The sequence below is a fragment of the Lentibacillus persicus genome (assembly GCF_900112705.1).
Classification (GTDB): domain Bacteria; phylum Bacillota; class Bacilli; order Bacillales; family Amphibacillaceae; genus Lentibacillus; species Lentibacillus persicus.
Genome location: NZ_FOMR01000008.1, coordinates 1 through 57,233, shown reverse-complemented (window position 1 = coordinate 57,233; position 57,233 = coordinate 1). Strand labels below are relative to the sequence as shown.

Below are 57,233 nucleotides of genomic sequence, written 5' to 3'. Positions count from 1 at the left end.
GATAGACTTCTTTCCATATTTCCCTCTCCTTTATATAAAAATATCCTCATCCCAAAAGGATTTACATATGGAGGGTTATCGTTATCTCTATATGTTTTAGTCAATACAAATGATCCCGATCAGGAGTCCTGAAATTGTTTTATTTCCTGTTCATTCATTTCTTCACGCCATATATTGGCACCCAGGCTGTTCAACTTTTCGGTAATCTTGTCATAGCCGCGGTCAATATGTTCCACACCTGTGATTTCGGTGATTCCGTTTGACATCAGCCCGGCGATAATGAGCGCTGCACCGGCGCGCAGATCGCTTGCCTTTACACGCGCACCTTCCAGTTGGACGGGCCCGCTCACAATAACCGAACCACCTTCAACTTTTATGAGAGCATTCATACGTCTTAACTCATCGATATGCTTCAAACGGGCGGCATATATCGTGTCGGTTATAACACCTGTGCCGGCGCCCCTCGTCAGTAATGAGGTAAAAGGCTGCTGCAGATCCGTCGGAAACCCCGGGTATACCAATGTTTTAACATCGACACTTTTGAGCGGCTGTTTCGGCGCAATATATAATTGTTCATCATTCTGTTCAACGGTGACACCCATCTCTTCCAATTTGGCCAACACCGGTTCCAAATGCTGCGGAATCACATTATCAATGATTACTTCACTGCCCTGGGCTGCAGCAGCGATTGCATAAGTCCCCGCTTCAATTCGATCGGGAATAATCGTATGCTGGCAGCCATGCAGCGCCGGGACCCCTTCAATCCGGATGACATCTGTGCCGACACCCTTGATGTTAGCGCCCATGTTCGTCAGTAATGTGGCTACATCAATGATCTCAGGTTCCTTTGCAGCATTTTCGATAATTGTTTTGCCTTTAGCCTTTACAGCAGCAAGCATGATATTAATGGTTGCACCTACACTGACCACATCAAGGTAAATTCGCGCCCCGCGAAGCTCGTTGGCACGAATATAGATAGCCCCCTGTTCATTGGTCACTTCAGCGCCAAGTGCCTCAAAGCCTTTTATATGTTGATCAATCGGGCGCGGCCCCAAATGACAGCCGCCCGGAAGACCGATTACTGCCTGATTGAACTTACCAAGCATCGCACCCATGAAATAATAGGATGCTCTGAGCTTTTTCACTTTTCCATTCGGAAGCGGCATCGACACCATATTTTCCGGATCGATATGAACCGTCTGCCCGTCCCAGCTGACGTTTCCGCCTATTTCCTCCAATAAATCACCAAGTGTGTATACATCTGATATGTTGGGGAGCCCCTCAATCATGACGTGTGAATCGGCTAAAAGCGCGGCAGGCAGCAAGGCAACAGCACTATTCTTTGCGCCGTTAATCCTTACCTTTCCTTTTAATGCATGCCCGCCTTCAACTAAAATTTTTTGCAATTGCAGCACCCCGCTTCTTGACGTCGTACACTTCTAACCTGGCCAATCGTTTTAGCTATTTCTTCTTAATCTGGGCGTTTTTTCCAGTTTTATGCATTTATTTTTGATTATTCCAGTCTGCAAGGAATTTTTCAATGCCCTGATCGGTTAATGGGTGCTTAACTAGAGAACCAAGCACCTTGTATGGAATCGTCGCTATATGGGCGCCATTCGCTGCCGCATCTGTTACATGCAACGGATGTCTGATTGACGCAGCAATAATTTCTGTGCCGATGTTATGCACATCAAAGATCTCCCTGATTGCTGCAATAAGATCCATACCGTCGTGGCCGATATCATCGAGACGGCCGAGGAATGGTGACACATACGAAGCACCTGCACGCGCTGCCAATAACGCCTGATTCGCGTTAAAAACCAAGGTCACGTTTGTTTTAATATTTAAATCGCTGAACGCTTTAACCGCTTTCAGACCTTCCAATGTCATTGGAACCTTAACGGTAATATTCGGTGCAATAGCCGCAAGTTCTTTACCTTCCTTTATCATACCTTCTGCATCTTCTGAAATAACTTCAGCACTTACTGAACCGGAAACTTCATCAGTAATTTCTTTTAATCGGTCGTGAAATGACACGCCTTCTTTGGAAACAAGGCTCGGGTTTGTTGTAACGCCTGCCAGAATGCCGAGTTCATTTGCAGAACGGATATCATCAATACTTGCTGAATCCAGGAAAAATTTCATCGGTAGCCCCCGCTTTCTATATTTACTCATCTTTTCACATACTGACCGGCAGCCAGCTGTTTTATTTATCATAACAAAAATTTCGTGACATTTACATTATAAGAATACCAACAAGAGCTTAATGGCGCAAGTTGCTCAACGAATTGATTTTAATCAATTAAAAAACAGCAGATAGCCTGCTGCTTTTATCCCTATTATTTATGATGATAATGATAAATCCCAAAAATATGATTAAATCACTTTCCCCACAAAACCGCTAATATCCTGAACGTTAAACGGTTTTGCAAACACCTCTTCTACCAGACTAAACTGCAGCGTTTCATCCCTTACTTGTTCCGCCATTCCTGTCATGACAATAACCGGGAGCGATATTTTCTCTTTTTCCAATCGTCTCAGCATCTCAGGCCCATCCATAATCGGCAATTTATAGTCGAGGATAAGCAAATCATACGACGCTTCGTATATTTTCTCCATCCCCTCTTTGCCTGTCTCAGCCAGCGTCACTCTAAAGCCTGCGTTTTCAAGGATATCTTGTAATAACATACGGATTCCCGGCTGATCATCGACAACCAATATGTCTTTTGGCAAATGCTGCCACCCCCTTGCTATACAAAAATCTTGGTGTTGCTTATCCTATGTATTCGATAAGGATTTCCAAAATTCCTTCTTTTTAAAGAACGGATTTTTAAAGCAAGGAAGGTAAAAACAAGTATATAAAAATTAACCTGAATAAAGAATCAATAACTGTTCTCTATTCAGGTCTTTTGGCCTATGCGCTATTCGCCTTTTTTAGAAGCGGCGCCCACAAAACCTTCAAACAGTGCTTGCGGGCGGGTCGGGCGTGATTTGAACTCTGGATGAAATTGACATGCGACAAACCATGGATGATCAGCTAACTCAATTGTTTCGACCAATCGATCATCAGGACTGGTACCGGACATCAGCATGCCGTTTTCAGCCAACTGCTCTCTGTAATCATTATTAAATTCATAACGGTGCCGGTGACGCTCATAGACAAGATCCTCATTGCCATATGCTTTTTTGGTTTTTGTCCCATTCATGAGTTTGCAAGGATAGCTGCCCAGCCGCAACGTGCCTCCCAGATCAGAAATATTTTTCTGTTCCGGCAGTAAGTCGATAATCGGGTTCGGCGTGTCTGGATCGATTTCAGCCGAATGCGCATTTTCGAGTCCCAGAACATTTCGTGCAAACTCCACCGTTGCAAGCTGCATACCAAGGCATATGCCGAAAAACGGCTTCTTATTTTCACGCGCGTAGCGGATTGCTTCGATTTTGCCGTCAATGCCCCGATCGCCAAATCCACCGGGAACCAGTACACCATCCACATCGTCAAGCTCTTTTACGATGGATGCTTTATCTTGTTTCTCGGAATTGATCCATTTTACTTGAATGTCAGCATCGTATGAAAAACCGGCATGTTTTAATGCTTCTACAACCGAAAGATAGGCGTCCGGCAATTCGACATACTTCCCGACAAGGCCAATGACGGTCGTATTAGGCAGATGACGCACACTTTTAAGCAAGTCTTCCCACTCACGCATATCGGCTTCATCACAGTTCAGTCCAAGATGATCACATGTCAGCTGATCCAAGTTCTGATTCTGCAGCGCGATCGGCACCTGGTATAATGTATCAGCATCCCGCATCTCGATGACCGCTTCCTTGTCTGTATCGCAAAAGAGGGCGATCTTTTCTTTCATGCTTTCACTGATTGCCAATTCCGAACGCAAAACAATGACATCCGGCTGAATACCCAATGAACGTAATTCTTTCACACTATGCTGGGTCGGTTTGGTTTTAACTTCACCGGCTGCTTTAATGTACGGCACGAGCGTACAATGAATGTACATGACATGGTCACGGCCGATATCACTCTTGATTTGCCGTATTGCTTCAAGAAATGGGAGCGATTCAATATCGCCGACAGTCCCTCCGATTTCCGTTATAACAACATCCGCTTTTGTCGCCTGTCCGGCACGGAAAACCTGTTCTTTAATCTCATTTGTAATATGCGGAATTACTTGAACGGTTCCGCCAAGATAGTCACCGCGTCGCTCTTTTTTAATAACACTTGAATAAACTTTGCCCGTTGTAATATTACTGTATTTATTCAAATTAATATCAATAAAGCGCTCGTAATGCCCCAAATCAAGGTCGGTCTCAGCACCGTCTTCCGTAACGAATACCTCACCATGCTGGTACGGACTCATCGTCCCCGGGTCCACGTTAATATAAGGGTCGAATTTTTGTATGGTAACTTTCAGCCCCCGATTTTTCAGCAATCTGCCAAGCGACGCGGCTGTTATTCCTTTTCCCAGTGACGAAACAACACCGCCAGTCACAAAAATATACTTAGTCAATGAATCATCCCTCATCTCTCTATTAATTGCTCTGATACTATGTTTAGGTTACATCGGTTCGTTAAAAGTAAACATGCTGCAGTTTACTTCTCGCTTGTCATTGCCGCTATGCCGGCAAAATAAAAAAGCGCTCCCCCCTTTAATATAGGGGGAGCGCTGTATTTTTATAAATTTAGCGAGCCCAATAAAGATTTTACTCATTGGTTATTAAAAAGTCAAGCTGCGGCTTTGCTATTTTTCTTCATCTTTCGTTTCCTCTTCTTCCTCTTCGAAGTCATCGTCTTCATCTGATGGATCCAATTCGTCATCAAAACCTATGTCTCCGCCGAGCTCTTCGGTTTTATCCAAAATTTCATCATCAAATGTGTCCGCTATACCTTCAACATTAGCTTCCGGATCGTCAAGCGGTGCTTCACCAAACTCATCATGCGACACATCTTCTGTCTTTTTCTTCTTTGCTTTTTTCTTTGTCTTTTTTGGCGTCTGGTGGACAATCTCATCCATTTGTTCGACTGGATACCAGCGCTTCAGTCCCCAGATTCCGGAACTGACTGTCAAAAACCTGCCGTCAATTGTCAGATCCGTGTAAAACTGAGCGATGTATTCCTGCTTCTGCTCTTCATTAAAACCTTTTAAATCAGCTACTTTTTCAAAGAGACTATTGAAGTCCTGAGCTTGCTGCTCTTCCAATAAATATTCATTGGCCAATTCAAGCATTGACCTTACTTCAAGCTCTTCGCGGCTGTATTCTTTCAGGCTCACGATACCGCACTCCCTTTTTATGAGTTTCATAATCAGGCTTTATCTCCTGAATGATATATAGATTAAATCGTACCACTCATTATAAACAAAAACAGGTGGAATATGCCAGCCTTAACACTAAATATTCATGAATTGTTATTAAAACAACTTTCTTCCGGGACCCTCTTCGTAATTACTGCCTTCACATTTGATGTAAACTGCGCGGAATGAAAGTTCTCTTTCTATTTTCAGTTAGAGCTATACCACCGCTTCGGCTCATGCTTCCGATTTCCGGCACATGTTTCGGCTTTCCGGCACATATTGCGACGCTCCGGAACATATCCCCGATTCCCCGCCCATATTGCGACGCTCCGGAACATACTCCCGATTTCCCGCCCATATTGTGACGCTCCGGAACATATTCCCGATTTCCCGCCCATATTGTGACGCTCCGGAACATATTCCCGATTTCCGGAACATATCTCTGCTCTCCGGGAAGCAGTCTGCATCAAAAGAACGGGGAACCGGCCATCTCACCGATTCCCTGCCTTGATTACATATTTCGTCTGTACTGCCCGCCGACTTCATATAACGCGTTTGTGATCTGACCAAGACTGGCAAATTTTACGGTTTCCATTAATTCAGCGAAAATGTTTCCGCCTGAGGCTGCCACGTCTTTCAGGCGATTGAGCGCCGCTTCCGTCTCATCTTTATTTTTCTCCTGAAATTTATGCAGTTCACTGATTTGATGTTCTTTTTCTTCTTTCGATGCCCGGGCAAGTTCCATTGAATCAATATCTTCAGCAGAGGAAAGATTTGGGTTCACATACGTGTTAACCCCGACAATCGGAAGTTCACCGGAATGTTTCTTGCCTTCATAGTACAGCGATTCTTCCTGAATTTTTCCACGCTGATACTGGCGTTCCATGGCGCCAAGCACACCGCCGCGGTCATTCATTTTTTCAAATTCCTGGAGAACGGCTTCCTCAACAAGGTCTGTCAGCTCCTCTACGATAAACGACCCTTGCAATGAATTCTCCGTTTTCGTCAAGCCAAATTCTTTATTAATAATCATCTGGATGGCCATTGCACGTCTTACCGATTCTTCAGTCGGCGTCGTGATCGCTTCATCATACGCATTGGTGTGCAATGAATTTGTATTGTCCTGAATGGCCAGCAGCGCCTGAAGCGTTGTCCGGATGTCGTTAAAGTCGATTTCCTGGGCATGCAGTGAACGGCCTGACGTTTGAATATGATATTTCAACTTTTGACTGCGTTCATCCGCTCCATATTTATCCCGCATGGCAATCGCCCAGATGCGGCGGGCAACACGGCCGATAACCGTATATTCCGGATCCAGCCCATTCGAGAAGAAAAACGAAAGGTTTTGTGCAAACTTATTAACATCCATCCCGCGGCTTAAATAATACTCAACATACGTAAACCCGTTGGCCAACGTAAAGGCAAGCTGTGTAATCGGGTTTGCGCCTGCTTCTGCAATATGGTAGCCGGAAATTGAAACTGAGTAATAGTTGCGCACATTTTTGTCAATAAAGTACTGCTGGATGTCACCCATCATTCTTAAAGCAAACTCTGTTGAAAAAATGCACGTGTTCTGCCCCTGATCTTCTTTAAGAATGTCTGCCTGGACTGTACCGCGTGCAACTGAAATTGTGTCGTCCCGCAGGCGCTCATATTCTTCCCCGCTCGGCTCGCGTCCATTTTCTTCCCGGAATTTCTCAAGCTGCTGGTCGATCGCGGTATTGAAAAACATCGCCAGAATGATTGGTGCCGGTCCGTTAATCGTCATCGAAACAGACGTTTTCGGATCAACCAGGTCAAACCCGTCATACAGTTTTTTCATGTCATCAAGTGTACAGATGCTCACACCGCTTTCGCCGACTTTCCCGTAAATATCCGGTCTTGGCGCCGGATCTTCCCCGTATAGGGTGACCGAGTCGAAAGCCGTTGACAACCGTTTGGCTTCACTGTCTTTGGACAGGTAATGGAAACGGCGGTTTGTCCGTTCCGGTGTCCCTTCCCCGGCAAACTGGCGCGTTGGGTCCTCTCCTTGGCGCTTAAACGGGAAAACGCCTGCCGTATATGGAAAGGAACCCGGCAGATTCTCCTTCATCAGCCAATACAGCCGTTCGCCCCAGTCCATATATTTCGGCATGATGACTTTCGGTATATTCAGCCCGGAAATCGATTCAATGTTCAAGTCCATTTCAATTTCCCGGTTCCGAACTTTGTAGGTGATTTTATCGCCGCTGTATTGTTCCTGAAGGGTATCCCAGGAATCGAGCAGTTTTTTCGCAGCAGGATCCATTTTGTCTTCGTAAGTCACAATGGCTTCATCGATTACAGTCGTATCCGCTTCATCACTAAGCACATTCCGGGCGCCTTCAAGCTGATAAAGTTTTCGCGCCAGATCGCTTTGCTTTTTGGCATTGTCATGGTAGCCACGTACATGCTGTGCAATTTCACGCAAATAGTGACGCCGTTCATTCGTGATGATCATATTTTGCTTCTCAGCGATTTTATGGCGGTCAAAGTTAACCGTTTCCTCCCAGTCGAACCGTTCATTCAGCGTATCAATCATGGAAGCAAACAACGCGTTTGTACCGGTATCATTAAATTGGCTGGCGATGGTACCGAATACCGGGAAGTTTTCCTTGTCCTCACCGAAAAGCAAATGACTCCGCTGATATTGTTTCCGCACTTGGTTCAGTGCATCTTCTGACCCTTTTTGTTCATATTTATTAATAACCACAAAATCGGCAAAATCGATCATATCAATTTTTTCAAGCTGTGATGGGGCACCAAATTCAGACGTCATGACATACATTGATAAATCGGTGACATCCGTAATCGCTGCATCACCCTGTCCAATCCCGCTTGTTTCCACAATAATAAAGTCATATTGTGCAGCGCGGAGCACATCGAGAACGTCCTGCAATGACTGGGAGAGTTCCGTACGCGATCCGCGTGTTGCAAGTGACCGCATGTAGACACGGTCGGTAAAAATGGCATTCATCCGAATCCGGTCTCCGAGCAAAGCTCCGCCGGTTTTCTTTTTCGTCGGATCGATTGAAATAATAGCAATCTTTTTATCAGGAACTTCATTTATAAAACGGCGGATTAATTCATCGGTCAATGAACTTTTCCCGGCGCCCCCCGTTCCGGTAATACCGAGTGCTGGCGCTTGATTCGATTGGGAGCGCAGCTTTTTCAATAAATCTTCTTTCTCCGCGTTGTCCTCGCTGTTTTCGATATATGTGATTAAACGTGCAACCGACTGTCGCTCACCTTCTGCAAGTTTTGCCTGAGCATCTTTCAAATCAACCGGCGGGAGTACATCGCATTCTTCCACCATGCTGTTGATCATGCCCTGAAGCCCCAATTCACGTCCATTGTCCGGCGAAAAGATGCGTGAGACGCCATAGTCTTCAAGTTCCTTGATTTCACGCGGTATGATAACACCGCCGCCACCGCCATATACCTTAATATGGCTTGCACCCAGCTCATTCAATAAATCAATCATATATTTAAAATATTCGACGTGGCCGCCTTGATAAGACGAGATAGCGATTCCTTGAGCATCCTCCTGAATCGCCGCATAGACAACTTCTTCCACAGATCGATTGTGCCCCAGATGGACGACCTCCGCTCCGCTTGCCTGAAGAATTCGGCGCATGATATTGATCGATGCATCATGCCCGTCATATAAACTCGAAGCCGTTACAAACCGAACGGGATTAGCCGGTTTATAAATCGTTGCTTGTTCCATGAAACCCCTCCTAAATTAATGGTTTTGATCAGCTTGTTTCTTCACGTTGGATAAGATGTGTGGACAGCGATTGCTTCAAAAAGTGAATTTGGCGTTCAATATACTGATCTAATGTAAATTGTTTCTGCAGCATCCACCGTCTGAACCCCCACATCTGCCCCTGAACGAAAATGTTGTTGGCCAGCAGTGATGCGTCTTGTGCATCAAACGTTTCAGGCAGGCATGCTGAAAACATTTTTTCCAGCATCGCCACCATATCCCGTTCTTTCTTAATAACATAGTCTCTCGATTCCGGTTTGAGTGACTTCACTTCCTGATACATAATGATAATCTCTTCCTGCATATCATCCATCAAACGGAAATACGATTCGACGACTTCTTCCAGATTGGCAATTGCTGGATTATCCCAATCAGTGGCTGTTTCGAGCCGATTTCTGACCTGGTCATAAATCGCATCACACACTAAAAACAGAACATCTTCTTTCGTTCGGATATACTCATACAACGTGCCGATTGAGAACCCTGATTCTTTGGCAATTTCACGGGTTGTCGTGCGGTGAAAGCCCTTTTCCTTAAATAATGCAATGGCCCCTTTAATCATTTGATTCCGACGCTTTTGCACAAGATGCGTATCTTTTACCGACGATATAATTTGGTCATTCGACATTCAGCCGCCCCCTTCCTGTTTCCAGTCGTTTAAAATCTCCTGCGCCCGTCTGTATGGATCATCATCTGCGTTAATATCAACAGCTTTATTCTCAGCAAATGCTTTGACTTCCCGCCATATTTCTTCGCGGATAAGTTCATACACTTCCAGAGTCTGCTGCCGCTTACGACGGCTTTGCCCCGCTTCTGTTCCATATAAATACTCATGATGCGCATTAATTTTTTCCCACAATTTGTCAATGCCTTTGTTTTCGGTTGTAATCGTTTTGATGATTGGCGTGATTTGTTCATCCCTTGATGTCATCATGACCAGCTCTTTCAATAAGCCCTTCAGTTTTCCGACACCATCCAGATCAGCTTTATTGATCACAAATAAATCGGCAATTTCCATAATGCCTGCTTTAAAAATCTGCAGCACATCACCGCTGTTCGGTGTCAGCACGAGCGCTGTCGTATCAACGATTTTCATAATATCCAGCTCGGACTGGCCAACACCGACCGTCTCCACTATAACGACATCAAACCCGTAAGCGTCACATATTCTGACAGCATCCTTCGTCGCCCGGGCGAGACCGCCAAGACTTCCGCGTGTTGCCATGCTGCGGATGTAAACCCCGTCATCGGTGAAATGTTCATTCATGCGGACCCGATCACCAAGGAGCGCACCTCCACTGAACGGACTGGTCGGATCCACTGCAATGATTGCGACCGTCTTGCCTTCATGGCGAATGTGGCTGATCAAACGGTTGACCAGTGAGCTTTTGCCGGCACCCGGAGACCCGGTAATCCCCACGTAGCGCGCATGCTTTTTGCTGGCGAATACGTCACTTAACATGTCGAGCTTTTCCGGGTGGTCATTTTCCAACATCGTAATGGCCCTGGCCAGGGCGCGTATGTCACTTTGCTTCATTCGTTCAACGAGATGGTGCATTGGATGGACTTCCTTTCATTGGTTCGATCATTCTTTTTTCTGCTTAAGTCAACGGTATGGCGAATTGAAGCGGAAAATTTGTGAACTTGAGCCGATTTCACGGCAACTTGAGCCAAAATCACGTGAACTTGAGCCGATTCGGTGATAAATTCAGCCAAAACGCTATTTCGTAAGCATCCGGCCAATCACGAGACGCTGAATTTCATTCGTGCCTTCATAGATTTGGGTGATTTTCGCATCACGCATGTAACGCTCGACCGGATAGTCTTTTGTATAACCGTAGCCGCCAAATACCTGTACCGCTTCTGTTGTGACACGCATCGCGGTATCACCCGCAAACAGTTTGGACATTGCCGAGGCTTTTCCGTAAGGCTCGCCCTCTGTTTCCAGCCATGCGGCCTGGTAGGTTAATAGACGGGACGCTTCAATTTCAGTCGCCATGTCAGCCAGCTTAAATGAAATGCCTTGGTTGGCGGCAATCGGTTTGCCAAATTGTTCACGTTCCTTGGCGTAATCAACAGCTGCATCCAGTGCGCCCTGGGCAATACCGAGCGCTTGTGCTGCAATGCCATTGCGTCCGCCGTCAAGTGTCGACATGGCAATTTTAAAGCCATCGCCTTCTGCGCCGAGCAGGTTTTCCTTGGGTACACGGCAGTTTTCAAAAATAAGCTCGGTTGTAGGGGAGGAACGGATACCGAGTTTCTTTTCTTTCTTTCCAGTTGAGAATCCTTCCGTTTCTTTCTCGACTATAAATGCGCTGATCCCTTTATGGCGTGCTTCCGGGTCGGTCAGAGCAAACACGATATAAATATCAGCCACGCCACCGTTCGATATCCACACTTTGTTGCCATTCAAGATGTAATCATCGCCATCTTTTTTAGCGACTGTTTTCATGCTGGCCGCGTCGCTCCCGGAGCCTGGCTCAGACAATGCATAAGCCCCCAGCGCTTCGCCGGTGGCCAGCCTGTAAAGGAATGTTTTCTTCTGTTCTTCGTTTCCGTATTTATAAATCGGCCAGCTTGCCAATGAAAGGTGGGCTGACAACGTAACGCCTGTCGAAGCACACACACGTGATAATTCCTCAACAGCAATCACGTAACTGACATAGTCGGCACCAATACCGCCATATTCTTCAGGCCACGGGATCCCAGTCAAACCAAGTTCAGCCATTTGGTCAAAAATTCCCCGGTCAAAACGTTCTTCTTCATCGCGTTCAGCAGCGGTTGGTTCGACGTCATTTTTGGCAAAATCACGCACCATTTTACGCAGCATTTCCTGTTCTTCAGTCAATTGAAAGTTCATTATCTATTTATCTCCCTTCAAACTAAACGTTTCAAATTAAACCACAAAACTCAGTCAAGTAAACTTTTTGCAATAACTTTATGCTGGATTTCGTTTGTGCCTTCATAGATTTCGGTTACTTTAGCATCGCGGAAAAGCCGCTCGACCGGATATTCTTCCGTGTAACCATAGCCTCCAAAAATTTGGACGGCTTCAATGGCGGCTTTGCGTGCTGTTTTTGATGCATACATTTTAGCCATCGATGCTTCCTTGCTCGATGGGGCGTCTTGTTCAACCAGTGCAGCAGCTTGATAGACCAGTAGTTTGGCCGCTTCGACTTCGGTAGCCATGTCAGCAAGTTTAAACGCAATGCCTTGATTGGCTGCAATCGGTTTGCCGAATTGCTCGCGTTCTTTGGCATACGCTGCTGAATAGTCCAGCGCTGCTTCGCCGATTCCCAACGCCTGGGCGGCGATGCCAATACGGCCGACATTGAGATTTGCCATCGCAATTTTAAACCCCTCACCTTCATCGCCAAGCAGCTGCTCTTTTGGAACCTTGCAGTTGTCGAAAGTAAGCTGGACTGTGCTCGAACCATGCAGCCCCATTTTTTTCTCTGGTTTTCCGATGATTAACCCTGGTGTATCCTTTTCAACGATAAAAGCGCTTACACCTTTTGAGCCTGGCTCATCGCTCGTCCGGGCAAACGTTATATATGTATCCGCCTCCCCGCCATTCGTGATAAACACTTTGGATCCGTTCAAAATATAATCGGTATCACTTTTAACGGCCTTTGTTTTTAAACTTGCAGCATCAGACCCGGCGCCCGGTTCTGTTAAAGCAAATGCACCAAGGTATTCACCTGAGGCCAGTTTCGGAACGTATTTGTTTTTTTGTTTATCATTGCCAAAATACAGGATTGGATTGGTGCCGACTGATGTATGAACGGATAATATGACCCCAAGCGTTGCGCTGACTTTGGATAATTCATTAATGGCGATGATATATGATGTGTAATCCATACCGCTGCCGCCGTAGTCTTCAGGGATAGGTACACCCATCAGGCCTAACTCACCCATTTTTCGAACAATCTTGCGGGGAAACCGTTCTTCTCCTTCCATCTGTTCGACTTCCGGCTGTACTTCTTTTTCAGCAAAGTCCTGAACCATTTTTCGCATCATTTCCTGTTCTTCGGTAAAACGAAGGTTCATTTAGCGTGCCCTCCTCGCGGGAAATCGTAGTTGCTGTATCAGCTGTACTGATAAAACCCTCTTCCAGATTTTTTACCGTGCCAGCCGGCGTTTACATATTTTCTTAAAAGCGGGCATGGTCGGTATTTACTGTCGCCAAAACCTTCGTGCAGTACTTCCATAATATAAAGGCATGTGTCCAGACCGATAAAATCAGCAAGCGTCAAAGGCCCCATCGGGTGATTCATGCCGAGTTTCATGACCGTATCGATATCTTCAACCGATGCCACTCCCTCGTGAAGAGCGTATATGGCTTCGTTAATCATCGGCATTAAAATACGATTGGCGGCAAAACCAGGATAGTCATTCACTTCAACCGATGTTTTGGAAAGTTTTTTAGCCATGTCGGCCACGGCTTCATACGTTTCATCGCTGGTTTGTAGCCCCCGAATGACTTCCACAAGTTTCATAACCGGAACCGGGTTCATGAAGTGCATGCCGATTACCTTGTCCGCCCGGTTTGTCGATGCTGCAATTTCAGTTATCGGAAGTGATGAAGTATTACTCGCCAGGATTGCGTGTCCCGGTGCGTGCGCATCAAGCTGACGGAATACGTTTGTCTTCACGTCCATATTCTCAACGATTGCTTCAATCGTCATATCGCAATTTTTAACGTCCTGAATTTCTGTTGTTGTATTCAGCCGTGATAATGTATCGTTCTTCTCCTGCTCACTGATGCGTTCTTTATCGACTGACCTCGTTAACAACTTCTCAATGTTTTGGATGCCTTTCTGAAGCGCTTCCTCACTGACGTCGTTTAATAAAACGTCGTAGCCCGATTGCGCACAAACCTGAGCGATGCCAGACCCCATCTGGCCTGCTCCGACGACCATTACTTTTTCGATTGCCATGCGTATTGCCTCCTTTGAATCTAAATGTGTACTTTAGCGCATTTTTTTGAACTTTAGCGAAATCACCTCGAGGTCACTGCTTCGGCACTTCTATAAGAACCGCATCGCCCTGACCGCCGCCACTGCAGATCGCTGCAATGCCTAAACCGCCGCCTTGGCGCTTCAGTTCATGAATCAACGTCAAAATAATCCGTGCGCCGCTTGCGCCGATTGGATGACCCAGGGCGACCGCCCCGCCATTGACGTTGATTTTTTCAGGATCAATGTTTGCAATTTTTCCGCTGGCAAGTGAAACAGCAGCAAATGCTTCATTAATTTCAAATAAGGCGATATCGTCTTTTGCGTAACCTGTTTTATCAAGCAGCTTATTAATGACAAGCCCCGGCGTTTTTGGAAAATCCTTGGATTCCACGCCGACTTCGGCATGACCATGGATTACTGCCATCGGTGTTTTGCCAAGCTTTTCTGCGGTTTCGTCAGCCATGACGACGAACGCACCTGCACCATCATTGACGCCTGGTGCATTTCCCGCTGTAATCGTCCCATCCTTATCAAAGGCCGGACGCAATTTAGCCAGGACATCTGTGTTTGTCTCTTTGCGCGGTGCTTCATCGGTATCAACTACAACCGGGTCGCCTTTTCGCTGCGGCACTTCCAATGTCACAATTTCTTCAGCAAACTTACCGTCTTCGATCGCTTTAATCGCTCGCTGGTGACTGCGCGAGGACCATTCATCCTGCGCTTCACGCGTCAAACCATATTCTTCAGCTGTCGAATTACCATAGCTTCCCATATGCACGCCTGCAAATGAACAGGTCAGCCCGTCGTGCACCATCATGTCAACAACTTTCTTGTCGCCCATGCGGTTTCCCCAACGGGCATCCGGCAAAATGTATGGCGCATTGCTCATGCTTTCCATGCCTCCTGCCACGATAATGTCTTCATCGCCAAGACGGATGAGTTGATCAGCCAGTGTGACACTGCGCAAGCCTGATGCACAAACTTTGTTAATCGTCTCGGTTTTGACTTCCCATGGGATCTCGGCTTCACGGGCTGCCTGGCGTGAAGGAATCTGTCCTTGACCGCCCTGCAATACGTTGCCCATTATCACTTCGTCAACTTTATCTCCTTCCACGCCTGCACGCTCGAGCGCTTCTTTGATTGCTTTGCCGCCAAGCTGTGAGGCGGTAAACGGTTTGAGTGCTCCTCCAAATTTGCCAAATGGTGTACGTGCACCTGATACAATAACGGTTTTACGCATGTGTTTAACATCCTTTCATAAGTAAATTAATAGATTTATATGATACCGCTTTCTAAAATTTGACCGAACGCTCGCTCAATCATGGTGCAAAATGAGAGGCCGGGACATTACTTGTTAATTTCAATTGTGAAAGACGGAGGATAAGGAAGGTTAGCGGAGGAAATATGCGAAGACTCCTGCGGGTCGGCTAAGGTCGGTCACGTCCTGTGACCAACGCCGACACTAGAACCTCCTGTTCGTCGAAACAGAGGCATAGGTGAGACAACGAAGTGCCTTGGCACGAGTTGGCTCAACAGCCGCCCGCGGAAAGCGAAGCATATTTCCGGAGCGGTGTATTCTGCTCCTCCACTTAATAATAGTTCGTCTTTTTATTCACTGTAAAAGTCTTGTCCCAACCTCTTCCAGTTTCCTTAAGCTGTTTTCTGCTCATCTTCTGTCAATACTGACAATGCCAGGATTTCGGCAACGTCCATTGTACTGATGTCTTCTTCAACTTCTTTCGCTTTCGTGCCATCACTCAACATCGTCAGGCAGAATGGGCATGCACTGGAAATCATCGTTGATTCCGTTTCCATTGCCTGTTCGGTGCGCGCAACGTTGATACGGTTGCCTGTTGTATCTTCGGTCCACATCAGGCCGCCGCCGGCTCCACAGCACATGCCATTTTCCCGGCTGCGGTCCATTTCGACCAGTTCAAGGCCCGGTATTGACTTCAGAATTTCCCGCGGCGGATCATAAACACCGTTGTATCTTCCCAAATAGCAGGAATCATGATAAGTGAGTTTCTGATTGATTTCCCGCTGCGGTTTTAATTGACCGTTCATCACAAGATCATAGAGCAGTTGCGTATGATGGTAGACTTCCGCTTCGAAACCGAAATCAGGGTATTCATTTTTGAAAATATTATAAGCATGCGGGTCAATCGTTACAATCTTCTTCACATCATGTTTTTCAAATTCTTTAATATTTTTCTCGGCAATTTCCTGGAACAAGAACTCATTCCCGATGCGGCGTGCTGTGTCACCGGAGTTCTGCTCTTTATTCCCAAGAATCGCAAAGCTGATGCCTGCCTGGTTCATCAATTTGGCAAACGCCAGCGCGATTTTCTGACTGCGGTTGTCAAATGACCCCATTGAACTGACCCAGAAAAGATATTCGAAATCTTTATCTTCCTTTTTCAATTCTTTAACGGTCGGGATATAAGCATCTTCATCCTGGTCACGCCATTTTACACGGTCTTTTTTGGAAAGGCCCCAAGGATTGCCCTGACGCTCAATATTCATAACGGCACGCTGGGCATCCTGATCCATTTTGCCTTCTGTCATCACAAGGTAGCGGCGCATGTCAATAATCGTCCCGACATGCTCATTCATAACCGGGCACGCTTCTTCACACGCACGGCACGTTGTGCAGCCTTCAAGCTCTTCCTGTGTAATGACATCACCAATCAGACTGACACTTTCGACTCCTGCAGCGGCTTCGCCCGCACCGGCAGCAGCCAAATTGCCTTCTGTTTTCGAAAAAGCATATTCAGGCACCCAGGCTGATTTCCCTGTAACCGCAGCACCTTTTTTGGTTAAATGGTCGCGTGTTTTAATCATAATATCCATTGGCGAGAGCATTTTGCCGGTACCTGAAGCAGGACACACATCTGTACAGCGTCCGCACTCGACACATGCATAGAAATCTATCATTTGATGCTGCTCAAAGTCTTCAACTTTCCCGACACCAAATGAAATCTCATCCTCATCTTCTTCCTCGCCGATATCAAAATTGATCGGCTTCAATTTTCCCGGTACGCGTTTGCTCAAAAACACGTTAATCGGCGCGGCAATCAGATGGGCATGCTTGGATTGCGGCACGTATACCAGGAATGCAAGAATTGTGATGGTATGTATCCACCAGAATACGTAGAAAAGCACCGCTGCACCTGTTTCAGGCAGCCAACTGAAAAGAGAAGCTATTAAACTCGCAACCGGTTCGGTCCATGTTAATCCTTCCCCGTGCCAGACAATCGCCATCCCATTGCCAAGCAGAACCGAAAGCATCAGCGTCCCAATAAATAACAGGACAAGGCCCGCTTTAAAGCCGCGTTTCAGGCGCACAAGCTTTTCAATATAACGGCGATAAAATGCCCACACAACCGCTACGAGAATCATGAGCGTTACAAGCTCCTGGAAAAACGTAAACCCCGGGTAAAAAAGCCCGAACGGTAAATGACTGCCGGGAGCCAGCCCCTTCACAAACATATCAATCGCACCAAACTGCACGAGTAAAAAGCCGTAAAACATCATGACATGAATGGTGCCGGACTTTTTATCTTTCAACAGTTTGGACTGCCCAAAAACGATTTTACCTATCCGGCGGAACCGCTCTTTAAACGCCCGGTCAAATTCGGATTTTTGCCCCAGTTTAATATAGGAAACCCGCGTTGCAATAACTTTAGCGAATAGGTAGATCCCATAGCCGGTAATCGCAATAAACGCCAGCCAGTTGATGAGTAACAATGTGTTCATCATTCGCTCCCCCTTTGTTCTAGTATAACGGAAAATGTTAGCGATTGCATTACGTTTCAAATAAAATGCCGACCGCTTTATTTTTATGTTATGTCTATTACTTTATAGTATGAATGATCATTCAGTCAACAGATTTATAGAAAGTTTAAAAAATTAGTTCATTCATCAGGCTGCATTAATAATCCCTGACCATTCGCGTCAATTTAAAATTTCATGAAAAAAGCTGCCCTTCACAAAGGACAGCTTTGGCTTAATATATTAATGTGATGTTGAATAACGGCTATGGCCAACCGGACCTTTTGTTGTAATATAAATGTGGAAGAAATACTCGGCTGCTGCGATAACAAGCGCCGAAATGAGCGCTGCTCCTGCCATCGTGGTGAAACCTATATTCGCAAGCAGCATGCCCATCAGCCATACCACTAGGAATGTTAACCCAAAATCTGAAATGCTTGCCATGATGTTGCCATTTTTCGGAAGGACCCCAAGATCCCCTGCGAAATAAGAAATAATACCAAGAACGGCCGTCATTATAAGCACATTGCCAAAAGACACGCCAAATCCTAATCCGAGTACAATAAATAATGCTATCAGTGTCAGCAAGCCTTTTATTACAAGCGCCTTTCCATGTTCCATGATGCAATACCTCCTTTTGGTTTTTAATAGAGTTACGACCGATTTACATATCTCCTCCGGAATTTCACCGGGCTTATTTTGCTTTTCCCGTTCACGTTGGAGATAAACTCTTTAAAAATCCTATTTCTCCGTGATCAGAAAATGACACTCTGCGCCTCCGCCGGAAAGGCGGCACCTCCGGGATAATGTCAATTTTACGAGGCAGGAATAAATTTCGCGCAGTATAGCCATTATGACACGTGATCACCATTAAGCCCGTACTTTGTTGAATATGTTTAAACCATTCTTGAAAGGGCTATGGCCAAATAAGAACAATCAACAATTGAAAGGTGGCAGTATCATGACCGACAGAAACGAAAAGAAGCGCAGTCAAGATTCAATTGAGCAGCAAAAAAAGAAAAAAGACTCTGAACAAGACATCAGCCCGCAGCGCGAAAATGATACAAGCCCGAAACAAAATAACAAATAAGAAAAGGCCCCGGAATAAATTTCCGGGCTTTTCTTATACTAAATCCGACAAGCCAAAGGAGCGAACGTTCATGTATCAAAACATTTTGAACGAAACAGGTCATCGTGCCAGTCCCTTGCCTGACGGTCCGTGGCTGATGACCCAAAAGTGGGAAGATGTCTTTTTTATGCATATGCCTGTTTCCCGTGAGTTCATCCGCAGCCATATTCCAAACCATCTGGAACTGGACACCTATAATGGGGAAGCGTGGATTTCCATTACGCCCCTCAAAATCAGTGATTTGCGGATGCGCATGCTCCCACCCTTTCCATACATCAGGAAATTCCTTGAATTGAACGTGCGCACTTATGTCAGACGTGAAGGAATCCCCGGCATCTATTTTTTCAGCCTTGACGCAGAGAAAATTCTGCCCGTTATGGGTGCCAGAGCAGGTACCCTTCCTTATTTTTATGCCAGCATGGAAATGAAGAAACGAGGCGGATGGTTTCATTACAGCAGCAGGCGGCACTGTAATCAAAATGTGGCATTCAAAGGCAGCTATCGTCCGGTATCAGAAAGCTGGTATCCTGAAGCAGGGACACTGAGCAATTGGCTGCTGGAACGCTATTATCTATGGACGCAGCTGAAAGGTAATGTATTCACGATCGGTATCCATCACAAACCATGGGAGGTGTCAGATGCAGAAGCCATGATCGAAAAACAATCACTTACCCCTTTTCTGTCCCCCCGGGCAATGGGAAACCGGATGCTTCTGCATTATGCCCGCTCCCGCAGAGTTCTCATCTGGCCGTTAAAGAAGGTAGATTAAAAAGCTTTGGCCACTGACCGCGGGAGCTTTTCTTCCTACTGCCTGATCCAGTCCCAGGCCGTCTCTATTTCATCTTTATCAAAATGCTGGGTGCTGACACCTGGCAAAACATCACCTATCTTCACGGCTGTTTCCACCCATTTTTTCTCGCTGACCACCGCAAATTTGCGGAACTGTCCCCAGCGTTTGGCATCGACAATCGGCCCCTTCATCAATCCATCCAGTGTCGTTCCGTTGATATCTTTAATAATCGCCATGACATTGAACGGCTCATTTTCACCGAACGTCTCTTTTACATGCTGATCCATCTTTTCGGCATCTTCACCTGTCGCCTTTCCGTCAATCTCCACACAAATCGTGAGCGGGTCACGGCTTGGCAGGATATTAAACATGGGTTTGGCCTCCTTTATGATTAAACCTACTGTAAAATTCCCCGCCCCGGGTATAAATTAAACAGTTCGCACTTTGCACTGCCTTTTACATTAAAAACTTGCAGAAGCTCATCGCCTCTGCAAGTTATCCCGCATATAATGGATAGTAATCCTCCTAAGAAAGCCGGCTAATTGTCCTTAAATGAGGCTGGAACAAAAGGTTTAAAGATAAATGAAAAGACGAACGATAATTAGGAAAGGAAGCGGGATACGCCGCTCCGGAAATATGCTTCGCTTTCCGCGGGCGGCTGGTGAGCCAACTCGTGCTCGTCGTGTTGCAAGTTTTTCTGTGATGCAGCACTCCTCGCAGGTCGAAGCATAATCGATGAAGTCTTGCTTTGTGCGAAGGCACTTCGTTGTCTCACCTATGCCTCTCTTCCGACGAACACGATGTTCTAGTGTCGGCGTTGGTCACAGGACGTGACCGGGTTTAGCCGACCCGCAGTCTCCGCATATTTCCTCCGCTAACCTTGATTATAGTTCGTCTTTTATATTGGATATATAAGTTATGTCCCAGCCTCCAACAGGATGTTGATCACAAAGGCGTTGCCACAGGATAAGGAACACTGCGACAGCGACACATCGCACGAAGAAAAAGTGCTTTTCTTTTTCGAGGACGTGGCGAACTTAGCCTTTGTTCCCCTTAATCAGTGGAAAAACCCCCCCACTGATTGAAGATACTATCGTTACATTTTTACCGGAGCGCTGATCCCGATCAGGCCGAGACCGTTTGCCAGGATCACCCTTACTGCTTTCATAAGTGCAATGCGTGCTTTCGTCAATTCCTCGTCATCCGGATTAAGCACTTTTTCTGCATTGTAAAAACTATGCAGCAATGACGCCAGGTCGAACACGTACTGCGTTACTTTGTGTGGAGCATATTTTTCGGCAGCATCGACAACGGTCTGCGGAAATTCGCCCATTTTTTTCAAAAGGTCGGTTTCTTTTTCAGTTGTCAGTAAATCAGCATTGAAGTCATCTGTCGTGTCAAATCCTTTTGTTTCAGCCTGTTCAAGCATCGTGCAGATTCGGGCGTGGGCATACTGGACATAGTAAATCGGGTTGTCATTTGACTGTGAACGCGCCAAATCAAGGTTGAAATCAAACTGCGTATCATTTGAGCGCATAACGAAGAAATAGCGTGTCGCATCAACACCGACTTCTTCCATCAGATCCCTTAGTGCGACGGCATTTCCCGTCCGCTTGCTCATGCGCACTTTTTCACCGTTCTCAAATAAGTTGACCGTTTGAATAATTTTCACCGCAAATTGCTCCGCCGGATATCCGAGTGCCTGAATTGCCGCTTCCATGCGTGAAATGTAGCCATGGTGGTCGGAACCCCATACATTGATGACTTTATTAAAGCCGCGCTCGAACTTGTCCTTATGATACGCAATATCAGGCGTCAGATACGTATAGTTCCCATCCTGCTTAACCAGAACACGGTCCTTATCGTCACCAAAATCAGTCGAGCGGAACCACGTTGCACCATCCGCTTCATAGACATAGCCACCGTTCCGCAATGTTTGAATCGCTTCCTCAACCTTACCATTATCATACAACGACTGTTCAGAAAACCAGTTGTCGAAATTCACGCGGAAATCGGAAAGGTCTTTTTTCACGGTCCCCAGTTCAATGTTCAGGCCGTAATCTTTGAAAAAAGCGAGGCGTTCATCCCGGTCAGCATTCACCCATTTATCGCCATATTCCTTAGCAAGATCTTCGCCGATCGCAATGATGTCTTTTCCGCGGTAGCCGTCATCCGGCATCTCGGCATCGTGTCCAAGTGCTTCAAGATAACGTGTTTCAATCGATAACGCCAAATTATCAATCTGACTGCCGGCATCGTTTATATAATATTCACGCTCGACGTCATACCCTGCCGCTTCAAGAACGTTGCAAAATACGTCACCATACGCCGCGCCGCGGGCATGGCCAAGATGCAAGTCACCGGTCGGGTTTACGGATACAAATTCCACCTGAACCCGTTCGCCTTTTCCAAAGTTCGTCCGGCCATATGTGTCGCCAGCCTTCAAAATAGACGGGATCAGATCAGTCAGAAAATCACTTTTCATGAAAAAGTTAATAAAACCGGGTCCGGCGATGTCGATTTTCTTAATGGATGCTTTCGATTCGTCAATATTGGCAGCTATATCTTCGGCGATTTGACGCGGTGCTTTTTTTGCAATTTTTGCAAGCTGCATTGCGATATTGGTTGCAAAATCGCCATGTGCTTTTTCTTTTGGTTTTTCAAGTATGACTTCCGGCAGCTCGCTTTCTTCAGCAAGACCGGCTGTCAGAACAGCTGTGGTAATTTGCTGTTTTAACGTTTCCTCGATTTCTGATAATGCATTACTCATCGGGAGTCCTCCTTATGTTGAATCGTTAACGTTAATCGATGGCTGCGTTCATCCTGCCCATTCAGCTTAACGCTATAATCGATTGTAAGCGCGCCTTGCTGGTGTTCAGAAAGCGTCGTGTACGTGATTTTATTTGTGAATGTTTCCATATGTATGTTCCCATGCGGATGCTGAAAAACGTTTTCCGACGTTTTTTGTTCACGGAAATGCTGGTGCATATTAACAAACCCTGTCCGTTTTACCGCCACTCTGTCTGAATAAATTGTAATCATATTTTTTATTGGCGGCCCATCTTCCGGTGTTTCTTCATAGGTTAGCACATCCATGCTCGCTTTTTGAAAAAAACGGCCCGTCGCTCTCACCGTATTGTATTCCATCTCGCCGTTATCATCAATAGCCGTTTTAAGTTCAACCGCTACCTGTTTCGGGTTGTTTTCCATTAAAATCGCTCCTGCTGAATATAATACCCTATTATAGCGATAAACCCGGGGCTATTTCAACAGAATAAAATTAACCCTGATACGCCGATCAATCCAGCTTATAAGTTTAATTTTGCACGTTTCTCCCCATAATGAAAGTATAAACGCACCATAACTGGGGTTGAGCGTATGAAATTATATTCACGTTTAAAAGAAAGTAATTTTCGATGGTTTTTTGCCGTGCCCATTGCTGCACTGGCATTGGGAGTTCTACTGCTTTGTGGGGTTTATTTTACAAGCTTTTTAATGGGACCGCCCGACCTGGCCAATGATCAAAATACGATTTATTACAGTACTGACGGTGAAATCATCGGTGAGGAAAGCGGCGCCGAGAACCGTTATTGGACTGATCTGGATAGTATCTCACCGCATTTAGTCGATGCGACCTTAGCCATTGAAGACCAGCACTTTTATGATCATAATGGGTTTGACCTGCAGCGGATCGTCGGGGCAGCAATAGCTGATATCAGAAACCTTTCGCTGGAAGAAGGTGCCAGCACGCTATCACAGCAATATGCCCGCAATTTATTTTTAACGCACGAGAAAACGTGGACAAGGAAACTGAAGGAAGCTTTTTATACCGTCAGACTTGAGATGTATTATACGAAGGACGAGTTGCTCGAGGGTTATTTAAATACGATTTACTATGGGCATGGTGCTTATGGAGCAGAAGCTGCCAGCCGGCACTTTTTTGATAAATCAGCAAGTGAACTGTCTCTGGCCGAAGCGGCTATGCTGGCGGCCATCCCAAAAGGGCCTTCTTATTACTCACCCTTTAACGATATGGAAAATGCTCAAAATCGCCAGCGCCAGGTGTTAAGCGCCATGCAAAAAAATGACCTTATAACTGATCAGGCTCACTCCCTCAGCCTTAGTGAGGAGTTAGCATTCACCGAACCGGAAGAGCGAGAAAACGTATCAATCGCACCTTATTTTCAAGATGCCGCGTTAAAAGAAGCATCAGACGTACTCGGGTTGGATACTGAGAAAATTCGCTCAGGCGGTTATCACATATACACAACACTCGATAAAGAGCTTCAACACAAGCTGAAAAACAATACGCAAAATGAAATGGCTGCAGGGAGCGGTATAGAAATCGGTGCTATTGCCATGGAGCCCGATAGCGGCGGAATTCGTGCGCTTATCGGTGGAAAAGACTATACAAAGAGCTCCTTCAACCGGGCGGTCAGTGCCAGACGAATGCCAGGGTCGGCGTTCAAACCATTTCTATACTATGCGGCCCTGAACAATGGCTATACACCGGTCACGAAGCTGATGAGCAAACCGACTGCATTCCAGCTTGAAGACGGGGAACTGTACCAGCCGAGCAACTATAACGGCTACTATGCAAACGAGCAAATCACCCTCGCACAAGCACTCGCTGTCTCAGACAACGTTTATGCCGTAAAGACTAATTTATATCTCGGCCCGGAACAACTGGCAAATACAGCAAAAACGTTTGGCTTCGGGGGTGATCTGCCTGCCGTGCCCTCACTTGCATTAGGTACGGCCGCCGTTACGGTTGAAGAAATGGTCTCAAGCTACAGCATGCTCGCTAACGGCGGTTATGATATCGACAGCCACACAGTAGCCAAAATTGTGGACCGAAGCGGGGCGACTGTTTATGAACGAGAACAAAAAGAAAATGAACGTCTCCTCGATCCGAAATCGGTTTTTGTACTGAGTCAACTGATGACCGGGATGTTCGACCGGTCATTGAACGGCTATATGGCGGTGACAGGCTCATCTATTGCTGACCAGCTGAAGCGGACATATGCCGGAAAATCGGGAACGACGGAAACGGACAGCTGGATGATCGGCTATAGCCCGTCGCTTGTGACAGGCATATGGACAGGCTATGACGATAATAAACAAATCACAAAAACAAATGAGGAAGCTTACGCAAAGAATATCTGGGCATCTTTCATGGAAGAAGCCCATCAAGGGATTGAAGAGAAAAAACCCGAGATACCTGCTGGTGTTACCGGCGTCTCGATTGACCCTAAAAGCGGCCAGCGGGCTACGCCGTATTGTGACACAAGCCGAATCATGTATTTCAAGGAAGGAACCGAGCCTCAGGAATACTGCACGACCCATCTGCCGGAAGAACAGGAAAAACCGGAAGTGGATGAAAAAGATGAAAAAGAAGAACAAGGCTTGTTTGAAAAAGTGTTCGATGCACTGTTTTGACAGCTAAACACAGGGCCGGGAAAAAAACATGCAAAAAGAGCTAACTCTCCGTGAAAGAGTCAGCTCTTTTTGTGTCCTAGTAATTCATGAGTTAGCCCATGTACGTATATTTTACAAAACTCAGGAATTAAAGTACAAGATTTTAAGCAATTGTTCATAAATAAGTCACAAAATGTTCACAGCAATCAACAAAAGGTAATTGCCCGTAATTAACAATTAGTCAACGGCCAGCGCTTGTTTCAACTCATCCGATGAATTTTTCCACATATCGCCGCCTTCAAAATCAGCGAGGAAATCATGGAGTAACTTTTTGGAATGGTCATCCATATTGTCGACCACAATTTCACCTTTTAGCGATTTTTCCATATGTTTAACATGCTCCGGCATCGATTTATAAGCACGTTTAATTGATCGGTCAACGATGAGCTCGCTTGCACCAACTCCGGCAAAATACGGCCCGTTTTCACCTTTCTCGGTAGTCACCCAGACGATCCAGTAAACATTGCCATTTGCCACGACCTCTCTGTCATTTTGAAACTTAACGCGACGCTCCACAGCACTGCGGGCATGCATTGCTTCCATGTCGACATAAGCGCGGTCTTCGTTCGGATCAACAATGACAGACGACATATTTTCCAGACTGATCGAGCCTATCCCATAGCCGCCATGCCCATCATTCGGGTCATCTTTTATAATTGTAAATTGATTATTTTTCTTCTGATTGGAAGATTGTTCTGCCATTACAAGAACCCTCCTAGTCTATATTGGTTCTTATTGTAGTATATCATCCCGGCTCTTTCATTCAAAGCTTACTGCACGGGCTTCATACGTTGAATAAATTGAAAAGCCTCTTCAATTTCTTGATCCGTATACTTTTGCTTCGGCTTAATTTTGTGAACCTTTTTTACAATAGCTTCGTCCGGGAACCCTTCAAAGTAAAACATCGTGGAAACAAGCTCAAGAAACCGGGAGCTTTTAGCCTTCAAAAGGCTTATTTGTTCAGTCATATCCGGCATGTCCATTTGAAACTGGTTTAAAAATTCATTTCCGTCTTCTGTGATTTGGTAATGGTACTGAATATAATTGCTTTTGGCTTCTTTTTCCTCGGAAATGAATCCCAAATTGCACAATTCCTCAATCCGTAAAGACAGTTCTTCCGAATACGGCCCGTAAAAATGAAATTGATATTTTTCCTCAAACGGAACATGGCATTTTTGCAGGATATAAACCATTTTTTGCAGCTTCTTACGCCCTGACACTTTATTAGCCGCTGCAAAAAATTGCATGAGTTTCGCATGATTAGTCAGCATGTTCGTTCTCTCCTTTTAACGGTTGTTCAAGATTTAAAAGTTCCATAATACGCTGTTTAGCAGGCAGGGCATCACTCAATTTCCTGACGACATCAGCCGGAAAGTACAATTTATGGTCTGTACGTTTTTTCCCGGAAATCGATTCAACAATGTCCGAATTTCGGGAAAGCTCTTTCAGCTGGCCATCAGGCATTAAAAGATTAATTGGCAGACGTTCATCTTCTTCGCCCGGCCGGTAAAAATCATACGGAAGGTCTGATGATGAATCAACCTCCAAATAATAGTCAGGATCGATTCCAGCAGCTTTAAACAGCCGGTAAAGCTCCATCCATTCTTTCATCTGCTGATTCGGGTTAAATTCGATGTACTTAAACAGACGGCGGTTAATGAATCGTTCGCATAAATCCCGTAATATCACATCGTCTTCCTCCTGCCAAAGCTGAAAATAATAGAAGACAATCGATTCATCAAGTTTTAAATAATCCGCTAACCCGACGTCCTCGTTGAAAAATGAAACAAAGTGAAACGGCTTCAGCTTAAAGGTATAATTATTTTCAAACAGATACTTGGCCCGGTGCAGTATTTTCGACAAAATCACTTCGGCGCTGCGGGTCACCGGGTGGAAATAGACTTGCCAATACATCTGATAACGGCTCATAATATAGTCTTCAACTGCATGCATGCCGCTTGATTTAATGACAACCTGGTCCTCAATCGGGCGCATAACCCGCAAAATCCGTTCCATATCGAAGTGACCATAGCTGACACCCGTGAAATAAGCATCACGCTGCAAATAATCCATCCGGTCTGCATCAATCTGGCTGGAAATGAGACTGACGACGAGCTTGTCTTCATACGTTTTATCTATGACATCCGCGACTTTTTGTGAAAAACCTGGTTCAACGCGTTCAAGTATCTTATGTATGTGTGTGTCACCGAGAATAATTTGCTGTGTAAAGTGTTCGTGATCCAGTTTAAACGCTTTTTCAAATGAATGTGAAAATGGACCATGGCCCAAATCGTGCAGGAGCGCCGCACATAAACAAAGCAAGCGCTCATCATCATTCCAGTCATTCCGGTTTTCAAAATTCCCGATAATGCGCCGGACGATTTCATAAACGCCCAGCGAATGATTGAACCGGCTATGTTCTGCCCCGTGGAATGTCAGGTACGATGTCCCGAGTTGTTTAATCCGCCGCAAACGCTGAAATTCGGGTGCCGCAATCAAATCCCAGATAACCCGGTCTTGGACGTGAACATAGCGGTGAACAGGGTCTTTGAATACTTTTTCTTCATGTAATTGTTCGTCTTTATAAGGCATTTGGTCCCATCCGTTTCTTTCGACAATGTTATCATTTATTATATAATAGTTACCCTTAAGAAAAAAGATTCAATCAAAGGAGAAGCATATGAAAAATTGGAGAGATATGGTCGCATACAAGCGGTTTCGCTGGCTTGACCATACCGGAAAAAAATATTTTCATGGAAAATCCTATACAGCTTTGACGTCGTTCGCTGTTGATGATGTTCTGTCATTATTTGTAAGAGGTGGCGAGGCAACACCGGCTATCCGTCTATGGACACACCCTGAGACAGTAGTACTCGGAATCCCCGACTCCCGTCTGCCTTATTTGAAAGAAGGTGTCAGAATGCTGTCGGAAAATGGTTATTATACAATTGTCCGGAATTCCGGTGGCCTTGCAGTCGCGTTAGATGACGGTGTTTTGAACATGTCACTTGTTTTGCCGGATATGAAACGCATCTCCATTTATGACTGTTATGAAGCGATGGTCAGTTTTGTCCGGTTTGTTCTGCGAGACCTGACAGATGATATTGAGGCGTATGAAATTGTGGGATCTTATTGCCCTGGTGACTATGATTTAAGCATCCGCGGGCGTAAATTTGCCGGTATCTCACAGCGCCGCGTACGGGACGGAGCCGCCATTCAGATCTATTTGGATGTGGAAGGAAAAGGGCGGGAACGTGCTGAATTGATTCGTGACTTTTATGAAGTTGCGAAAAAGGATGCCGAAACGAAATTTACATATCCGGTTGTAAACCCTGCCGTGATGGCTTCGCTGTCGGAACTTCTGGGCATGGATCTGACCGTTTCGGACATGAAAAAACGCGTACAGAACGCGCTGGAGCATTTGACCGATGAAATTGTCACCGAGGATTTTTCTATTGGAGAGCTTGAACAGTTTGAAAAACGGTATAACCAAATGGTGAAACGGAATGAAGAAATTGCCGAAATGCAGTAGCGGGCATTCATTTTTATGAAGCCGGGGAGCAGGAACGCTGCGGCGGCTCGTTTCGCATGCGCTCATGTTCGGGTGTCCCCGAACATATTTGGCCGCTCCGGAACATTTCCAACCGCTCGCGCCCATATTTCGCTTTTCCGGCACATATTCGGCCGCTCCGGAACATACCCAACCGCTCGAGCTCATATTTCACGTTTCCGGAACATATCGGCCGCTCCGGAACATTTCCAACCGCTCGAGCTCATATTTCACGTTTCCGGAACATATTGGCCGCTCCGGAACATTTCCAACCGCTCGCGCCCATACCCTTCTGCTCAAGTCCCTACTTTCACTCACCGCATAACACTGCCACCGGAAATTTTCACCGATTCGCCCACAATATTGGCCGCTGCATCGGTCAGCAAAAATGTAATCGTATTGGCTACTTCAAGCTGGGTGGTCATGCGTCCGGAGGGAATGGAATCCTTAATAACGTCATCCAGCGAACGGCCTTGCCGGTCTGCTTTTTTCTGAGCAGATTTTCTTCCCATGTCTGTATCAACAAACCCGGGGCTGACGGCATTCACACGCACGCCATGTTCAATTGCTTCCAGGGCAAACGAATGCGTGAAAGCAGTCATTGCAAATTTGGATCCGGCATATGCCGTTCCGCCGTATGTGCCACGCAAGCCGGACAGCGATGTGACATTAACGATTGCCCCTTTCTGTCGCTTTTTCATTGATTCATAAACGATTTGGGTTAACAAAACGGTCGATGTATAGTTCATATCCATCACACGTTCAATGTCTTCGCGCTCCAAATTTTCTACAGGACCGCCGCCGGAAATGCCGGCATTATTGACGAGCAATGAAATCGGTCCGCATGCGTTTGCTGCGCTTTCAACCAGCTGCCCGCGTTCTTCTTCACTCACAAGATCGGCAGCGTGCGTATAAACGTGTGCACTTGGATTGGCTTCACGGATTTCCCGAGCGAGTTCTTCAAGCTTGTCTTCCCGCCTACCTGTCAGCGTAACGGCAGCACCCGTTTCAGCCAGGACCTTTGCTGTTGCGGAACCGATACCACCAGTTGCCCCAGTGACCAAAGCATGCTCATCTTTTAATGCATCATTGGCAAATACAGTCATTTCAGACCCTCTCCTTTGCATCTCAATTTTTAGTGTGCACGTTGCTTTTATTATTACTGTCGCATATATGAATGCTTTTTTCTACCGGCGTCTTTCTACTGTGCCAATTCATCTAAATCTTTCCAATAAAAAAGCGCACAGCCCTACTGTACGCTTCCTTCTTAAAGATCACGCTTGCCTCGCTGTAATCAGTGCCAGGTTATAGACATCTTCTGTGCTGCAACCGCGCGATAAATCATTTACCGGCTTATTCAGCCCTTGCAAAATCGGGCCGACAGCTTCAAATTCACCCAGGCGCTGAGCGATTTTATAGCCAATATTCCCCGCTTCAAGACTCGGGAAAATAAAGACGTTCGCATCACCTTTGATGACGGCATCCGGCGCTTTCTTTTCGGCAACACTTGGAACGAACGCCGCGTCAAATTGGAACTCGCCATCGATGACTAATGATGGATTTTTTTCCTTCGCCAGCTCCAGCGCATCAACAACTTTATCGGTCTCTTCCGACTTTGCTGAACCTTTTGTGGAAAAGCTGAGCATGGCGACGCGCGGATCAACGTCGAATAATTCCGCTGTATTGGCGCTTTCCACGGCAATTTCAGCTAAATCCTGGCTGTCAGGACTCATGTTAATCGCACAGTCGGCAAACACATATTTCTCCTCGTTGCGGACCATGATAAAGACACCTGACGTTTTCTTAATGCCTTCTTTCGTTTTAATAATTTGCAATGCCGGCCGTACTGTGTCAGCTGTTGAATGTGTTGCACCGCTCACAAGACCATCCGCATAATCCATGTAGACAAGCATCGTTCCAAAGTAATTTTCATCAAGCAAAGCCTGCTGAGCCTGCTCCATCGTGACCTTCCCTTTCCTGCGTTCAACAAAGGCATCAACCATTTTGTCAAATTCCTGGAACTGATGGGGATCCAGCAGCTCGCACGAAGAGATATCGACGTCAATTGAGTCCGCTTGTTGCTTTATCGCTTCCTCACTGCCAAGCAGAACCGGTTTTACAATTCCAATGGCTCCCAGCTGACTGGCAGCAGTTAAAATTCGCTCATCCTGCCCTTCAGGAAATACGATTTTTTTATTTTCATTTTTTAATTGATCATTGATCTGGTCAAAAAGATGACTCATATTGACCACCTCCTACAACCTATCTTATACGAATCATTTTGACTTGAAAACAACCGTCACGCAACATTTTTGACAGAAACATGACAAGCCGTCTATTTCATGCTTATCCTTCCCGGAATGTGATATAGTTAAAACGTATGGTAAAACTAAACTGTTGGATCCCATGCTCGGGCGGGCTAAACTTGATCCGAACAGCATTATAATTATAACAATCAATTGAAGGAGAGATGTTCTATGGCAGCTGAAGCCGTTAAAACGCTGGATGGCTGGTATTGCTTGCATGACATGCGCACGATGGACTGGACTTCATGGAAAAAAGTTTCGAATGAGGAACGGCTTGAAGCAATTGAAGAGTTTAAAGAACTGCTGACAAAATGGGAAGCAGTTGAAGAGGCTGAAAAAGGCAGCCACGCGCTCTATAAAATTGTCGGTCAAAAAGCCGATCTGATGTTTATGTTTTTACGCCCCACAATGGATGAACTGTCAGATATCGAGACCGCGTTTAATAAAACTAAATTTGCTGAGTTTTTGATTCCTGCACACTCATACGTTTCGGTTGTGGAGCTTTCCCAATACAGCGGCAACAGTTCCGCAGAAGATCCGAAAACACGCGAACGACTTTATCCGATTTTGCCAAAATGGGATTATGTGTCGTTCTACCCGATGGATAAGCGCCGTGAAGGTGAGGAAAACTGGTATTCACTCAGTTTTAAAGAGCGTGCCAAACTGCTCTATGAACATTCAAAAACCGGCCGCAAATATGCCGGCGAAGTGAAACAAATTATTACCGGCTCATTTGGATTCGACGACTGGGAATGGGGCGTCACACTGTTTGCCCACGATGTTCTCCAATTGAAAAAAATCGTTTACGAAATGCGTTTCGATGAAGTCAGTGCCCTTTACGGCGAATTTGGCGCGTTTTTCGTCGGCAATCATTTGCCAAAAGCGAACATCGATACGTATTTACATGTTTAACTAAACTATCAAAAGAATCGGCGAAAAGCCGGTTCTTTTTTCATTTCAATGGCTGTCACGCCCCCTCCCAATTTTTTCATCTGCAGTTGTCATCAATTTGATTTCACTGTCATAGGTATATTTAGGAGCCCTAATCATCAGGCTGATGTATGATTGAACCAGTGGAAACATAACAGCACATTGTTTTTCCCGCTTCGTCTGCATGCCCGAACAGTCATTGGTTTTTTATTTCAGATACAGGAGGTTTTCTTTATGAGTGACGAAAACAATGCAAATTACGGCGGTCCTTACCAGTCAAATCCATATTACTACTATCCACAATCTTCTCCGGCATATTATCCTGTTTACGATCCGAGACAAATGCCCCAAAACCAGCCACAGCAGCAACAACAGCAACAGCCACAACAGATGCAACCACCGACAGGTCAGAATCAAATGCCTATGGAGCAATCGTATATTGAAAATATTTTGCGGTTAAATGAAGGCAAGGAAGCGACTGTGTACATGACATTTGAAAATAATGAGGAATGGAATGCCAGGATCTTTCGTGGAATCGTTGAAGCAGCCGGAAGAGACCATATCATTCTGCGCGAGAGACAAACAGGCAGAAGATACTTACTTTTAATGATTTATCTGGATTATATCACGTTTGACGAAGAATTAAATTATGAATATCCGTTTAATTCCAATGGGTGAATGTCTCAACCCCCCTCGTGCCAGACGATAAACAAAAGCTGCAGAAAACGGAGGATAGACCGATTTTCCAGGATTGATATTTAACTAAAGCGCTCGTACGTTGGCAGGCGCTTGCATTGTTTTCACCTGCAAAGGGGCAATGGCTATGCACAATCCTTATGAAAAGTATAAACGCATGGAACTCATCACGCTCGCACTTGCTGTCATTATAGGCCTGACAGCAGTTGTACAAGGAACAGCAATCCTGATGTTATTCAGTCTGCTGCTCGTTGCCGTGAGTATTTTTTCCGAAGGTCTGCTGCAATTTAATACAAACAAGGCAGCCGAGGGCATCAAACAGTTTGTTAAAGCTGGAATACTGATGCTGCTGGCTGCCATTCTTCTATTCTTTTTATAAATATTTAACCACAGCGTACCCCAAAAGTACCCAACCGACTAAAAATGCCACCCCGCCAAAAGGGGTTATCATGGCGAATGTTTTGATACCGCTCGTCGAGTAAAGATAAAGACTTCCCGAGAACAGGACAATGCCGATTAAAAACATCCAGCCGGCCCAGGCCATGCCGCCGCTTTGAATCTTTGCCATGAGCAGACCTGTTACAAGAAGTGCCATCGTATGGAACATTTGATAGTTAACAGCTTTTACCCATGTTCCCAAGGCTTTTTCGGACAGTTTTGCTTCCAGACCGTGCGCCCCGAAAGCACCGAGTGCAACGGCCAAAAACCCGTTAATTGCGCCAAGTATAAGAAAAAATTTCATTGATGTGTCGATCCTTTCATGGTTATACTAAAAATCAAAAATGGATTCACCATTTGCACCTTCATGGTTAATTGTGTGTTCTGGTTCGGTGCCTTTGCGCACAGATTTATTACCCATCATCGCCTTCATTTCTTTAGCTGTTATATCGCGTGAGGTTTGTTTCTCAGAAGAAGACGGTTCCTCTTCCATCAATAACTCACAAAGAAGCTGAATATTGGCAATGTGCTTTTTCATGGTGGCTTGATCAGCAGAAGACTGTTGCGCTTCGGCCAATTCCTGTTTCATTTTTTGCAGAACGGTTTCAGTCGATACCGCCATTATACGTCACCCTTTTTCATATAATCCATCGCTCATTATAACACGCCCTCTTCCTTCTCACTATAAAAAGCCTTGGAAATATCCAAGACTTTAATCATAACAGTATAATCAATTGGTTGTTGTATTTATCGTTTCCCGCTCTTGTTCATAACGCTCGTATACCCATTGCATAAAGAGGAGCTCATCTTCATAAAGGCCCCTGCCCAATTTCTTTTCTGTTTTCTCTCTCATTTCTGCAAAACTTTCCATAACGCCACATACTCCCCCTGTGATTAACGTTATTCTAATTTGATTATACTGCTGCCACCGACGAATATCAATACAATTTTTTCAATTTACAAAACTTACAGATAATCGACATTTATCGGCATCATTGACTTTCCTGTTGTTCACGTTCAGCCAGTTGGGATTCAAGCTCAGAAATCCGGGCTCTTAGTTCGTTAATATCTTCCTTCGTAGCCAGGCCCAGGTCTTTTGCCATCTGCTGCGTTTGTTCAAATTGCTTCGTGTTCCATTCATCCGTTTTCATTTCGCCTTTATCCATAAAATTGCGCATGACCGTTCTGGCCTGTTCCTGCGTCAACTCATTTTTTTCAACCATCTGCTGTAATTTGCTATCCAGTTTTTCTTTCCCGGTAACAGCTGCACCAAGTCCCAATAAAAACCCTTTTTTCAAGAAATCGCTCATTATCAACACTCCTCTTCGATATTAATCCACGAGCACGTAAATGCTTCGGGTTATTTATTTATACGTTTGTGTCTTTTCCCGATATTCCAGCGCGTTTAACATTTTTCTTCGCTTCTTCTTATCTTATTATATCACAGTCAGCTCTTCTCAACGACCCTAAAAACCATTGCGTAACAATACCTCTGCATGGTAATGTATATTTATGCGCTATACGTTATATTCATTTATCGTATGATGTCATAATTTAAACAACATGTGAGGTACTATTAATGAAAAACACATACACAATAAGTGATCACTTAAAATTTATTATTCCTTCCCTCCTCGGGGTTTTCCTGTTCATGACGCCAGTCGGCTCTGGGGATGGTCTGACAATACCGATTGCCGTCTTAGCCGGCCGGCTTCAGGAAGCTCTCGCTGATCAGCTATCAGCAATCATGATGGTTATTATAATTCTGACAGCGGTGCTCACGGTTATTGCCAAAATCATCGGGCCAAGTGCCTTCGGGAAAACGCCTTTCTTCCATGGGTTATTTTATACAAGTACGTTTTGGACGATTACTAGGATTTTAGCTGCTGTTTTTGCGGTGATGGTATTCTTTCGGCTGGGTCCTGAAGCAATTCATAGTGATGTCACCGGGCAACTTCTGCTCGGAGATTTATTGCACGTTTTATTTGCCGTGTTTCTATTCGCCGGTCTATTTTTGCCGCTGTTGATGAATTATGGGCTGCTTGATTTCTTTGGCACGCTGATGACAAAAGTTATGCGGCCGTTATTCAGACTTCCGGGCCGCTCGTCAATTGATTCATTGGCATCATGGATAGGAGACGGCACGATTGGCGTTCTCATGACAAGTAAACAGTATGAGGAAGGCTACTATACCAAACGTGAGGCTGCCGTTATCGGTACGACGTTTTCCGTTGTATCCATTACATTTACACTTGTCATCTTTGCCGAAATGGATCTTGGGAATATGTTCATCCCGTTTTATCTTACTGTTATTGCTGCGGGGTTCATAGCTGCTTTAATTATGCCGCGGATTCCACCGCTTTCCAAGAAGGCCGACACCTATGTAACGGAGTCGTCTGAAGGCATTGAGGAAGAAATCCCCGCAGGCTACAACAGTTTTACGTTTGGTTATAAAAAAGCATTGGACCGGGCAAGCAAACAAAACAGTATTTATAAGTTCTTTAAAGAAGGCGGCCAGAACATTCTCGATATGTGGATGGGCGTAGCACCGATTGTTATGGCATTCGGTCTGATTGCCCTGATTATTGCAGAATATACACCGGTATTTGGCTGGCTCGGCCTTCCGTTCATTCCGCTGCTTGAATTGATGCAGGTACCGTATGCGCAGGAAGCGTCTGAAACGATGCTGATCGGCTTTGCTGATATGTTTCTGCCGGCGATTATCGGGGCATCAATCGAAGCAGAAATTACCCGGTTTATTATCGGTGCCTTATCAGTTACCCAACTAATTTACATGTCCGAAGTCGGCGGTCTGCTGCTCGGTTCCAAAGTACCGGTATCACTGAAAGACTTATTTATTATCTTTCTGCTCCGGACGCTTATCACGCTGCCGATCATTACATTGATCGCACATATGATTTTTTAAAAGCTGTTAAACCCGGAATATAATAAAATTCAATATAAAAGACGAGCGATAGCATAGGTAAGCGGAGGAAATATGCGGAGACTCCTGCGGGAAAAAAGGCATAGGCGAGACACCGAAGTGCCTTGCACGAGGAGGCTCGCCAGCCGCCCGCGGAAAGCGCAGCATATTTCCGTAGCGACGTATCCCGCTTCCCTTCCCAATAATCGCTCGTCTTTTTTTATTCCCTTTTAAACCTTCTATCCCAGCTTTTTTTCACGTATTCAATAGATATTAACGAAATTTCTGCTTGATAGCGTTCCTTATTTTCTCAGTTTTTAATGCTGTGTTTTTCGGAATTTCTTTATCCGGCTCTTCATATTCAGAAGCTTTTTCCACTGAATCGGCAGAATAGCCCAGCTGTTCCGCCATTTGTGTCATGAACTCGTAAAAACTATGACGCTTATCCGGCCCGGCATGATAAATCCCGGTGAGATCATTCTTCACAAACTCAACTGCTGATCCTGCTAAATCATTGACATGCACGAAAGTCCGGATAAGATCATCACGATAAGCAGCTGTATTACGCAGGCGCAATTGAGCAAGCAACTTGTCGGTTCGTTCATCGAGCTGCCCAATCTTATTTTCACCATAAATCGGTCCGGCCCTGAGAATTGTATAATTTAACAGTTCTCTGCTGATAAAACGCTCTGCCTTAACTTTGGCATTCGTATACGTGCTTAGAGGATGGTCCTCCGGCAAACCGGACGTCGGGTGATCTTCATAATAAGGACCACTGCCCTCTGTAAAAACAAAATCGGTTGACAGATACACCAATTTCGTCTGTGGTGTTAGATGCGTGATGACATGACGTAGGCCTTCGTGTACGAGTTCATCTTCATACGGACCGCTCATAACTGACCAGACGACAACATCCGGCTGTTGTTCCTTATAGAACGCTGAAAACGATTCGGGTTCATTGACATCCAATTTATACAAGTCATCGAATGCTGCCGGCTCTTCAAGATACGTGCCGGTCACATCTATATCGGAATCCTTTCTCAACAAATCATATACAGAAGAACCTGCATAGCCGCTTGCGCCGAACACACATACTTTCATGGTTCTCACCATCCTTTTCAGCTTTTAAGCACTGAGATTCTGCTTATCCTTTTTCCGTTCGTCTGGTATAAGCCGGGCTTTCAAAATGGACATCTTTCCTTCAACGACCGGCTGCCAGAAACCGCGCATCGGCCTGCTTGAAAGCACAAGCACAATTAATGCCGACAAAGCAGCAAGACCAAGCAAATCTATCACACTATTTACTGCAAACATATCGTTTTCGCGGAAAAATTGCACGAAAAAGCCGTGAAGCAAATAAACATAAAGGGTTTGTGTTCCCCGAAATGTTAACTTACTGCGTTTTTCGGGCACCCAGGCCAAAAAGCCTGCTGCCATAATTGCAGATGTCACGTAAACTAACAGCCGGGCAATGATGCCATATTCAGGCAGCCCCAACGTACTGTACGATTTGGAAGCAAGCAGCCACCCTGTGTTAAATTCAGGTGCATAGTAGATACCAACCGCAATTACCAGCATGACAACAATCGCTGCTGCTTTCAGCTGTACTCGCTTCAAAAACAGAACCTGCTTTTGCGTTATCCAATACCCCATCAGGAAAAACGGGAAAAAGACAAACGTACGCGATAAGCTGAACGTATGCCCGACCTCGCCAAAGTAGCCAACAATCAGGCCAATTCCGACAGCAATTGAAAGCCCCATAACCGCCGGTATTTTTTTAAATAGAATCAGGAACATATGCCAGCTGAATAAACTGAACAGAAACCAGAGCGCCCAGTGCGGATAGAACATTTCGAGCTGCCAGCCGTCTTTCCCGATAAGAAAATAATAGCCTGTATAAATAACTTGAAAAATCAAGTATGGTATCAATAATTTCTGTGCTAATTTCCTGATATAAGCTAAATTCCCTGAACCTTTGGCAAAAAAACCTGCCAGGAAAATGAAGGCAGGCATATGAAACGTATAAATCCAAAGATACAGCGTGTTCACACCTGCCGCGTCATTTGTGAATGGCTGAATAATATGACCAAACACAACGAGAAAAATTAATATCAGCTTAGCATTGTCAAAATACGCATTACGTTCCATGTCGCTTCAATCCTTTACTTAAATTCCCTTTGCCTTTTCCTTAATTATACCCCATATAAAGCTTTGTTAAGTCGAGTATACGGCATTTGTTATTGAAACGTAATTGCATTGAAATAAGTGATATTATTTTGCCACTTTTTTCTTTTCTTTCGTTTGTGCGGCTGGTTTTCGTTTTGTTTTGCCTTTTTTATCTTTTTGCGCACGGTTCAGAGATTCCTCAAGCGCATCCATCAGATTTGTGACATTATCCGGTTTCGGTTGTTCTGTACTGGTAGTTACTTCCTCGCCCTCCTTTTTCGCTTCAATCAGTTCCATTAAGGCTGTACGATACTCATCCTGATATTTATCAGGTTCAAAGGAAGCCGAAAGCTGATCGATCAGCATTTTAGCTGTTTCCAGCTCCTTTTCAGCATTAGTGTCTTCTGCCGGCACGTTTGGTACGTCTTTCACATCACGCACCTCATCCGGATAATGAATTGTTTCGACGACGAGTGTATTTTCATAAATCCGGATCACGGCCAGCTGTTCTTTCGAGCGGATCATCATTTTAGCAATCCCAATTTTTCCGGTTTCTTCAAGGGCGGAACGGAGCAGACTGTATGATTTAGCACCGCCATCATTCGGCGAAAGGTAATAGCTCTTCTCGAAGTAAATGGGATCAATCTCATCCAACTTAACAAAATCCATAATCTCAACCGCTTTATCGTTCTGTTCTTTTTTCAGGTTTTCAAGCTCTTCATCGTCAAGCACAACAAATTTATTTTTCGCATATTCGTACGCCTTCACAATGTCGTCATTGTTAACTTCCTTATCACAGTTCGGGCATGTTTTCTCGTATTTAATCGGCGTTTTGCATTCTTTGTGCAAATTCCTTAATTTAATATCTTTATTTTCGGTGGCGGCATGCATTTTGACAGGAATGTTGACTAGTCCGAAGCTGATGGTGCCTTTCCACATGGTATGCATAAAACATTGCCTCCTTTTTCGCATAGTTTGTCTTTGGAGGCGTGAATTTATCCAGCAGTGCAGGGCATTTTATAAATAGAGGTGTTGAATATGCACGTAATGAAGCCAATTCCGAGTGAGGCCTTTCCTGAAGGCAACGATTGGGTTTATGAAGTGAAATATGATGGTTTCCGTTGTGTCCTGTATTGGGGGTCTGACCCCAGTTCAATACGCTTAGTCAGCCGGAACGGTAATGATTTAAGCAACAATTTCCCGGAAATTATTGAAATGTGCCTGAAACATGAAGATGATGTGAGGGAATATTTGCCGCTCACCCTGGACGGGGAGCTGGTCGTACTGAATAACGGATATCAGGGAAACTTTTCGCTGATCCAAAAACGCGGCCGATTAAAAAAGCAGGCGCTTATCAAAACGGAGGCAGCCCGCCGCCCTGCAAGTTTTATGGCATTTGACCTGTTTAAGGCCGGGGACACGGAGATTATTGATCAAACGTTTGATCAACGAAAAAGAAAGCTGGCTGAAGTCTTTAATGGTGAGCGTAGAATGGGGGCTCGTCTGCATCATGTAGACTTTTCGGAGAATTTAGAGATGGTATGGCGGAACATTTTCAAGTATAAAGGTGAAGGTATCGTCGCTAAGCGTCAAGGGAGCCGATACCAGCAAGGGAAAAAGCACCGTGATTGGTTTAAAATCAAAAACTGGCGGATGATTAAAGGATTCCTGACACTTTATGAACCGCAAAATGATTATTTTACCGTCTGTGTCTACCGGGACGGCACGGCGGTGGAAATTGGCAAGTGCAAACATGGACTGAACGAGGAGGCATATGCGGCTTTAAAAAAATTATTTGTGGAAAACGGCACCGAAGAAAACGGTGGATACCGTCTGCCTCCCGCCGTTTGTGCAGAAATTCAAACGCTGGATTTCGTTGGCAGTGAGCTGCGCGAACCTTCGTTTAAACGACTGCTTCCCCACACATCAGCTGACGATTGTACATGGCAAACGTTGCGGCTCGATATGGCGATGCTTCCTGAATCAATCAACATTTCAAATACGGCCAAATGTTTTTGGCCCTCACCCGGGCTCACCAAAGGGGATTTGCTCGTTTATATGCGTGAGATTTCACCATATATGCTTCCTTTTTTAGCCAATCGGCTTTTAACGGTCATCCGAAGTCCGGATGGTGTCCACGGCGAATCGTTTTTCCAGAAGCATCTGCCGGATTACGCGCCAGATTTTATTGCGTCCGTTGAGCAGGATGGCGAAACGCATTTTGTCTGTCAGGATCTCGATTCCCTCATCTGGTTTGCCAATCACGGAGCGCTGGAATACCATATTCCCTTTCAGACGGTTCAGAGTGAAAAGCCGCTTGAGATTGTCTTTGACCTCGACCCGCCCGATAGAGATCATTTTTCACTCGCCGTGAAAGCAGCCTGTATCCTAAAAACGATACTGGATGATCTGCGGCTCACTTCGTTTATTAAGACATCCGGCGGTAAAGGGCTTCAAGTTCATATACCCATCCCTCCCGCCAGCATGACTTACGAGGAGACAGGCATCTTCACACAGGCGATCGCCTGGACAATCGAAAAAAGCCAGCCGGACTTGTTTACGACAGAACGGTTTAAAGATAAACGCGGCGGCCGGCTGTACATTGATTATTTACAGCACGGCGCGGGCAAAACAATTGTTGCCCCCTACTCCCCAAGGAAGCAGGAAGATGCTGCGGTGGCAACCCCGCTCTTCTGGAATGAGGTGAATGAAGAGCTGTCGCCCGATATGTTCAGAATTGATAATGTGATAGAGCGTGTGCAAACGGTTGGCTGCCCGTTCCAAGGGTATTTTACAGCAGGCGAAAACCAAGTGCTCGACGATGTGCTTGCAATGATTCAAAGTTGATGCTTTTCGGCAGAGGCCGAAAATTTCCTTATTGAGGTATTGAGGTTTAGCGGCGCTCGCACGATTTGGTGCGGCGCTCGCACGATTTGGTGCGGCGCTCGCACGATTTGGTGCGGCGCTCGCACGATTTGGTGCGGCGCTCGCACGATTTGGTGCGGCGCTCGCACGATTTGGTGCGGCGCTCGCACGATTTGGTGTTTTGCACCTTCGCAGGGCTCGGTGCAAAACACCAAATAAAGAAACCGCCCGTCCCTGAGCGGTTCCTTTAATCATTAAACAGCTGTTTCTTGTTCAATCGCTGTTTTGTCGTTGTACGTTTTCAAGTTGAGCTTTTTCATAACGCGTGAGGTGAGCGTGCCCGATAGCATCGCATCGTTAACGTTCAGTGCGGTACGGCCCATGTCAATCAATGCTTCAATTGAAATTAACAGACCCGCCAAGGCAACCGGCAGCCCCATTGATGACAGCACAATTAATGCTGCAAACGTTGCACCACCGCCGACACCTGCTACACCAAATGAGCTGATGCCGATAATCAGAACGAGCTGGATAATAAATTCCGGTGTGAGCGGATTAATTCCAACTGATGGCGCAATCATAACCGCAAGCATCGCCGGGTAAATCCCCGCACAGCCATTTTGACCAATTGTCGCTCCAAATGACGCACTCATATTAGCGATCCCCTGATCAACACCAAGTGAATTACGCTGTGCTTGAATGTTCAAAGGAATCGTTCCGGCGCTAGAACGTGAGGTGAAAGCAAAACTTAGTACCGGCAACACTTTTTTCAAATAGGTCATCGGGTTCAAGCCAAAGACACCGACCAAAACCAGATGGATAATGAACATGGCAATCAGTGCCGCATAGGATGCAATTACGAATTTACCAAGTTCCATAATGCCGGCAACATCTGTCGTTGCTACGGTTGTTGCCATTAATGCCAGAATACCGAATGGCGTTAAACGTAGAATGAGCGTTACAATCCGCATGACCACGGCGAATATCGCATTGATACCCTTGGTGAACAGTGCTGCTTCATCCGGTTTTTTCCGGCGCAAACCAAGTACAGCGATACCAACAATCATGGAAAATATAACAATGGCAATGACTGATGTCGGCCGGTCCTGCGTCATATCCTGAAATATGTTGGACGGAATAAAGCTCAAAATTTGCTCAGGTATCGTCATGCCCTCAACATCACCGAGGCGTTCTTCCATAGCCATGCCGCGTTCTTGCTCAGCCTGGCCTGCTTCTATTTGGCTGGCATCCAGATTAAACACCACGGCACTGCCAATGCCAACAAGTGCCGCCACCATTGCAGTTGAAACCAAGAATCCGATTATCCAACCGGACATTTTTCCAAGTTCAGAAGATTTCTCCAGATTGATAATTGACTGGATAATCGAAACCATCACAAGCGGTATAACAATCATCATCAACAATCGAATATAGCCGCTTCCCACAACGTCATACCATGCGGTTGTCTGAGTCATGACCTCTGAACCAGTGCCGTAAATCGCCTGCAAAGCAGCGCCAAGCACAATACCAAGACCAAGCCCTGTAAAGACCCGTTTACTGAACGAATAATGTTTCAGCTGCATGCGGATTAACAGGCCGATTAATCCAATCAGCACAACAACATTCATTACAACTAAAAATGTGTTCATAAACGTATTCCCCCTCCTGTTATTTGCCTAGTTTATGCGGAAGTCTGTGAAACTGCCACAAGCAACTGACTTTACGGAAATATCATAGATAATTATTCCGATAAGTTTAATATACTTTAATAATATACTAGGACAGCCTAATGTGTGTCAAGTCCATGGTAAATTTTTCAATTAGCTTCGAACCCCACCCTCAAAGGCCATTGTTCTGCCATTAAAAAAGCCCGGGAATAAACCCAGGCTCACTTAACAACCGGCTGCAGTTCCAACACGACATTTCCTTGAATCGCGCGGGAGATCATACAGCTTGTTTCGGCTTTTTCAACTAATTTCCGAAGTATTTTATAATCTTTTTCGGTGGCGTTTTCCTCTAGCACTACATACGGCTTATGAATGATTTTTTCATAGGTGAAGACGCCATCTGTTACATCAACGATCCCTTCTGAATTCAGGGACATCTCCTTGAGCGGGAGTTCCCGCCGTTCAATCATCGCAGCGAGCGTTATCACATAGCAAGTGGCAGCCGCTCCCAACAGCATCTCATCGGGATTTGTCCCGATCCCGGGGCCGTCCATTTCAGATGGAATGGATATCTCCGTCTTTAAGTTGCCGGCATCGATCGAGCCACTGCTATTTCTCCCGCCCGGCCACGCTGCTTCTAAATGAAAATGGTGCTGTGCCATTAGATCACCTCTCTCTATAACCATAACACTAATCGTTAACATCGATGAAGCTTTTGGCTGAAGTTCATAAGGAATCCCGCTTGCTTCAAATGAAAAGAATCCCCCGGCTATTGCCTGTCCAATATTTCTTTCAGCACACGGGCTTGATTATACTTTTCATCTTTTGCAGCAAATAACAACGTAATATCTTTATTATGTGTTTTAGTCAGACCTTTGAGCTTCTGCAGTTCTTCCCGCTGTTCACCATCAGCTAATTCTTCTTTATACTTCTTTTTAAATTCATCAAATTTTTCTGGATCATGCCCGAACCATTTGCGCAGGTCGCTGGAAGGGCCAATTTCTTTTAGCCAATGATCCAGCTGGGCTTTCGCTTTCGATATGCCTCGTGGCCAGACACGGTCAACCAGTACACGAACACCATCATCGCTTGCTGCTTCATCATAAATGCGCTTCAAATTAACAGGCATTCGCTGAAACCTCCTCTAATCAGTAATTGTCATGCTGTGGCGTGCTTTCCGCAACTTTGCCGGATGAAAACCAGCCAATAACAGCTATCGCCACGAGCACCGCATAGAATATAATTTTCCAGGTTGTCGAATGGGGAAAAGCATGAGGGACAAGGCCAATATCATCATGTGCCAAGACAATGACCGCCAGCTTGACGCCTACCCAGCCGACAATCGCAAATGCAGCAACTTCCAAACCAGGTCGTTTTTGTAATAATTCCACAAAAATGTTAGCCGCAAACCGCATAATAATCAGCCCGATCATACCGCCGGCAAACACAACGGCAAATTGAGCGCCGTCAAGACTGCCGACTGCCGGCAATGCCGTTTCGGGCAATGCAACTGCCAGAGCAACTGCTGCCAAGATGGAGTCAACGGCGAAAGCCAGATCGGCAAATTCCACTTTAACAACCGTCATCCAAAAGCCGCTGCCGGTTTTTTCAGCTTTGGCTGCGGCCTCTTCAGACTCAGTTTTAACCGAAAACCTGTCATATAAATTTTTAGCGGATATCCCTAACAAGTACAGGGCACCAAGAGCTTGTACCTGCCAGACGTCAACGAGAAACGAAATGATAAACAACGAGCCGAAACGCAGTACAAAGGCACCAGCCAAACCATAAAAAAGCGCTTTTCTCCGTTTCTCAGGCGGTAAATGTTTGACCATTATCGCCAAAACCAACGCATTATCCGCGGCCAAAAGACCTTCCAGACCAATCAGTACAACCAATACCCATAAATATTCAACCAGTAATTGGGCTTCCACAACAATCTCTCCTTAAAAACAAAATGGTCTCCGCCCACAGGCAAAGACCATAAAAAAGACCTTTACCCAGCGCGGTAAAGGTCTCGCAAACAACGTATGTTGCCAATTCAGCCGGGGATTGTCCATCCCGTAATGACGACGTGAATTGTGCAGCTACTCCCCTTCAATCGTTTTGAACGTATATTTAGCTACTTTTATTTAAAACCTTCTGCCGGCAAATGTCAAGAACGATGTGTAAAAGCCGTCTGCAGCAAACACAAGACTACGTTATTACATTTTCCATATGCGCTTTTAAATCGTTCAGACGTTCGTGACCAGCATCTTCGCTTTCTTCGCACACACCAAAATAGCACTTAATTTTCGGCTCGGTACCCGACGGGCGCAAGCAGACCCAGCTGTCGTTTTCCAAAACGAATTTAACCACATTTTCCTGCGGCAGTTCGATACGCCCGGTCTGTCCACTGGTGATGGCTTTACGTTCGCTCACCAGGTAATCCTCGACATAATGCACCTGGAGTCCTCCGATTTCGGTCAACGGTTCTTTTCGAATGTTTTCCATGATTGAAGCGATTTTTTCCGATCCTTCTTTTCCTTTAAACGTCAGTGACAGCATATCTTCCTGGAAGTAACCGTGCCGTTCAAACAGCAGATGGAGCGCATCGAAAAGTGTCTTTCCATTACGTTTCCAGTAATAGGCCATTTCACTTGCCAACACGGCTGCCTGCACAGCATCTTTATCACGTGCGAAATCACTTATAAGATAGCCGTAGCTTTCTTCGTAGCCAAAAATAAACGTTTCATCGGTTTCATCAAATTGCCGGATTTTTTCACCGATATATTTGAATCCTGTCAACGTATCGATCGTGGGCACACCGTAATGTTGGGCAACTTTTCGCCCCAATTCGGATGTTACGATCGTTTTCAGCATCCGCCCATTTTTAAGCGCCGCGCTGTTACTGTGCGAAAGGATGTAGTCAAGCATTAACGCACCAAGCTGGTTCCCGGTCAGAACAGCGTATCCCCCATCCGGCTGTTTCGCAGCAACGCCCAGCCTGTCCGCATCAGGGTCTGTGCCGATTAAAATATCCGCATCTGTCTGTTCACCCAGCGCTATAGCCATGCTGAATGCCTGATGTTCTTCAGGGTTCGGGGATTCAACTGTGGAAAAATCGGGATCCGCAACAGCTTGCTCTTCAACAACATTGACGTGGTTAAATCCGAGCTGTTTTAACCCGAGAAGCACGAGCTGATGTGCAGTTCCATGGAGTGGTGTGAACACAATTTCTAAGTCTTTATCCTTGCTTAGTTCCTGCGTGCTCAGCATTGAAATGCCTTGCAGCTCCTTCATGTAGGCCTGATCGACCTCCTCACCGATCCACGTTAGAAACCCTTGGCTCTCAAGCGCTTCGCTTTCAAGATAAGGCACCGTCAGTTCATCTTCTGTCTTCTGAATATAGCTGATAATATTACTTGCTTCATCCGGCGTGATCTGCCCGCCGTCTTCATTATAAACTTTAAACCCATTGTACTCAGGCGGGTTGTGACTCGCTGTTATCATAACCCCCGCAGCCGCACCGAGATGTCTGACAGCAAACGACAGCAACGGTGTAGGGTGCAATTCATCAAAGACGTACGCCTTAATGCTATGAGCACCGAGCACCTTTGCTGTTTCGAGCGCAAATTCGCGCGACATATATCGGGAATCATAGGCCACCGCGACACCGCGCTCATTCACATTAATAATATGCGCTTTTATATAGTTGGCAAGACCGTTCACCGCTTTTCTGACAGTATAGATATTCATGCGATTGGTCCCTGGGCCAAGCACACCGCGCAGTCCGCCCGTCCCAAATGTCAATTCGGTATAAAATGCATCTTCCAGCATCGTTTTATCATCATGCATTAACTGTAGTTCACGTTTTAAATCGGGATTAAGATTTTTATATGTACGCCATTTCTCATAAGTTGTTTCCCAGTGACGCATCACAGACACCTCTCTCGTTACCATCTTATGTTGAAATTCTATCATACTTCTAACCTGTATTCTATGTTTCTAAGTTTACATGAAGGCTCTCAGGGTAAAAATAAAGAATAACCTTTCTATTCATTACAAAGACAGTTACAATAAACGTATTAGTTAAAATTGGAAAGATGTGATCGCTTTGGTACAAAAACGCTGGTTTCAAACACTGATTGCTTTAATTCTTATATTTACACTTATTTTATTGGTTTCGGCTGCCGATTTCATTTTCAGCCCAATCTTTAAATATGTCGGTGCCGTCGCATTTCCGCTCATTGGCGCCGGGATTCTATTTTACCTGACCCGGCCGGTGATGCATTTGTTGGAAAAATTGAAGATGCCCCGGATCGCAGCAATCATGATTGTATTTTTGCTCCTTCTGGCATTTTTATTTGTGGTTGCGAGGTACATTGTTCCAATTCTTCAAACACAATTTTCAAATCTTGTTAATAACATACCGACAATGGTGTCAGGGGTGCAGGACCTTATCGGCTATTGGCAATCCAACCAGAATTTGATCCCGGATGAAGTCAATAAAACCATCAATAATATTACATCTAATTTGCAAACATACATCGAAAAAGCCATGTCCTTTATATTCGGGTTTATCGGTGAATTTATCAGTATCCTGTTTGCGCTGATTCTTATCCCGTTTTTCCTGTTCTTTATGTTAAAGGATGGAGAAAAGTTCGTTCCGTTTATTACAAAATTCTTTAAAAAAAAGAAAGCGGAAAACATTCGTGAATTGCTGACCAAAATCGATGATTCATTAACATCGTTCATTCAAGGACAGCTGATCGTCGCGCTTTGTATTGGTATTCTCTTATATATCGGTTACGCAATTATCGGGCTGAATTATGCTTTGACACTCGCTATATTCGGCATGATTATATGTGTGATTCCTTTTATCGGACCGTACCTTGCTGTGACGCCTGCTATTATTGTAGGCTTTTTCCAGGATCCGTTGATGCCTGTCTGGGTAGCCATCGTCATGATCGTCGCCCAGCAGATTGAAGGGAACCTTGTTTCGCCAAACGTCATGGGCAAGGCGCTGCATCTGCATCCGCTGACCGTCATAACAGTGGTGCTTGCTGCCGGGAGTATCGGTGGCCTGCTCGGCATGCTGTTTGCCATTCCAATTTATTCGGTTGTTAAAACGATTATCAGTCATTTTTATGAAACATATCAGGACGCACACGATAACGAATATGATTCATTGATTTGATTGATAATTGACAGCCACTGAAATTTTCCTTATGTGGAAGACGTCATTTTAATGCACGACAATAAAAAACGTTTTCATTTACTGCAGAATGTCTTGCAAGGTCTTATTAAGTGTGCTGAAAGTAAATTTGAAGCCCTCTCGTTCCAATCGTTCCGGAATAACCCAGCGGCTTTTCAATACCAATTCCGTTTCCGTCCTAATCAGGGTTGCCCCTATTTCAAGCAGCCATTTAGGAGAAGGTAAACCAAACGGCATATTCATTTCACGTCGCAACAATTTCATAAGTTCCTGGTTGCTAACAGGGTTCGGAGCCGAACAATTAAATGGACCGCTAAGATCACCTCTTTCCTTTAGAAAAAGAACGATCTGGAACAAATCTTCAATATGAATCCAGCTGAATTTTTGTTTCCCTGATCCTTGTACACCGCCAAGCCCAAATCTCACTAAATTTCGGTAGGGGGTTATTACCCCGCCCCCTTTACCAAGCACAATAGCTGTACGAAGGGCGATTTTCCTTGTTTTTGGTAAGTCAAAAGAAAAGAAGGTTTTCTCCCAGTTTGTGGCAACATCTACTGAAAACCCTGAACCAATATCTCCATCTTCTTCTGTCATCGGACGTTCTTCCGCGTGTCGGTAAATAGTTGCCGTGCTGGAATTCATCCAAACCTTAGGTGGATTTTCACAAGCCAAAACAGACTCCCCAAGTATGTTCGTTGTCTTTATCCTGGAATTCATAATTTCATGCTTATTTTCCTCATTGTACCGGCAATTTACTGATTTTCCGGCCATGTTAATCAGAAGCTCTGCATTTTCTAAAGCATCAATTACTTCAGATCTATCATCCCAGGAAATATACTGTTGTTGCCTTGATATGATTTTCACCTTATATCCCAGCTCATTAAATCGTTCCTTAAAATATTCACCGATAAATCCTGTTCCCCCGGCTAAAACTACTTTTTTCATATAAACCACCTGTCTATTTTATAATATCACAAAGCATCCCCTTGTTTTGTAAAGGGGATTTCAGCTAAACTGATAGTGGGAGTGATACGTATGACGAAAAAACAAATTGAAGCGGAAATGGCGGAGTTAAAGTCAGATTACGCACGCATTCAAGGTGACGTCGAAAAGGCGACGTCTTTCGGTGTTAATACATCCACAGGTGAAAAAAAGATGGTGGAAATCGAGGAGCGCCTTAAAGAACTGAATCAGCAACTGGAAGAAGTGGAATGATGTTATGACCGGGGCTCCCATGGCAGGTGCTCCGGCTTTTATCCTTACCCTGGTCGATAATATGTCCAGAAGCTATTAGTTGAGACGAAAAACGCACCAAACTTAGCATGAGGGACTAGGCGGCACCGACAAAGGAATAAATTTAGTCAATAGTTATTAAAAAAGCCGCTGTCCCTGCAACCATTAAGGCAATTGATAACCCTAACTGATTTTTACTCATATTGGATTTCTTTTTAATTTCTACAAAGAATGAAATAAGGCCATATAGCACTCCACAAACTAACACGAATTGTAAGATAAGCGAATCCAATAAAATCCCCCTCTATTCCCATTTGCCTTGCTATTAAATACATCTGTTCGTCATTTGCGCCCGATACTTAATACTCCGATTGACGTAGGTACAAGAGAATTTCATTTTCTTTTAATTTTTTAACGTGGTATTTGCGGATTTTGCTGTCAATTTTCTTTTGTTGCTTACTTCCTTTGCTAAAGAAATTGATAATATGAAAAAATAATCCTCCCCAAATTCCAGCCCAACCACGGAATCCTAGTTGAAAAGCTATTTCTTCTCTTTCCGTAAGGGGCAATTGAGTATTTTTCTCGAACTCTTCTTTATAATCTTCGTGAATTATAATATAATCTTCTTTGTTATTTAACGCGGAGAGCAAATCCTTGGGGTTATTAACAATAAAGCAATCATCAACTTGTTTATATTCCAACAAATTCACTCCTTTTAACGGAACTATTGGCAACTGTGATCTAAATATAGTTGAAGTAGAAAAGTGCAAATATATTCCAAATAATATGGCGGAGTATTACAGGTACCAAAGACCGTGATATTCCAAAAACAATCCCAAAAACCATTCCTAATACAAACCCAAATAGTATATATCCCTGATGTACAAATGCAAATAAAGTGGAGAACACAAATAACGCTACTATAAAACGAAGAAGTTTATCACTATCGTATTAGCGCCCCCGTTTCTGTAATAAAATGAAATCACTTAGTATCAAAAATACAAGATAATCTTAATGATTAAGCTGATAATAGTATAAAGAACAGAGCCATAGAACACGACACCAACATTTACTTTCAATTCGTTATTTTCTTTCTGGATTTTCCATCCGGACTCGCTTGCCTCCAGCGTTGCTCCTTTAGATAAAGCACCCCCACTGCTATTAAAAAAGAAAAGTACAACCGATAAGGCCAGACCAATGAAAAAACTCCATTCACTATATGAAAATGTGAAAATAATACTTGTAACCCAAACAACTAGACCAATTATTATGGATGATAATATTGACCAGCTAATAACTTTTTTCATTTATCACCCTCCCTGACAACCAAAATTAACGTTTTCTACAAGTTTAGGTGCCCATTTGGTTTCATTCCGAACATCTCCAATAATAAAATACGGATTGATACATAAATCAGTTTCATTTTTAAATAAATATTCTGAATTTATATTTTGAATCCATTTCCCAATTTCCGCAGTCACGGAAACACTCTTCTCCCTTGTTAACTACCGGACGGATTCCATCTTTATTTTTCTTTTTAAATAACTCTCAATGTTTGTATTCATCAATGAAAATTCGTTTCAAAATGTTTTTCTCCATATATAGGAGACCACATTGAAAAACACTGTGGTAGAGATTTAGTTAATACTTTCTTTTCATAAGAAATTCATAGAATTATTCTATAATAATTATTGCATCCTTTAATTATTACTTTGCACTGAATTTTATGTATGAAGGTGGTTGTAGAAATGGAATGCCCAAGAATCTTAGTAGTTGATGACGAGATGGGAATGCGTCGTTTTATCAAAATGCATTTGGAACGGGAGAATTTCGTGGTGGAAGAAGCAAAGGATGAAAGGGAATCCCTAAACCTAGCATTTAAAAAAGACTATGATGCTATTTTATTGGATCTTATGTGGCCAAAAAAAGATGGTATTATTGTAGCTAAACAGATACGTAAGGATAAAAAAACACCAATAATTATAATAACAGCAGAAGGCGATGAATCCAGTCGTATCCAAGGGTTCAAAGCAGGAGCGGATGATTATATCGTTAAACCTTTTAGTCCAAGGGAATTGGTTTTGCGTATTAAAGCTATATTGCGTCGTGCTACAAGCAATAGTTACAAAAAGATTAAAATGCAGTCAAAAGATCTACTCATTCTTTCTCCTTTAGCAATCAATCGTGATACTTATCAGGTAACAGTAGACGAGGTTAACGTGAATATGACACCAACAGAATTTGAGATGTTGTGTATTTTAGCTGAAGAGCCCAATAAAGTATTTTCTCGAGAATTTTTGATGAAAAAAATATGGGGAGATGACTCCGCTGTCGATACCTGGGTATTATATACCCTAGTTAATCGTTTGCGGAAAAAATTAAACAGTGTTTCTAGTTCTGCAGGCAATATGATCTCGACGGTTAGGGGAATTGGATATAAAATTAAGACAGTTGACAAATATACCTTGTCAAAATAATCTTATGAATATAAAATTCATAAGACCTAGCTAGATTACAAATACCCGGTAACTAAGTTAAGACGTCGATGATGGACCAACATACACTACAACATGTTACCTGCTTTGTATTTGTTGGTGTTGACCCAGACCTTTATATTAGTGAAGTCGAATTAACAGCCACCTTATTGTGCGACTGCTGTTTATCTACTATCCGTATAGCACAGGTACCTTCCCCTAGGATAAGAAGTTTTTGATGTCACATCGTTTAACCAGCGAAATACATAAATGCTTGTCCCTAAGCCATTACACTACCTGTACCGTACCATTTAATGCAGGGGATACGGTTTCGGTCTTTTCGATATATTGTTTTAAGGCATCGATTGCATGGACATTGAGGTCACGGCGATTGGTTCCATACTTTTTGGGGACGCCTTGGGTAGTAACAAACGACGCACTATAGGTTCGGTTTTTATCCACTCGTTTGTCGCCGATAAATAAATCCTGAATACGCAGTCCTTTGGGATGGATTAGTCGGTGCCATATTCCATAATTCCATAAATCGTTCAGCGTAATTGGCCCAACAATAAGCGCTCCATAGCGCCACCCGTTGGAAAATGCAAGTTCTGCGCCGGATACATCTAAAAGCGCCTAAAGGAGCAAATTATCCATCGTTGTTTCTAATTGGGCATACCGATGCAGCGCGATATTCGTTTTCCAATGATAGTTTCCAGTATCCCCCGGTATGGTCCCAACGCCTGTTTAATCATCTTTTGTATGTCAGAATCAGCTTCTGTTTCCTCTATTGCCCCTGATATAAGGGATAGCAATGTATATAATACAGACCAAAACCAAAATGAATTAAATACTGTAAAAGTCGCCACGATTGTAGCTATTGCAATAATTCCAGGTGTTATATAAATGTTTTTAAAAACGAAATATCCAATTGCACCTAAAACAAGAGAAATTATCGGAAGGATAAAGAAGACAACCAAAATAAATAGAAACATACCCCTCCCTCTCCCCTTTAACTATTAGTCATAAATCTTCAAATCCTCTACTTGATTCAAGAAGGAAGCCTTCTTATTCGAGAATGGCGCGAACAAACTTGTTAAGCAAAGTCCTCGTTTCATTTTGTTGATGGATGATTTGGTAATTGCATTATAACAATGGCTTTATCAGGGTCTGCATTAGGTAGTGGTTTTGCTTTTGGTTGTGGTCCATCTTTTTCTGTGATATAAGCATTTGCCGCCTCTGGAGGTGCTGTCTCCCCTGGGGAAATACAAATAAACTTTTGAACAGGATATTCAGGGGTAACAAAAGGTTTTTTGGCTTTTTGTTGCTTTTTTTCATCAGCTTTAGAAGAATATTGACTTAATTTATGATGTGCTGAGTGCTCCGTTTTTGTTTGAGATTCAAGATTATTGGCGTTTCCAAACATCAACATACATCCCAAAAATAGCAGTCCAACACATACTACTGTTGACAACATTCTTTTAGGCATAGAATCTAATACTCCTTTCACGTTTGAATATCCGACATCCTTACAGTGTTTTTCTGATATTAGCTGATATTGATGGAATAATTAGGATTGTATTATAAGGTAATGTGCTGAACCTTTATCTTATTCCATTTAGAGCTCCAATTTTTCTTAACTATTCGTTCCTCATAAATAGCAGCCCGTTTTCTAGTATTTGTGAAAAATCCGGTCGGTTTTACCTCTAAATTTATTAAATCGTCAACTCCATAAGGGGCAGCTAACATCAAATTATCATACTCATCTAGCTTCAGCCCTAAAGCTGTCGCTGTTTCCGGGAATTTTGATATGGCATCCACAGAAGATGAATAAGGATATATATTGTTAGCAACGTGCATTCTTGCTTCGTTCTTAATTGACCAAGGTTCATTAGGTTGTATATTAATAAGCTTTTGTTCCAATCTTTTTTCTTCAGCTTCATCTATATTTATATTGTCAAAGTAGATGACATCAATATCCGGTGTAGGTGTCCTTTCACGATACCCGTGTAAAGTATCCCAAATCTTTGATCGTATGAAACCGGCACATATCCACCAGTCTGGCAAATGTAATGATTTAGCTGTTGCTAAGATATCCATCATCCATTCATCTTCACTAATTAAATTTAATATATCACGCTCGTTTTTTAAGTCCATAGTAGCCCCTTGTATGCAATTTTTATTCCTGATTAGCGCCCTATGATTGAACAATCTTTTCTAATATTAGCTGGTATAACAGCAGAACTATAAATATGCCGGTAAATGATGTTTATACATTTCCACTGCATCTGTATGGTTTTTCAAGGTAGAAAGTGTCTTGGGGTGAGGATTGACATAAATCATAGGATAATCCTTTTCATCCTTATCTTCGTTGGCCTTAAAAGCTAATTTTTCTTCGTTAATTGAAAACTGCGCATCAATACCCCTTTTGTTTCCACGGGCATCTATCCGGATCCATTTATTTTTGGAACTTAAGAAAATGGCATTTAAAGCGTGAATACAATAGCCTTTCTCTGGTGTGTCAAATAGCATTAAACGTTGGTAACAAAAACGTATTTTGCAATATTCTGACATTATTCAAAAGGGCCCACTCACTAATTAGTGCGCGCGGTTGCTTAAGATACTTGTTTTAAATACACTTTTAATTCTGAACGGAATTAAAAGGCCTAAGATTTAAGAATCAAAGCCTTCTTATAGCCTATTATCCATTTAGTAAATCTGTTATTTGTTCTTTTAATGTTGGTATTTCTTTTTCAACCACATTCCAAACAATTCTATTGTCCACCCCAAAATAATTATGAATTAGAATATCTCTTAATCCAGCCATTTCGCGCCACGGTAATTGGGGGTGTTGCTTCCGAAAATCCTGTGATATACGTTTAGTTGCCTCTCCGACAATTTCCAGATTGCGAATTACCGCATCCTGTATTAATTTTGAACTGAAAAAGTCACTTTCGCCATTGGGGACGTATGATTCAATATTTTCTATACACTCCAAAATATGACGCAAATAAACATTGTCATCCTTCATAATTGAATTGCTCCGTTTAATACCTCATCCCTCATACTCCAATGAATTGAATTTTCTGTTACAACATCAACCTTAACGTCTAACAGATCTTCAACTTCTTGTTTAAAACGAATCAAATCAAACAAACTTCTTCCCTTTTCAAATTCCACAAGTAAATCAAGATCACTTGCAGATCCATCCTCCAGCCTTGCAACAGAACCAAAGATCTGTACATTTTGAATACCGTATTCATCCGCTATTTTCAAAATCACATCACGCTTTTCTTGAAGAACATCATATAACACAACACATCCCTCACATTCTTTATTGGTCTTAAAAGTATTATATCATGTTTTAATATTATCTGTTCTTATATAGAAATTCCCTTCACTATAGGTCACAATATGTCCCATTTACAAACATAACACTGTACATCTATAGCCCTCGATAAAGTAATAAATTTAGTAATAGTTATTAAAAAAGCTGCTGTCCCTGCAACCATTAAGGCAAGTTAGCAATGCATCATCAATATGTCTGTCAACGATAAAATAACCAAGTGAGTTTAACGGGGGTTTTACTCATTTCGTAAAAAACACTGTTAAGTAACCGCGCCCATTTGTTTAGTACAGGGTTTCCCTGTTTCGATAAAAAATAAGCCCATCTACAATAACATCAGGGCTTTTATTGCTACAAAAATATTTATTTTTCACCAGGAAATAATATACCGAGGACTATGATGTTATCTTGATTTTTTTCATAATACACCCGAAATTTTCTAACAACGATTCGGGATAAACCCTTATAGATTCCAAATTCCTCTGTATAGGTTTCTCCAACAAGCTCATTTTTTAAAAATTCCTCAGTATCTAAAATCAATTTAAATATGAATTCCAGAGTCTCTTCTGATGTAAAATGTTCACTCCTAAACTGTAGTAGCTTATCTCTTACAGCTGAGAGCCAGATTATATTTTGGGTACCCACTATTCGAAATTCTTTGCAGAAAGTGAATTTAATAACTCTGATGTTGACATACCTTTTCCTTTTTTATATTCACTTTTGCTTTCCTCGATCATCTGCTTAAGTTGAGGGTTTTTTTCTACATCGGATTTGATTGAATTCTCATCCTCTTCCTGTAGGACAAGAGTAAATTTTCCTTTTCCCGGGATAGAAAATTGAAAAACTGAATTATCACGATCCATATTTTCTATGCGATTCATAAGTTCTTCTGACGATTCAATAAATCCCATAAAATCACCGCCACTTTGTATTTTCTTTATCATAACATAATATACGTTTCCTGTATTTTAGAAGACACTCACCCTGGCCACTTAAGCAAAGGAACTACTTCTGCAATCGCGCCCGATTGTTGTTTTATGTTTAAAATTTATAGAGCAATTGGCAGGAACAATATAAAACCCTTGTTCAAGGGAGACTCAACTTAGTCATTCTTCCGCCATCCACAGTATATACCTGACCTGTGATAAACCCAGCTTCATCGGATGCAAGAAATGCCACGAGCGCTGCTACTTCTTCGGGTAAACCTGTACGGCCTGTAGGATGAATGCGTGCGATATCGCGTTGGAAAGCCTCTACATCTGGGTGGTTTTCAATCATATCATTGTTTAATTCCGTGTCGATCCAACCAGGTGCCACTGCATTGCAACGAATGCCTTCATGACCATGGTCTACTGCCACCGAACGGGTCAGTCCATGAAGACCAGCTTTAGACGCACAATAAGCCGCATGCTGTGGGTTGGCAGCTAGCCCCTCTGTCGATCCAGTATTGACTATACTACCTTTCGTTTGACGCAGGTAAGGCAACGCTGCTCGAATCATCAGGAAAGGAGCTGTCAGATTAACGCTGAGATTACGCTGCCAATCCTCAACGCTCATCTCTTCAATCGATAATTCCTGCATCATGCCGGCATTGTTGATCACTACATCGAGTTGGCCTGTTCGAGCGATGACTTCTTTAACGATTCGCTCTGGTGAATCTGGATCCGAGAAATCTGCCTCAACCCAGTCAAACTCTTCATCCTTGCCGCGCTGTGCGGTAATTACAGTCGCTCCTTCGTCATGCAACCTGCGGGCGATGGCTCGTCCAATCCCTAAACGCCCACCTGTTACTAGTGCCACCTTATTTTCAAAACGCTTTATTTGTTTTGTCATTAATGTACCCCCTTCTTCAATAAAATGGCTCTTATGTATGAACGGACGCCAAGACTTATTCATACGAATAGGTAAGGGTTTGAAGTTATCGCTCCCTTTTCCCCTCGCCCACACCGTACGTGAGGCTTTCACCTCATACGGCGTTCCAACTAGTCCAATTCACTCAGTTCTATGTATTGTGAAATGAAGCTGTTTATCCTAATTTAAGATTAAGTCATTTTCGCATTGTTTCCGTAATTCATTTACCTTTTGAATTTGCTTTTTGCTAAGCTCCAAAATTTTGATTAGAGTTTTGATTTTCTCATTGTCTTTTAAATGTATCAACCGATGAACGGACTCATGTAATATAATCAAATTTGAGTATGCGTCATCCTTTGAGTGCTGATACGG

Annotated in this window: 63 protein-coding genes and 2 pseudogenes (1 of these 65 running past the window's edge); 12 read left to right on the top strand and 53 right to left on the bottom strand. The window is 44.0% G+C overall.

Translation table 11 applies throughout. The annotated features are described in order from the left end of the window. The 17 genes from glpX to BMZ22_RS11385 form a co-directional block, all read right to left on the bottom strand. Positions 1 to 17, bottom strand: the start of a protein-coding gene (gene glpX / locus BMZ22_RS11460) for a class II fructose-bisphosphatase (RefSeq protein ID WP_090085653.1). The gene continues 952 nt to the left of window position 1, outside the view; only the first 17 of its 969 coding nucleotides appear in the window; the start codon lies at positions 15 to 17; the stop codon falls past the left edge of the window. Between the two features lie 102 nt (positions 18 to 119). Continuing rightward, entirely contained in the window at positions 120 to 1,406 is a 1,287-nt protein-coding gene (locus BMZ22_RS11455) for a UDP-N-acetylglucosamine 1-carboxyvinyltransferase (RefSeq protein ID WP_090085650.1), read from the bottom strand. A 97-nt stretch (positions 1,407 to 1,503) separates the two neighbouring features. Further along, positions 1,504 to 2,145: a fructose-6-phosphate aldolase gene (fsa, locus tag BMZ22_RS11450; protein ID WP_090085648.1), complete on the bottom strand. Its 642-nt coding sequence runs from the start codon at positions 2,143 to 2,145 to the stop codon at positions 1,504 to 1,506. Between the two features lie 231 nt (positions 2,146 to 2,376). After that, entirely contained in the window at positions 2,377 to 2,733 is a 357-nt protein-coding gene (locus BMZ22_RS11445; RefSeq protein WP_090085645.1) for a response regulator, read from the bottom strand. A 188-nt stretch (positions 2,734 to 2,921) separates the two neighbouring features. Then, positions 2,922 to 4,526, bottom strand: a complete 1,605-nt coding sequence (locus BMZ22_RS11440; RefSeq protein WP_090085640.1) for a CTP synthase — start codon at positions 4,524 to 4,526, stop codon at positions 2,922 to 2,924. Positions 4,527 to 4,757: 231 nt separating this feature from the next. Continuing rightward, on the bottom strand, positions 4,758 to 5,288 hold the full coding sequence (rpoE, locus tag BMZ22_RS11435; RefSeq protein ID WP_090085932.1) for a DNA-directed RNA polymerase subunit delta: 531 nt from the start codon (positions 5,286 to 5,288) through the stop codon (positions 4,758 to 4,760). Positions 5,289 to 5,543: 255 nt separating this feature from the next. Then, positions 5,544 to 5,747, bottom strand: coding sequence for a hypothetical protein (locus tag BMZ22_RS11430; protein WP_090085638.1), 204 nt, complete (start codon positions 5,745 to 5,747; stop codon positions 5,544 to 5,546). A gap of 73 nt (positions 5,748 to 5,820) precedes the next feature. Continuing rightward, a complete protein-coding gene (gene icmF / locus BMZ22_RS11425) occupies positions 5,821 to 9,057 on the bottom strand; it encodes a fused isobutyryl-CoA mutase/GTPase IcmF (RefSeq protein ID WP_090085636.1) in 3,237 nt (1,078 codons plus the stop codon). 28 nt (positions 9,058 to 9,085) lie between these two features. Beyond that, positions 9,086 to 9,724 carry a TetR/AcrR family transcriptional regulator gene (locus tag BMZ22_RS11420; RefSeq protein WP_090085634.1) on the bottom strand — a complete coding sequence of 213 codons (639 nt, stop codon included), beginning with the start codon at positions 9,722 to 9,724 and terminating at the stop codon, positions 9,086 to 9,088. Next, the gene (gene meaB / locus BMZ22_RS11415) at positions 9,725 to 10,654 is read right to left on the bottom strand and encodes a methylmalonyl Co-A mutase-associated GTPase MeaB (RefSeq protein WP_090085632.1); all 930 of its coding nucleotides are present in this window, start codon (positions 10,652 to 10,654) and stop codon (positions 9,725 to 9,727) included. Next, complete coding sequence (locus BMZ22_RS17125) at positions 10,630 to 10,812, bottom strand: hypothetical protein (protein WP_218144051.1); 183 nt, start codon at positions 10,810 to 10,812, stop codon at positions 10,630 to 10,632. The genes meaB and BMZ22_RS17125 overlap by 25 nt, the downstream gene beginning before the upstream one ends. Before the next feature lie 4 nt (positions 10,813 to 10,816). Further along, a complete protein-coding gene (locus BMZ22_RS11410) occupies positions 10,817 to 11,956 on the bottom strand; it encodes an acyl-CoA dehydrogenase (protein ID WP_090085630.1) in 1,140 nt (379 codons plus the stop codon). 50 nt (positions 11,957 to 12,006) lie between these two features. Continuing rightward, a complete protein-coding gene (locus BMZ22_RS11405) occupies positions 12,007 to 13,146 on the bottom strand; it encodes an acyl-CoA dehydrogenase (RefSeq protein ID WP_090085627.1) in 1,140 nt (379 codons plus the stop codon). 38 nt (positions 13,147 to 13,184) lie between these two features. Beyond that, a complete protein-coding gene (locus tag BMZ22_RS11400) occupies positions 13,185 to 14,036 on the bottom strand; it encodes a 3-hydroxybutyryl-CoA dehydrogenase (protein WP_090085625.1) in 852 nt (283 codons plus the stop codon). 73 nt (positions 14,037 to 14,109) lie between these two features. Further along, positions 14,110 to 15,297, bottom strand: a complete 1,188-nt coding sequence (locus BMZ22_RS11395; RefSeq protein ID WP_090085623.1) for an acetyl-CoA C-acetyltransferase — start codon at positions 15,295 to 15,297, stop codon at positions 14,110 to 14,112. 410 nt (positions 15,298 to 15,707) lie between these two features. Beyond that, positions 15,708 to 17,813 carry a heterodisulfide reductase-related iron-sulfur binding cluster gene (locus tag BMZ22_RS11390; protein ID WP_090085621.1) on the bottom strand — a complete coding sequence of 702 codons (2,106 nt, stop codon included), beginning with the start codon at positions 17,811 to 17,813 and terminating at the stop codon, positions 15,708 to 15,710. Positions 17,814 to 18,071: 258 nt separating this feature from the next. Beyond that, a complete protein-coding gene (locus tag BMZ22_RS11385) occupies positions 18,072 to 18,449 on the bottom strand; it encodes a YndM family protein (protein ID WP_090085619.1) in 378 nt (125 codons plus the stop codon). Positions 18,450 to 18,789: 340 nt separating this feature from the next. Between BMZ22_RS11385 and BMZ22_RS17390 the strand changes: the two genes are divergently transcribed. Both BMZ22_RS17390 and BMZ22_RS11380 read left to right on the top strand, forming a co-directional pair. After that, complete coding sequence (locus BMZ22_RS17390; protein ID WP_281242086.1) at positions 18,790 to 18,918, top strand: hypothetical protein; 129 nt, start codon at positions 18,790 to 18,792, stop codon at positions 18,916 to 18,918. Between the two features lie 70 nt (positions 18,919 to 18,988). After that, entirely contained in the window at positions 18,989 to 19,726 is a 738-nt protein-coding gene (locus BMZ22_RS11380; RefSeq protein ID WP_177183432.1) for a YqjF family protein, read from the top strand. Between the two features lie 35 nt (positions 19,727 to 19,761). Here BMZ22_RS11380 and BMZ22_RS11375 read toward each other — a convergent pair whose 3' ends face one another. From BMZ22_RS11375 to BMZ22_RS11365, 3 genes are all read right to left on the bottom strand, one after another. Then, the gene (locus BMZ22_RS11375; RefSeq protein ID WP_090085614.1) at positions 19,762 to 20,118 is read right to left on the bottom strand and encodes a SpoIIAA family protein; all 357 of its coding nucleotides are present in this window, start codon (positions 20,116 to 20,118) and stop codon (positions 19,762 to 19,764) included. 725 nt (positions 20,119 to 20,843) lie between these two features. After that, a complete protein-coding gene (gene argS, locus BMZ22_RS11370) occupies positions 20,844 to 22,517 on the bottom strand; it encodes an arginine--tRNA ligase (protein ID WP_090085610.1) in 1,674 nt (557 codons plus the stop codon). After that, positions 22,514 to 22,957, bottom strand: coding sequence for a YwiB family protein (locus BMZ22_RS11365; protein WP_090085608.1), 444 nt, complete (start codon positions 22,955 to 22,957; stop codon positions 22,514 to 22,516). Before BMZ22_RS11365 ends, argS begins: the two co-directional genes overlap by 4 nt. A 168-nt stretch (positions 22,958 to 23,125) precedes the next feature. On the opposite strand from BMZ22_RS11365, the gene BMZ22_RS11360 reads away from it, so the two are divergent. Continuing rightward, positions 23,126 to 25,186: a transglycosylase domain-containing protein gene (locus BMZ22_RS11360; RefSeq protein ID WP_090085606.1), complete on the top strand. Its 2,061-nt coding sequence runs from the start codon at positions 23,126 to 23,128 to the stop codon at positions 25,184 to 25,186. Between the two features lie 216 nt (positions 25,187 to 25,402). Here the strand turns inward: BMZ22_RS11360 and BMZ22_RS11355 are convergent, their stop codons facing one another. The 3 genes from BMZ22_RS11355 to BMZ22_RS11345 all read right to left on the bottom strand — a co-directional run bounded on the left by BMZ22_RS11355 (position 25,403) and on the right by BMZ22_RS11345 (position 27,817). After that, positions 25,403 to 25,927 carry a YwhD family protein gene (locus tag BMZ22_RS11355; RefSeq protein WP_090085604.1) on the bottom strand — a complete coding sequence of 175 codons (525 nt, stop codon included), beginning with the start codon at positions 25,925 to 25,927 and terminating at the stop codon, positions 25,403 to 25,405. 68 nt (positions 25,928 to 25,995) lie between these two features. Next, positions 25,996 to 26,496, bottom strand: a complete 501-nt coding sequence (locus tag BMZ22_RS11350; RefSeq protein ID WP_090085602.1) for a YwgA family protein — start codon at positions 26,494 to 26,496, stop codon at positions 25,996 to 25,998. Beyond that, positions 26,486 to 27,817, bottom strand: a complete 1,332-nt coding sequence (locus BMZ22_RS11345) for an HD domain-containing protein (RefSeq protein ID WP_090085600.1) — start codon at positions 27,815 to 27,817, stop codon at positions 26,486 to 26,488. Before BMZ22_RS11345 ends, BMZ22_RS11350 begins: the two co-directional genes overlap by 11 nt. Before the next feature lie 88 nt (positions 27,818 to 27,905). Here BMZ22_RS11345 and BMZ22_RS11340 point away from each other — a divergent pair, with 88 nt between their 5' ends. Then, on the top strand, positions 27,906 to 28,757 hold the full coding sequence (locus tag BMZ22_RS11340; protein WP_090085598.1) for a lipoate--protein ligase family protein: 852 nt from the start codon (positions 27,906 to 27,908) through the stop codon (positions 28,755 to 28,757). A gap of 332 nt (positions 28,758 to 29,089) precedes the next feature. Here the strand turns inward: BMZ22_RS11340 and BMZ22_RS11335 are convergent, their stop codons facing one another. Next, a complete protein-coding gene (locus BMZ22_RS11335) occupies positions 29,090 to 29,881 on the bottom strand; it encodes an SDR family NAD(P)-dependent oxidoreductase (RefSeq protein ID WP_090085596.1) in 792 nt (263 codons plus the stop codon). Positions 29,882 to 30,049: 168 nt separating this feature from the next. Next, positions 30,050 to 31,018, bottom strand: coding sequence for a phosphate acetyltransferase (gene pta, locus BMZ22_RS11330; RefSeq protein WP_090085594.1), 969 nt, complete (start codon positions 31,016 to 31,018; stop codon positions 30,050 to 30,052). Between the two features lie 234 nt (positions 31,019 to 31,252). Between pta and hemQ the strand changes: the two genes are divergently transcribed. From hemQ to BMZ22_RS11315, 3 genes are all read left to right on the top strand, one after another. After that, on the top strand, positions 31,253 to 31,993 hold the full coding sequence (hemQ, locus tag BMZ22_RS11325; protein WP_090085593.1) for a hydrogen peroxide-dependent heme synthase: 741 nt from the start codon (positions 31,253 to 31,255) through the stop codon (positions 31,991 to 31,993). A 252-nt stretch (positions 31,994 to 32,245) separates the two neighbouring features. Then, positions 32,246 to 32,689, top strand: coding sequence for a spore coat protein GerQ (gene gerQ, locus BMZ22_RS11320; RefSeq protein WP_090085591.1), 444 nt, complete (start codon positions 32,246 to 32,248; stop codon positions 32,687 to 32,689). A gap of 145 nt (positions 32,690 to 32,834) precedes the next feature. Then, the gene (locus BMZ22_RS11315) at positions 32,835 to 33,086 is read left to right on the top strand and encodes a hypothetical protein (RefSeq protein WP_090085589.1); all 252 of its coding nucleotides are present in this window, start codon (positions 32,835 to 32,837) and stop codon (positions 33,084 to 33,086) included. Here BMZ22_RS11315 and BMZ22_RS11310 read toward each other — a convergent pair. From BMZ22_RS11310 to BMZ22_RS11300, 4 genes are all read right to left on the bottom strand, one after another. Next, positions 33,081 to 33,449 carry a DUF423 domain-containing protein gene (locus BMZ22_RS11310; RefSeq protein ID WP_090085587.1) on the bottom strand — a complete coding sequence of 123 codons (369 nt, stop codon included), beginning with the start codon at positions 33,447 to 33,449 and terminating at the stop codon, positions 33,081 to 33,083. The two genes, BMZ22_RS11315 and BMZ22_RS11310, sit on opposite strands and share 6 nt — an antisense overlap. Before the next feature lie 27 nt (positions 33,450 to 33,476). Next, entirely contained in the window at positions 33,477 to 33,767 is a 291-nt protein-coding gene (locus BMZ22_RS11305; protein ID WP_090085584.1) for a DUF5327 family protein, read from the bottom strand. Between the two features lie 108 nt (positions 33,768 to 33,875). Next, positions 33,876 to 34,016, bottom strand: coding sequence for a hypothetical protein (locus BMZ22_RS16970; protein ID WP_177183431.1), 141 nt, complete (start codon positions 34,014 to 34,016; stop codon positions 33,876 to 33,878). Between the two features lie 121 nt (positions 34,017 to 34,137). Continuing rightward, positions 34,138 to 34,455, bottom strand: coding sequence for a phasin family protein (locus BMZ22_RS11300; protein ID WP_090085582.1), 318 nt, complete (start codon positions 34,453 to 34,455; stop codon positions 34,138 to 34,140). 269 nt (positions 34,456 to 34,724) lie between these two features. Between BMZ22_RS11300 and BMZ22_RS11295 the strand changes: the two genes are divergently transcribed. After that, positions 34,725 to 36,071: a YjiH family protein gene (locus BMZ22_RS11295; protein WP_090085580.1), complete on the top strand. Its 1,347-nt coding sequence runs from the start codon at positions 34,725 to 34,727 to the stop codon at positions 36,069 to 36,071. Between the two features lie 270 nt (positions 36,072 to 36,341). Here BMZ22_RS11295 and BMZ22_RS11290 read toward each other — a convergent pair whose 3' ends face one another. The 3 genes from BMZ22_RS11290 to ku all read right to left on the bottom strand — a co-directional run bounded on the left by BMZ22_RS11290 (position 36,342) and on the right by ku (position 39,182). After that, on the bottom strand, positions 36,342 to 37,169 hold the full coding sequence (locus BMZ22_RS11290) for a sugar nucleotide-binding protein (protein WP_090085578.1): 828 nt from the start codon (positions 37,167 to 37,169) through the stop codon (positions 36,342 to 36,344). Between the two features lie 24 nt (positions 37,170 to 37,193). After that, positions 37,194 to 38,216, bottom strand: coding sequence for an acyltransferase family protein (locus BMZ22_RS11285; RefSeq protein ID WP_090085576.1), 1,023 nt, complete (start codon positions 38,214 to 38,216; stop codon positions 37,194 to 37,196). 123 nt (positions 38,217 to 38,339) lie between these two features. Beyond that, positions 38,340 to 39,182, bottom strand: coding sequence for a non-homologous end joining protein Ku (gene ku / locus BMZ22_RS11280; protein WP_090085574.1), 843 nt, complete (start codon positions 39,180 to 39,182; stop codon positions 38,340 to 38,342). 90 nt (positions 39,183 to 39,272) lie between these two features. On the opposite strand from ku, the gene BMZ22_RS11275 reads away from it, so the two are divergent. After that, positions 39,273 to 41,081, top strand: coding sequence for a DNA ligase D (locus tag BMZ22_RS11275; protein ID WP_090085572.1), 1,809 nt, complete (start codon positions 39,273 to 39,275; stop codon positions 41,079 to 41,081). Between the two features lie 272 nt (positions 41,082 to 41,353). On the opposite strand, the gene BMZ22_RS11270 is transcribed toward BMZ22_RS11275, so the two are convergent. The 5 genes from BMZ22_RS11270 to BMZ22_RS11250 form a co-directional block, all read right to left on the bottom strand. Further along, complete coding sequence (locus BMZ22_RS11270) at positions 41,354 to 42,748, bottom strand: L-cystine transporter (RefSeq protein WP_090085569.1); 1,395 nt, start codon at positions 42,746 to 42,748, stop codon at positions 41,354 to 41,356. A 239-nt stretch (positions 42,749 to 42,987) separates the two neighbouring features. Further along, the gene (locus tag BMZ22_RS11265; RefSeq protein ID WP_090085567.1) at positions 42,988 to 43,428 is read right to left on the bottom strand and encodes an OsmC family protein; all 441 of its coding nucleotides are present in this window, start codon (positions 43,426 to 43,428) and stop codon (positions 42,988 to 42,990) included. A gap of 107 nt (positions 43,429 to 43,535) precedes the next feature. Further along, the gene (locus BMZ22_RS11260; protein WP_090085565.1) at positions 43,536 to 43,895 is read right to left on the bottom strand and encodes a DUF488 domain-containing protein; all 360 of its coding nucleotides are present in this window, start codon (positions 43,893 to 43,895) and stop codon (positions 43,536 to 43,538) included. Positions 43,896 to 43,914: 19 nt separating this feature from the next. Beyond that, entirely contained in the window at positions 43,915 to 44,697 is a 783-nt protein-coding gene (locus tag BMZ22_RS11255; RefSeq protein WP_090085563.1) for a TerC family protein, read from the bottom strand. Between the two features lie 262 nt (positions 44,698 to 44,959). Next, on the bottom strand, positions 44,960 to 46,681 hold the full coding sequence (locus BMZ22_RS11250; protein ID WP_090085561.1) for a phospho-sugar mutase: 1,722 nt from the start codon (positions 46,679 to 46,681) through the stop codon (positions 44,960 to 44,962). Positions 46,682 to 46,850: 169 nt separating this feature from the next. Here BMZ22_RS11250 and BMZ22_RS11245 point away from each other — a divergent pair, with 169 nt between their 5' ends. Further along, positions 46,851 to 47,942 carry an AI-2E family transporter gene (locus BMZ22_RS11245; protein WP_342710460.1) on the top strand — a complete coding sequence of 364 codons (1,092 nt, stop codon included), beginning with the start codon at positions 46,851 to 46,853 and terminating at the stop codon, positions 47,940 to 47,942. Positions 47,943 to 48,020: 78 nt separating this feature from the next. Here BMZ22_RS11245 and BMZ22_RS11240 read toward each other — a convergent pair whose 3' ends face one another. Next, the gene (locus BMZ22_RS11240) at positions 48,021 to 48,905 is read right to left on the bottom strand and encodes a TIGR01777 family oxidoreductase (RefSeq protein WP_090085557.1); all 885 of its coding nucleotides are present in this window, start codon (positions 48,903 to 48,905) and stop codon (positions 48,021 to 48,023) included. 90 nt (positions 48,906 to 48,995) lie between these two features. Between BMZ22_RS11240 and BMZ22_RS11235 the strand changes: the two genes are divergently transcribed. After that, positions 48,996 to 49,175 carry an SE1832 family protein gene (locus BMZ22_RS11235; RefSeq protein ID WP_090085555.1) on the top strand — a complete coding sequence of 60 codons (180 nt, stop codon included), beginning with the start codon at positions 48,996 to 48,998 and terminating at the stop codon, positions 49,173 to 49,175. A gap of 142 nt (positions 49,176 to 49,317) precedes the next feature. Here BMZ22_RS11235 and BMZ22_RS16965 read toward each other — a convergent pair whose 3' ends face one another. From BMZ22_RS16965 to BMZ22_RS16960, 5 genes are all read right to left on the bottom strand, one after another. Further along, a complete protein-coding gene (locus BMZ22_RS16965; RefSeq protein WP_177183430.1) occupies positions 49,318 to 49,485 on the bottom strand; it encodes a hypothetical protein in 168 nt (55 codons plus the stop codon). Between the two features lie 67 nt (positions 49,486 to 49,552). Continuing rightward, positions 49,553 to 49,894 carry a hypothetical protein gene (locus tag BMZ22_RS11230; protein WP_090085553.1) on the bottom strand — a complete coding sequence of 114 codons (342 nt, stop codon included), beginning with the start codon at positions 49,892 to 49,894 and terminating at the stop codon, positions 49,553 to 49,555. A 40-nt stretch (positions 49,895 to 49,934) separates the two neighbouring features. Further along, positions 49,935 to 50,117 (bottom strand): CPBP family glutamic-type intramembrane protease, encoded by a 183-nt coding sequence (locus BMZ22_RS17475; RefSeq protein WP_090085550.1) that lies wholly within the window; start codon positions 50,115 to 50,117, stop codon positions 49,935 to 49,937. A gap of 68 nt (positions 50,118 to 50,185) precedes the next feature. After that, positions 50,186 to 50,500: a hypothetical protein gene (locus tag BMZ22_RS11220; protein ID WP_090085548.1), complete on the bottom strand. Its 315-nt coding sequence runs from the start codon at positions 50,498 to 50,500 to the stop codon at positions 50,186 to 50,188. 3 nt (positions 50,501 to 50,503) lie between these two features. Further along, the gene (locus tag BMZ22_RS16960; RefSeq protein ID WP_177183428.1) at positions 50,504 to 50,674 is read right to left on the bottom strand and encodes a hypothetical protein; all 171 of its coding nucleotides are present in this window, start codon (positions 50,672 to 50,674) and stop codon (positions 50,504 to 50,506) included. Between the two features lie 267 nt (positions 50,675 to 50,941). Between BMZ22_RS16960 and BMZ22_RS11215 the strand changes: the two genes are divergently transcribed. Then, on the top strand, positions 50,942 to 51,670 hold the full coding sequence (locus tag BMZ22_RS11215; protein WP_090085545.1) for a response regulator transcription factor: 729 nt from the start codon (positions 50,942 to 50,944) through the stop codon (positions 51,668 to 51,670). 659 nt (positions 51,671 to 52,329) lie between these two features. Here BMZ22_RS11215 and BMZ22_RS11210 read toward each other — a convergent pair. From BMZ22_RS11210 to BMZ22_RS17115, 10 genes and pseudogenes are all read right to left on the bottom strand, one after another. Next, entirely contained in the window at positions 52,330 to 52,659 is a 330-nt protein-coding gene (locus tag BMZ22_RS11210) for a DUF2651 family protein (protein WP_090085542.1), read from the bottom strand. Between the two features lie 119 nt (positions 52,660 to 52,778). Further along, positions 52,779 to 53,153: a hypothetical protein gene (locus BMZ22_RS11205; protein WP_143069979.1), complete on the bottom strand. Its 375-nt coding sequence runs from the start codon at positions 53,151 to 53,153 to the stop codon at positions 52,779 to 52,781. Positions 53,154 to 53,245: 92 nt separating this feature from the next. Then, positions 53,246 to 53,821: a nucleotidyltransferase family protein gene (locus BMZ22_RS11200; RefSeq protein ID WP_090085538.1), complete on the bottom strand. Its 576-nt coding sequence runs from the start codon at positions 53,819 to 53,821 to the stop codon at positions 53,246 to 53,248. An 87-nt stretch (positions 53,822 to 53,908) separates the two neighbouring features. Next, a pseudogene (locus BMZ22_RS11195) lies at positions 53,909 to 54,214 on the bottom strand (transglutaminase-like domain-containing protein); the annotation flags it as partial. 151 nt (positions 54,215 to 54,365) lie between these two features. Then, on the bottom strand, positions 54,366 to 54,695 hold the full coding sequence (locus BMZ22_RS11190) for a HepT-like ribonuclease domain-containing protein (protein ID WP_090085536.1): 330 nt from the start codon (positions 54,693 to 54,695) through the stop codon (positions 54,366 to 54,368). Next, on the bottom strand, positions 54,692 to 54,979 hold the full coding sequence (locus BMZ22_RS11185) for a nucleotidyltransferase family protein (RefSeq protein ID WP_090085534.1): 288 nt from the start codon (positions 54,977 to 54,979) through the stop codon (positions 54,692 to 54,694). Before BMZ22_RS11185 ends, BMZ22_RS11190 begins: the two co-directional genes overlap by 4 nt. Positions 54,980 to 55,373: 394 nt before the next feature. Further along, positions 55,374 to 55,550: a hypothetical protein gene (locus tag BMZ22_RS17285; protein ID WP_245745372.1), complete on the bottom strand. Its 177-nt coding sequence runs from the start codon at positions 55,548 to 55,550 to the stop codon at positions 55,374 to 55,376. 104 nt (positions 55,551 to 55,654) lie between these two features. Beyond that, positions 55,655 to 55,954 (bottom strand): hypothetical protein, encoded by a 300-nt coding sequence (locus BMZ22_RS11175; RefSeq protein WP_342710455.1) that lies wholly within the window; start codon positions 55,952 to 55,954, stop codon positions 55,655 to 55,657. Between the two features lie 142 nt (positions 55,955 to 56,096). Continuing rightward, positions 56,097 to 56,843: an SDR family NAD(P)-dependent oxidoreductase gene (locus tag BMZ22_RS11170; protein WP_218144050.1), complete on the bottom strand. Its 747-nt coding sequence runs from the start codon at positions 56,841 to 56,843 to the stop codon at positions 56,097 to 56,099. 198 nt (positions 56,844 to 57,041) lie between these two features. After that, positions 57,042 to 57,233, bottom strand: a pseudogene (locus BMZ22_RS17115) (group II intron reverse transcriptase/maturase); the annotation flags it as partial.

Bases quoted from the DNA above. Each gene is read 5' to 3' on its own strand.
- fsa (WP_090085648.1), bottom strand. From the start codon at position 2,145: ATGAAATTTTTCCTGGATTCAGCAAGTATTGATGATATCCGTTCTGCA.
- BMZ22_RS11430 (WP_090085638.1), bottom strand. From the start codon at position 5,747: ATGTTCCGGAAATCGGGAATATGTTCCGGAGCGTCACAATATGGGCGG.
- icmF (WP_090085636.1), bottom strand. From the start codon at position 9,057: ATGGAACAAGCAACGATTTATAAACCGGCTAATCCCGTTCGGTTTGTA.
- BMZ22_RS11420 (WP_090085634.1), bottom strand. From the start codon at position 9,724: ATGTCGAATGACCAAATTATATCGTCGGTAAAAGATACGCATCTTGTG.
- meaB (WP_090085632.1), bottom strand. From the start codon at position 10,654: ATGCACCATCTCGTTGAACGAATGAAGCAAAGTGACATACGCGCCCTG.
- BMZ22_RS11410 (WP_090085630.1), bottom strand. From the start codon at position 11,956: ATGAACTTTCAATTGACTGAAGAACAGGAAATGCTGCGTAAAATGGTG.
- BMZ22_RS11405 (WP_090085627.1), bottom strand. From the start codon at position 13,146: ATGAACCTTCGTTTTACCGAAGAACAGGAAATGATGCGAAAAATGGTT.
- BMZ22_RS11400 (WP_090085625.1), bottom strand. From the start codon at position 14,036: ATGGCAATCGAAAAAGTAATGGTCGTCGGAGCAGGCCAGATGGGGTCT.
- BMZ22_RS11395 (WP_090085623.1), bottom strand. From the start codon at position 15,297: ATGCGTAAAACCGTTATTGTATCAGGTGCACGTACACCATTTGGCAAA.
- BMZ22_RS11390 (WP_090085621.1), bottom strand. From the start codon at position 17,813: ATGAACACATTGTTACTCATCAACTGGCTGGCGTTTATTGCGATTACC.
- BMZ22_RS11385 (WP_090085619.1), bottom strand. From the start codon at position 18,449: ATGGAACATGGAAAGGCGCTTGTAATAAAAGGCTTGCTGACACTGATA.
- BMZ22_RS17390 (WP_281242086.1), top strand. From the start codon at position 18,790: ATGACCGACAGAAACGAAAAGAAGCGCAGTCAAGATTCAATTGAGCAG.
- BMZ22_RS11380 (WP_177183432.1), top strand. From the start codon at position 18,989: ATGTATCAAAACATTTTGAACGAAACAGGTCATCGTGCCAGTCCCTTG.
- BMZ22_RS11375 (WP_090085614.1), bottom strand. From the start codon at position 20,118: ATGTTTAATATCCTGCCAAGCCGTGACCCGCTCACGATTTGTGTGGAG.
- argS (WP_090085610.1), bottom strand. From the start codon at position 22,517: ATGAGTAATGCATTATCAGAAATCGAGGAAACGTTAAAACAGCAAATT.
- BMZ22_RS11365 (WP_090085608.1), bottom strand. From the start codon at position 22,957: ATGGAAAACAACCCGAAACAGGTAGCGGTTGAACTTAAAACGGCTATT.
- BMZ22_RS11360 (WP_090085606.1), top strand. From the start codon at position 23,126: ATGAAATTATATTCACGTTTAAAAGAAAGTAATTTTCGATGGTTTTTT.
- BMZ22_RS11355 (WP_090085604.1), bottom strand. From the start codon at position 25,927: ATGGCAGAACAATCTTCCAATCAGAAGAAAAATAATCAATTTACAATT.
- BMZ22_RS11350 (WP_090085602.1), bottom strand. From the start codon at position 26,496: ATGCTGACTAATCATGCGAAACTCATGCAATTTTTTGCAGCGGCTAAT.
- BMZ22_RS11345 (WP_090085600.1), bottom strand. From the start codon at position 27,817: ATGCCTTATAAAGACGAACAATTACATGAAGAAAAAGTATTCAAAGAC.
- BMZ22_RS11340 (WP_090085598.1), top strand. From the start codon at position 27,906: ATGAAAAATTGGAGAGATATGGTCGCATACAAGCGGTTTCGCTGGCTT.
- BMZ22_RS11335 (WP_090085596.1), bottom strand. From the start codon at position 29,881: ATGACTGTATTTGCCAATGATGCATTAAAAGATGAGCATGCTTTGGTC.
- pta (WP_090085594.1), bottom strand. From the start codon at position 31,018: ATGAGTCATCTTTTTGACCAGATCAATGATCAATTAAAAAATGAAAAT.
- hemQ (WP_090085593.1), top strand. From the start codon at position 31,253: ATGGCAGCTGAAGCCGTTAAAACGCTGGATGGCTGGTATTGCTTGCAT.
- gerQ (WP_090085591.1), top strand. From the start codon at position 32,246: ATGAGTGACGAAAACAATGCAAATTACGGCGGTCCTTACCAGTCAAAT.
- BMZ22_RS11315 (WP_090085589.1), top strand. From the start codon at position 32,835: ATGCACAATCCTTATGAAAAGTATAAACGCATGGAACTCATCACGCTC.
- BMZ22_RS11310 (WP_090085587.1), bottom strand. From the start codon at position 33,449: ATGAAATTTTTTCTTATACTTGGCGCAATTAACGGGTTTTTGGCCGTT.
- BMZ22_RS11305 (WP_090085584.1), bottom strand. From the start codon at position 33,767: ATGGCGGTATCGACTGAAACCGTTCTGCAAAAAATGAAACAGGAATTG.
- BMZ22_RS16970 (WP_177183431.1), bottom strand. From the start codon at position 34,016: ATGGAAAGTTTTGCAGAAATGAGAGAGAAAACAGAAAAGAAATTGGGC.
- BMZ22_RS11300 (WP_090085582.1), bottom strand. From the start codon at position 34,455: ATGAGCGATTTCTTGAAAAAAGGGTTTTTATTGGGACTTGGTGCAGCT.
- BMZ22_RS11295 (WP_090085580.1), top strand. From the start codon at position 34,725: ATGAAAAACACATACACAATAAGTGATCACTTAAAATTTATTATTCCT.
- BMZ22_RS11290 (WP_090085578.1), bottom strand. From the start codon at position 37,169: ATGAAAGTATGTGTGTTCGGCGCAAGCGGCTATGCAGGTTCTTCTGTA.
- BMZ22_RS11285 (WP_090085576.1), bottom strand. From the start codon at position 38,216: ATGGAACGTAATGCGTATTTTGACAATGCTAAGCTGATATTAATTTTT.
- ku (WP_090085574.1), bottom strand. From the start codon at position 39,182: ATGCATACCATGTGGAAAGGCACCATCAGCTTCGGACTAGTCAACATT.
- BMZ22_RS11275 (WP_090085572.1), top strand. From the start codon at position 39,273: ATGCACGTAATGAAGCCAATTCCGAGTGAGGCCTTTCCTGAAGGCAAC.
- BMZ22_RS11270 (WP_090085569.1), bottom strand. From the start codon at position 42,748: ATGAACACATTTTTAGTTGTAATGAATGTTGTTGTGCTGATTGGATTA.
- BMZ22_RS11265 (WP_090085567.1), bottom strand. From the start codon at position 43,428: ATGGCACAGCACCATTTTCATTTAGAAGCAGCGTGGCCGGGCGGGAGA.
- BMZ22_RS11260 (WP_090085565.1), bottom strand. From the start codon at position 43,895: ATGCCTGTTAATTTGAAGCGCATTTATGATGAAGCAGCAAGCGATGAT.
- BMZ22_RS11250 (WP_090085561.1), bottom strand. From the start codon at position 46,681: ATGCGTCACTGGGAAACAACTTATGAGAAATGGCGTACATATAAAAAT.
- BMZ22_RS11240 (WP_090085557.1), bottom strand. From the start codon at position 48,905: ATGAAAAAAGTAGTTTTAGCCGGGGGAACAGGATTTATCGGTGAATAT.
- BMZ22_RS11235 (WP_090085555.1), top strand. From the start codon at position 48,996: ATGACGAAAAAACAAATTGAAGCGGAAATGGCGGAGTTAAAGTCAGAT.
- BMZ22_RS11220 (WP_090085548.1), bottom strand. From the start codon at position 50,500: ATGAAAAAAGTTATTAGCTGGTCAATATTATCATCCATAATAATTGGT.
- BMZ22_RS11215 (WP_090085545.1), top strand. From the start codon at position 50,942: ATGGAATGCCCAAGAATCTTAGTAGTTGATGACGAGATGGGAATGCGT.
- BMZ22_RS11210 (WP_090085542.1), bottom strand. From the start codon at position 52,659: ATGTTTCTATTTATTTTGGTTGTCTTCTTTATCCTTCCGATAATTTCT.
- BMZ22_RS11205 (WP_143069979.1), bottom strand. From the start codon at position 53,153: ATGCCTAAAAGAATGTTGTCAACAGTAGTATGTGTTGGACTGCTATTT.
- BMZ22_RS11200 (WP_090085538.1), bottom strand. From the start codon at position 53,821: ATGGACTTAAAAAACGAGCGTGATATATTAAATTTAATTAGTGAAGAT.
- BMZ22_RS11190 (WP_090085536.1), bottom strand. From the start codon at position 54,695: ATGAAGGATGACAATGTTTATTTGCGTCATATTTTGGAGTGTATAGAA.
- BMZ22_RS11175 (WP_342710455.1), bottom strand. From the start codon at position 55,954: ATGATAAAGAAAATACAAAGTGGCGGTGATTTTATGGGATTTATTGAA.
- BMZ22_RS11170 (WP_218144050.1), bottom strand. From the start codon at position 56,843: ATGACAAAACAAATAAAGCGTTTTGAAAATAAGGTGGCACTAGTAACA.